The 57671-nt window shown below is 34.5% G+C and carries 60 protein-coding genes, 1 other RNA gene and 1 CRISPR repeat array (1 of these 62 running past the window's edge); of the genes, 27 read left to right on the plus strand and 34 right to left on the minus strand.

Annotation, left to right across the window (positions count from 1 at the left end):
* Nucleotides 1-158: 158 nt before the first annotated feature.
* Nucleotides 159-1235: direct repeats of the CRISPR family, unit length 37 nt; unit sequence ATTAACAATATAAGACCCGATTAAAGGGGATTGAAAC.
* Between the two features lie 231 nt (nucleotides 1236-1466).
* The 12 genes from CCY98_RS08535 to CCY98_RS06595 form a co-directional block, all read right to left on the minus strand.
* Nucleotides 1467-1688, minus strand: coding sequence for a BspA family leucine-rich repeat surface protein (locus CCY98_RS08535; protein WP_220101903.1), 222 nt, complete (start codon nucleotides 1686-1688; stop codon nucleotides 1467-1469).
* Between the two features lie 42 nt (nucleotides 1689-1730).
* Nucleotides 1731-2435, minus strand: a complete 705-nt coding sequence (locus CCY98_RS06555) for an NAD-dependent deacetylase (protein WP_112057770.1) — start codon at nucleotides 2433-2435, stop codon at nucleotides 1731-1733.
* Nucleotides 2436-2501: 66 nt separating this feature from the next.
* Nucleotides 2502-4010 carry a DUF2779 domain-containing protein gene (locus tag CCY98_RS06560; protein WP_112057771.1) on the minus strand — a complete coding sequence of 503 codons (1509 nt, stop codon included), beginning with the start codon at nucleotides 4008-4010 and terminating at the stop codon, nucleotides 2502-2504.
* A gap of 3 nt (nucleotides 4011-4013) precedes the next feature.
* On the minus strand, nucleotides 4014-4337 hold the full coding sequence (locus CCY98_RS06565; protein ID WP_258439683.1) for a BspA family leucine-rich repeat surface protein: 324 nt from the start codon (nucleotides 4335-4337) through the stop codon (nucleotides 4014-4016).
* A 15-nt stretch (nucleotides 4338-4352) separates the two neighbouring features.
* A complete protein-coding gene (locus CCY98_RS08460) occupies nucleotides 4353-4499 on the minus strand; it encodes a hypothetical protein (RefSeq protein WP_181566559.1) in 147 nt (48 codons plus the stop codon).
* 154 nt (nucleotides 4500-4653) lie between these two features.
* Nucleotides 4654-5304: a hypothetical protein gene (locus tag CCY98_RS06570; protein WP_112057773.1), complete on the minus strand. Its 651-nt coding sequence runs from the start codon at nucleotides 5302-5304 to the stop codon at nucleotides 4654-4656.
* Nucleotides 5305-5498: 194 nt separating this feature from the next.
* A complete protein-coding gene (locus CCY98_RS08665; RefSeq protein WP_258439627.1) occupies nucleotides 5499-5633 on the minus strand; it encodes a hypothetical protein in 135 nt (44 codons plus the stop codon).
* A 60-nt stretch (nucleotides 5634-5693) separates the two neighbouring features.
* Nucleotides 5694-6212 carry a DUF1643 domain-containing protein gene (locus tag CCY98_RS06575; protein WP_112057774.1) on the minus strand — a complete coding sequence of 173 codons (519 nt, stop codon included), beginning with the start codon at nucleotides 6210-6212 and terminating at the stop codon, nucleotides 5694-5696.
* Nucleotides 6213-6446: 234 nt separating this feature from the next.
* The gene (locus tag CCY98_RS06580) at nucleotides 6447-6722 is read right to left on the minus strand and encodes a type II toxin-antitoxin system RelE/ParE family toxin (protein WP_112057775.1); all 276 of its coding nucleotides are present in this window, start codon (nucleotides 6720-6722) and stop codon (nucleotides 6447-6449) included.
* A complete protein-coding gene (locus tag CCY98_RS06585) occupies nucleotides 6719-6958 on the minus strand; it encodes a hypothetical protein (RefSeq protein WP_112057776.1) in 240 nt (79 codons plus the stop codon). The genes CCY98_RS06580 and CCY98_RS06585 overlap by 4 nt, the downstream gene beginning before the upstream one ends.
* A 51-nt stretch (nucleotides 6959-7009) precedes the next feature.
* Nucleotides 7010-7198, minus strand: a complete 189-nt coding sequence (locus CCY98_RS06590; protein ID WP_112057777.1) for a hypothetical protein — start codon at nucleotides 7196-7198, stop codon at nucleotides 7010-7012.
* A 33-nt stretch (nucleotides 7199-7231) separates the two neighbouring features.
* Complete coding sequence (locus tag CCY98_RS06595; protein WP_112057778.1) at nucleotides 7232-7513, minus strand: YqiA/YcfP family alpha/beta fold hydrolase; 282 nt, start codon at nucleotides 7511-7513, stop codon at nucleotides 7232-7234.
* Between the two features lie 1168 nt (nucleotides 7514-8681).
* On the opposite strand from CCY98_RS06595, the gene CCY98_RS06600 reads away from it, so the two are divergent.
* Genes CCY98_RS06600 through CCY98_RS06610 form a run of 3 tightly spaced genes read left to right on the plus strand, consistent with a single transcriptional unit; the run spans nucleotide 8682 to nucleotide 11049 of the window.
* Complete coding sequence (locus CCY98_RS06600) at nucleotides 8682-9329, plus strand: hypothetical protein (protein ID WP_112057779.1); 648 nt, start codon at nucleotides 8682-8684, stop codon at nucleotides 9327-9329.
* The gene (locus CCY98_RS06605) at nucleotides 9326-10054 is read left to right on the plus strand and encodes a nucleotidyl transferase AbiEii/AbiGii toxin family protein (RefSeq protein WP_112057780.1); all 729 of its coding nucleotides are present in this window, start codon (nucleotides 9326-9328) and stop codon (nucleotides 10052-10054) included. The genes CCY98_RS06600 and CCY98_RS06605 overlap by 4 nt, the downstream gene beginning before the upstream one ends.
* Nucleotides 10051-11049, plus strand: coding sequence for a TraU family protein (locus CCY98_RS06610; protein ID WP_112057781.1), 999 nt, complete (start codon nucleotides 10051-10053; stop codon nucleotides 11047-11049). The genes CCY98_RS06605 and CCY98_RS06610 overlap by 4 nt, the downstream gene beginning before the upstream one ends.
* Here the strand turns inward: CCY98_RS06610 and CCY98_RS06615 are convergent.
* Nucleotides 11001-11693 carry an IS1595 family transposase gene (locus CCY98_RS06615; protein WP_112057782.1) on the minus strand — a complete coding sequence of 231 codons (693 nt, stop codon included), beginning with the start codon at nucleotides 11691-11693 and terminating at the stop codon, nucleotides 11001-11003. The two genes, CCY98_RS06610 and CCY98_RS06615, sit on opposite strands and share 49 nt — an antisense overlap.
* Nucleotides 11694-11792: 99 nt before the next feature.
* On the opposite strand from CCY98_RS06615, the gene CCY98_RS06620 reads away from it, so the two are divergent.
* From CCY98_RS06620 to CCY98_RS06660, 9 genes are all read left to right on the plus strand, one after another.
* Nucleotides 11793-13166 (plus strand): hypothetical protein, encoded by a 1374-nt coding sequence (locus CCY98_RS06620; RefSeq protein WP_112057783.1) that lies wholly within the window; start codon nucleotides 11793-11795, stop codon nucleotides 13164-13166.
* Nucleotides 13167-13175: 9 nt separating this feature from the next.
* Nucleotides 13176-13541: a YcfL family protein gene (locus CCY98_RS06625; RefSeq protein WP_112057784.1), complete on the plus strand. Its 366-nt coding sequence runs from the start codon at nucleotides 13176-13178 to the stop codon at nucleotides 13539-13541.
* Nucleotides 13542-13562: 21 nt separating this feature from the next.
* The gene (gene lpoB, locus CCY98_RS06630) at nucleotides 13563-14195 is read left to right on the plus strand and encodes a penicillin-binding protein activator LpoB (RefSeq protein WP_112057785.1); all 633 of its coding nucleotides are present in this window, start codon (nucleotides 13563-13565) and stop codon (nucleotides 14193-14195) included.
* A gap of 11 nt (nucleotides 14196-14206) precedes the next feature.
* A complete protein-coding gene (locus CCY98_RS06635; RefSeq protein ID WP_112057786.1) occupies nucleotides 14207-15574 on the plus strand; it encodes a hypothetical protein in 1368 nt (455 codons plus the stop codon).
* A 9-nt stretch (nucleotides 15575-15583) separates the two neighbouring features.
* The gene (locus CCY98_RS06640) at nucleotides 15584-16786 is read left to right on the plus strand and encodes a CsgG/HfaB family protein (protein ID WP_112057787.1); all 1203 of its coding nucleotides are present in this window, start codon (nucleotides 15584-15586) and stop codon (nucleotides 16784-16786) included.
* 607 nt (nucleotides 16787-17393) lie between these two features.
* Entirely contained in the window at nucleotides 17394-17522 is a 129-nt protein-coding gene (locus tag CCY98_RS06645; RefSeq protein WP_181566560.1) for a transporter substrate-binding domain-containing protein, read from the plus strand.
* A 130-nt stretch (nucleotides 17523-17652) separates the two neighbouring features.
* On the plus strand, nucleotides 17653-18417 hold the full coding sequence (gene traF, locus CCY98_RS06650; protein WP_258439637.1) for a conjugal transfer protein TraF: 765 nt from the start codon (nucleotides 17653-17655) through the stop codon (nucleotides 18415-18417).
* Entirely contained in the window at nucleotides 18417-19022 is a 606-nt protein-coding gene (locus CCY98_RS06655; RefSeq protein ID WP_181566561.1) for a nucleotidyl transferase AbiEii/AbiGii toxin family protein, read from the plus strand. The genes traF and CCY98_RS06655 overlap by 1 nt, the downstream gene beginning before the upstream one ends.
* A gap of 665 nt (nucleotides 19023-19687) precedes the next feature.
* A complete protein-coding gene (locus CCY98_RS06660) occupies nucleotides 19688-21796 on the plus strand; it encodes a UvrD-helicase domain-containing protein (RefSeq protein WP_112057790.1) in 2109 nt (702 codons plus the stop codon).
* A 1-nt stretch (nucleotide 21797) separates the two neighbouring features.
* Here CCY98_RS06660 and CCY98_RS06665 read toward each other — a convergent pair whose 3' ends face one another.
* Nucleotides 21798-22571: an undecaprenyl-diphosphate phosphatase gene (locus CCY98_RS06665; protein ID WP_112057791.1), complete on the minus strand. Its 774-nt coding sequence runs from the start codon at nucleotides 22569-22571 to the stop codon at nucleotides 21798-21800.
* Between the two features lie 337 nt (nucleotides 22572-22908).
* Between CCY98_RS06665 and CCY98_RS06670 the strand changes: the two genes are divergently transcribed.
* The 8 genes from CCY98_RS06670 (at nucleotide 22909) to mnmE (ending at nucleotide 31338) form a co-directional block, all read left to right on the plus strand.
* Entirely contained in the window at nucleotides 22909-25005 is a 2097-nt protein-coding gene (locus CCY98_RS06670; protein WP_112057792.1) for a TonB-dependent receptor, read from the plus strand.
* A 294-nt stretch (nucleotides 25006-25299) separates the two neighbouring features.
* Entirely contained in the window at nucleotides 25300-26721 is a 1422-nt protein-coding gene (locus tag CCY98_RS06675; RefSeq protein WP_112057793.1) for an acetyl-CoA carboxylase subunit A, read from the plus strand.
* Between the two features lie 77 nt (nucleotides 26722-26798).
* The gene (gene rpmH, locus CCY98_RS06680) at nucleotides 26799-26933 is read left to right on the plus strand and encodes a 50S ribosomal protein L34 (RefSeq protein ID WP_005020743.1); all 135 of its coding nucleotides are present in this window, start codon (nucleotides 26799-26801) and stop codon (nucleotides 26931-26933) included.
* Between the two features lie 22 nt (nucleotides 26934-26955).
* Nucleotides 26956-27282, plus strand: a complete 327-nt coding sequence (gene rnpA, locus CCY98_RS06685; protein ID WP_112057794.1) for a ribonuclease P protein component — start codon at nucleotides 26956-26958, stop codon at nucleotides 27280-27282.
* A gap of 8 nt (nucleotides 27283-27290) precedes the next feature.
* On the plus strand, nucleotides 27291-27668 hold the full coding sequence (gene yidD, locus CCY98_RS06690; RefSeq protein ID WP_112057795.1) for a membrane protein insertion efficiency factor YidD: 378 nt from the start codon (nucleotides 27291-27293) through the stop codon (nucleotides 27666-27668).
* Nucleotides 27661-29274: a membrane protein insertase YidC gene (gene yidC, locus CCY98_RS06695; protein WP_112057796.1), complete on the plus strand. Its 1614-nt coding sequence runs from the start codon at nucleotides 27661-27663 to the stop codon at nucleotides 29272-29274. Before yidD ends, yidC begins: the two co-directional genes overlap by 8 nt.
* The gene (locus tag CCY98_RS06700; RefSeq protein WP_112057797.1) at nucleotides 29271-29969 is read left to right on the plus strand and encodes a Jag N-terminal domain-containing protein; all 699 of its coding nucleotides are present in this window, start codon (nucleotides 29271-29273) and stop codon (nucleotides 29967-29969) included. Before yidC ends, CCY98_RS06700 begins: the two co-directional genes overlap by 4 nt.
* A complete protein-coding gene (gene mnmE / locus CCY98_RS06705) occupies nucleotides 29953-31338 on the plus strand; it encodes a tRNA uridine-5-carboxymethylaminomethyl(34) synthesis GTPase MnmE (RefSeq protein ID WP_112057798.1) in 1386 nt (461 codons plus the stop codon). The genes CCY98_RS06700 and mnmE overlap by 17 nt, the downstream gene beginning before the upstream one ends.
* A 23-nt stretch (nucleotides 31339-31361) precedes the next feature.
* On the opposite strand, the gene CCY98_RS06710 is transcribed toward mnmE, so the two are convergent.
* Genes CCY98_RS06710 through CCY98_RS06730 form a run of 5 tightly spaced genes read right to left on the minus strand, consistent with a single transcriptional unit; the run spans nucleotide 31362 to nucleotide 35308 of the window.
* Complete coding sequence (locus CCY98_RS06710) at nucleotides 31362-31895, minus strand: hypothetical protein (RefSeq protein ID WP_242099608.1); 534 nt, start codon at nucleotides 31893-31895, stop codon at nucleotides 31362-31364.
* A complete protein-coding gene (locus CCY98_RS06715) occupies nucleotides 31885-32181 on the minus strand; it encodes an AtpZ/AtpI family protein (protein WP_112057800.1) in 297 nt (98 codons plus the stop codon). Before CCY98_RS06715 ends, CCY98_RS06710 begins: the two co-directional genes overlap by 11 nt.
* On the minus strand, nucleotides 32171-33490 hold the full coding sequence (gene hemL / locus CCY98_RS06720; protein ID WP_112057801.1) for a glutamate-1-semialdehyde 2,1-aminomutase: 1320 nt from the start codon (nucleotides 33488-33490) through the stop codon (nucleotides 32171-32173). Before hemL ends, CCY98_RS06715 begins: the two co-directional genes overlap by 11 nt.
* 10 nt (nucleotides 33491-33500) lie before the next feature.
* Nucleotides 33501-34673 carry a glutathionylspermidine synthase family protein gene (locus CCY98_RS06725; protein WP_112057802.1) on the minus strand — a complete coding sequence of 391 codons (1173 nt, stop codon included), beginning with the start codon at nucleotides 34671-34673 and terminating at the stop codon, nucleotides 33501-33503.
* A 2-nt stretch (nucleotides 34674-34675) separates the two neighbouring features.
* Entirely contained in the window at nucleotides 34676-35308 is a 633-nt protein-coding gene (locus tag CCY98_RS06730) for a UPF0323 family lipoprotein (protein ID WP_112057803.1), read from the minus strand.
* Between the two features lie 162 nt (nucleotides 35309-35470).
* On the opposite strand from CCY98_RS06730, the gene CCY98_RS06735 reads away from it, so the two are divergent.
* The 3 genes from CCY98_RS06735 (at nucleotide 35471) to CCY98_RS06745 (ending at nucleotide 39559) form a co-directional block, all read left to right on the plus strand.
* On the plus strand, nucleotides 35471-36895 hold the full coding sequence (locus tag CCY98_RS06735; RefSeq protein ID WP_112057804.1) for a major outer membrane protein: 1425 nt from the start codon (nucleotides 35471-35473) through the stop codon (nucleotides 36893-36895).
* 205 nt (nucleotides 36896-37100) lie between these two features.
* The gene (gene thiC, locus CCY98_RS06740; RefSeq protein ID WP_112057805.1) at nucleotides 37101-38432 is read left to right on the plus strand and encodes a phosphomethylpyrimidine synthase ThiC; all 1332 of its coding nucleotides are present in this window, start codon (nucleotides 37101-37103) and stop codon (nucleotides 38430-38432) included.
* An 11-nt stretch (nucleotides 38433-38443) separates the two neighbouring features.
* Nucleotides 38444-39559 carry an Mrp/NBP35 family ATP-binding protein gene (locus tag CCY98_RS06745; protein ID WP_112057806.1) on the plus strand — a complete coding sequence of 372 codons (1116 nt, stop codon included), beginning with the start codon at nucleotides 38444-38446 and terminating at the stop codon, nucleotides 39557-39559.
* 51 nt (nucleotides 39560-39610) lie between these two features.
* On the opposite strand, the gene CCY98_RS06750 is transcribed toward CCY98_RS06745, so the two are convergent.
* The 14 genes from CCY98_RS06750 to CCY98_RS06815 all read right to left on the minus strand — a co-directional run bounded on the left by CCY98_RS06750 (nucleotide 39611) and on the right by CCY98_RS06815 (nucleotide 52511).
* Nucleotides 39611-40471 carry a thiamine-phosphate kinase gene (locus tag CCY98_RS06750; RefSeq protein ID WP_112057807.1) on the minus strand — a complete coding sequence of 287 codons (861 nt, stop codon included), beginning with the start codon at nucleotides 40469-40471 and terminating at the stop codon, nucleotides 39611-39613.
* A 14-nt stretch (nucleotides 40472-40485) separates the two neighbouring features.
* Nucleotides 40486-41313 (minus strand): carboxylating nicotinate-nucleotide diphosphorylase, encoded by an 828-nt coding sequence (gene nadC / locus CCY98_RS06755; RefSeq protein ID WP_112057808.1) that lies wholly within the window; start codon nucleotides 41311-41313, stop codon nucleotides 40486-40488.
* Between the two features lie 9 nt (nucleotides 41314-41322).
* Nucleotides 41323-42318 (minus strand): quinolinate synthase NadA, encoded by a 996-nt coding sequence (gene nadA, locus CCY98_RS06760; protein WP_112057809.1) that lies wholly within the window; start codon nucleotides 42316-42318, stop codon nucleotides 41323-41325.
* Nucleotides 42319-42320: 2 nt separating this feature from the next.
* Nucleotides 42321-43103, minus strand: coding sequence for a phosphatidylserine decarboxylase (locus CCY98_RS06765; protein ID WP_112057810.1), 783 nt, complete (start codon nucleotides 43101-43103; stop codon nucleotides 42321-42323).
* A 2-nt stretch (nucleotides 43104-43105) separates the two neighbouring features.
* Nucleotides 43106-43819, minus strand: a complete 714-nt coding sequence (locus CCY98_RS06770) for an arginyltransferase (protein WP_112057811.1) — start codon at nucleotides 43817-43819, stop codon at nucleotides 43106-43108.
* Nucleotides 43819-45114: a murein transglycosylase domain-containing protein gene (locus CCY98_RS06775; RefSeq protein ID WP_112057812.1), complete on the minus strand. Its 1296-nt coding sequence runs from the start codon at nucleotides 45112-45114 to the stop codon at nucleotides 43819-43821. The genes CCY98_RS06770 and CCY98_RS06775 overlap by 1 nt, the downstream gene beginning before the upstream one ends.
* The gene (locus CCY98_RS06780; RefSeq protein WP_112057813.1) at nucleotides 45111-45662 is read right to left on the minus strand and encodes a DJ-1 family glyoxalase III; all 552 of its coding nucleotides are present in this window, start codon (nucleotides 45660-45662) and stop codon (nucleotides 45111-45113) included. The genes CCY98_RS06775 and CCY98_RS06780 overlap by 4 nt, the downstream gene beginning before the upstream one ends.
* An 8-nt stretch (nucleotides 45663-45670) precedes the next feature.
* On the minus strand, nucleotides 45671-46234 hold the full coding sequence (efp, locus tag CCY98_RS06785) for an elongation factor P (RefSeq protein ID WP_112057814.1): 564 nt from the start codon (nucleotides 46232-46234) through the stop codon (nucleotides 45671-45673).
* Nucleotides 46235-46248: 14 nt separating this feature from the next.
* Nucleotides 46249-47172, minus strand: a complete 924-nt coding sequence (locus CCY98_RS06790) for a class II fructose-bisphosphate aldolase (protein ID WP_112057815.1) — start codon at nucleotides 47170-47172, stop codon at nucleotides 46249-46251.
* Nucleotides 47173-47180: 8 nt separating this feature from the next.
* Nucleotides 47181-47996: a peptidylprolyl isomerase gene (locus tag CCY98_RS06795; RefSeq protein WP_112057816.1), complete on the minus strand. Its 816-nt coding sequence runs from the start codon at nucleotides 47994-47996 to the stop codon at nucleotides 47181-47183.
* A gap of 189 nt (nucleotides 47997-48185) precedes the next feature.
* The gene (locus CCY98_RS06800; protein WP_112057817.1) at nucleotides 48186-50030 is read right to left on the minus strand and encodes an ammonia-forming cytochrome c nitrite reductase subunit c552; all 1845 of its coding nucleotides are present in this window, start codon (nucleotides 50028-50030) and stop codon (nucleotides 48186-48188) included.
* Nucleotides 50031-50049: 19 nt separating this feature from the next.
* Nucleotides 50050-50523, minus strand: coding sequence for a cytochrome c nitrite reductase small subunit (gene nrfH, locus CCY98_RS06805; protein WP_181566565.1), 474 nt, complete (start codon nucleotides 50521-50523; stop codon nucleotides 50050-50052).
* A gap of 157 nt (nucleotides 50524-50680) precedes the next feature.
* Nucleotides 50681-51310 carry a trimeric intracellular cation channel family protein gene (locus CCY98_RS06810; protein ID WP_112057819.1) on the minus strand — a complete coding sequence of 210 codons (630 nt, stop codon included), beginning with the start codon at nucleotides 51308-51310 and terminating at the stop codon, nucleotides 50681-50683.
* A gap of 1 nt (nucleotide 51311) precedes the next feature.
* Entirely contained in the window at nucleotides 51312-52511 is a 1200-nt protein-coding gene (locus CCY98_RS06815) for an HD domain-containing protein (RefSeq protein WP_112057820.1), read from the minus strand.
* 277 nt (nucleotides 52512-52788) lie between these two features.
* Between CCY98_RS06815 and rnpB the strand changes: the two genes are divergently transcribed.
* Together rnpB and hypE are read left to right on the plus strand one after the other, a co-directional pair.
* Nucleotides 52789-53112: RNase P RNA component class A (rnpB, locus tag CCY98_RS06820), an RNA gene on the plus strand.
* Nucleotides 53113-53133: 21 nt separating this feature from the next.
* A complete protein-coding gene (gene hypE / locus CCY98_RS06825; RefSeq protein WP_112057821.1) occupies nucleotides 53134-54156 on the plus strand; it encodes a hydrogenase expression/formation protein HypE in 1023 nt (340 codons plus the stop codon).
* Between the two features lie 78 nt (nucleotides 54157-54234).
* On the opposite strand, the gene CCY98_RS06830 is transcribed toward hypE, so the two are convergent.
* On the minus strand, nucleotides 54235-55722 hold the full coding sequence (locus tag CCY98_RS06830) for a hypothetical protein (protein WP_112057822.1): 1488 nt from the start codon (nucleotides 55720-55722) through the stop codon (nucleotides 54235-54237).
* A gap of 268 nt (nucleotides 55723-55990) precedes the next feature.
* Here CCY98_RS06830 and gdhA point away from each other — a divergent pair, with 268 nt between their 5' ends.
* Both gdhA and CCY98_RS06840 read left to right on the plus strand, forming a co-directional pair.
* Nucleotides 55991-57346 (plus strand): NADP-specific glutamate dehydrogenase, encoded by a 1356-nt coding sequence (gene gdhA, locus CCY98_RS06835; protein WP_112057823.1) that lies wholly within the window; start codon nucleotides 55991-55993, stop codon nucleotides 57344-57346.
* Nucleotides 57340-57671: the beginning of a DNA ligase gene (locus CCY98_RS06840; protein ID WP_112057824.1), read on the plus strand. It continues 511 nt past the right edge of the window; 332 of the gene's 843 nt are visible here — the first part of the coding sequence; the start codon lies at nucleotides 57340-57342; its stop codon lies beyond the right edge, outside the window. Before gdhA ends, CCY98_RS06840 begins: the two co-directional genes overlap by 7 nt.

Consider the following 57671-nt stretch of genomic DNA (forward strand, 5'->3'; position numbering starts at 1 on the left):
TCATTGTCAAAACCATGAAGTTACTTTTTGAAAATACCATTATATTTGCGAACTTTTTATAATAAAGAAAGAAAAAGTAAGTATTTATAAGACTTTTAGCAAAGTGAATTAATAATACTTGTTTTATTTCTCTATGATAAAGAATACTATTATTGGCTATTAACAATATAAGACCCGATTAAAGGGGATTGAAACTTCTTTATTAAGTCAGATGTTAAACTCGCACTAACTTTTATTAACAATATAAGACCCGATTAAAGGGGATTGAAACTTCTTTATTAAGTCAGATGTTAAACTCGCACTAACTTTTATTAACAATATAAGACCCGATTAAAGGGGATTGAAACTTGTAGCCGCGGTACACCGCAAATACGTCCCCTAATTAACAATATAAGACCCGATTAAAGGGGATTGAAACCATACTTCGCTTTTTTCGCAAAACGAAGTGTATGATATTAACAATATAAGACCCGATTAAAGGGGATTGAAACGCAAGGGTATAACCTAAATCTTCTTGTTTACCAGTAAATTAACAATATAAGACCCGATTAAAGGGGATTGAAACTCTATTAGCCCATTGTACAAATTGTTCGTGGTTTATTAACAATATAAGACCCGATTAAAGGGGATTGAAACTATATTTTGCTACGCTCAGATAACTTACGAAACGTCATTAACAATATAAGACCCGATTAAAGGGGATTGAAACAATTGTTCATGGTTTTCTCTAACCATATCGTTGTGAAATTAACAATATAAGACCCGATTAAAGGGGATTGAAACTTACTAATGTAATCTAATAATTCTTTTTCTGTAGTATTATATTAACAATATAAGACCCGATTAAAGGGGATTGAAACTTAGTTGTTCTTCTGTAGCTTTACCACTAATGGTAAATTAACAATATAAGACCCGATTAAAGGGGATTGAAACATTCATCGTAATCTTCTTCTAGATAACGGTTATAACTTTCTAATTAACAATATAAGACCCGATTAAAGGGGATTGAAACTAAACTTATCATTATCGTACCTTATTATATTACCTAAATATTAACAATATAAGACCCGATTAAAGGGGATTGAAACCTTACCGTGGACTTCTAATAACTTTACTAATCTGTTTTATTAACAATATAAGACCCGATTAAAGGGGATTGAAACCTTGATAAGTTACAATCTATTATACTTTTATCTCTATTAACAATATAAGACCCGATTAAAGGGGATTGAAACGACTTTTGCGACATTACATTCAAAGCTCATAGCCTTAGAGCCATTAAGCATATCAATCGCAGTTTTTAACCTCTTTGTATCCCATCTATCTAGGGGTTGATTAAAGCTCTTACAATACTCAAGCATCCGATCCATATTTTCTACTTTTCTTACATCCCAGCACCCAATAGGCTCGTTAAAGTCTTTACACAAGCAAAACATAGAGCTCATATCTTTTACTTTTGAGACACCCTAGCATCCAATAGGGATATTAAAATGCTTACATCCAGCAAACATGCCTTCCATAGTAATAACATTACTAGTATCCCAGTATTCAATACCACTAAAATTTTTGCGCTTTACATCCTTAAAAAGCGCTCGCATATAGCTAATCGCACTTGTATTAATGTCGTTTAGATAAATGTCATTATCTTTTACTAGCTCTCTTAACTCAGCTCTATTTTTTGGCTTGATTTTTTCATCTCTTAAGCTCTATATAGCTATTTTGCTAAAATTCTAGCTAAAAAACTTCTCTATATCAGCTTCTATTTTTGGCGCAGCCGTTGTGGCTTTTTCTATGTAGCATTTGTTAAATGCGTGGTCTATATCGCTTTTATCAAGGTTGTTTAAAATGCTCTTTTTAGCAAAACCGCTAAAATCTGCCACATCTAGCACCTGCCCACTAGTGCCAATGCACACAAATAGCGAGTCCTCAGCCTTTCTAAGCGCATTTAGCTCATTATAAAGCACCTTATAAAATGGAGCCTGCTCGCCAAACATAACGATATTGTGGCGAAACTTCTTACACCCACATTTACAAATATGCTCTTTGGCATTTATCGCCTCATAGCCGATATATTCTATTTTTTTGCAATGCTCACAGTAAATCTGGGGCAAAAATCCGTGTAAATGAACGACATCCACGCAGCCTGCCCGCTCTAACAAATCATCTACATTTTGCGTTAGTACTGCGATTTGCTCGGGGTATTTTGCCTTTATACGAGCTATCATGCGGTGAGCCTCGTTTGGCTCGCACTCTGCTAGCTGAGCCCTACGCTTGTCGTAAAAATCTAGCACTTTTTGCCTATTTTCTCTAAATCCACGAGCCGAGCAAACCTCCATTATATCATACTCTTCCCAAAGTCCGTCAGAGTCTCTAAAAGTCCTTAGCCCACTCTCAGCTGATAATCCAGCACCACTTAAAATAAGCACTTTTTTCATCTTTACTCCTTAAAAATACTCAGAACTCTAGCCAAAATTCCAGACTATTTTTATAGCTGCAAATACCTATTTTACCAGCTCTTTTAGTCCTTCAAGCACCTTTACCATCGCTAGCGTATCAAGTCCGCAATAAGCTAGTAGCTCTTTGCGTTTTTTAGCGATTTGCTCGCTATTCATCGTTGCAAATGCTGGAAAAGCATTCATTGCCTCGCCGCCATTTGATATCTCGCCACGGCTTGCCATTGCCTTATATCCATCATCTATGCTTGGGGCTAGTATGGGCTGGATTTTCTTGATAGAGTAGCTGCCGTTTTGGCGCCAGTCGTAAAAATCACGCTTAGCAAAAGGCTCCATTAAATCTTTCATATTATTATGAATATCCATCAAATGCTCGGCTAGGTCAGGGAAAAGCTCAGCTAGTCGCTTTAAAACCCCTTTTTCAAACTGCGCATTATAAGCTAGCAAGCAAACACCCTTTGGTATATCACGCACTAGGCTAAGAGCCAAAGCTCTGCGTGGGTCGCAAAACTCAGTAGGCAAAAACTCCTTATGCTCTGGCTCGCTACCATTGCCCTTATCAATGTGGAGTGAATACTCAAAAGGCGTCTGCTCGTATGGCTTAGCCCCACGCCACAGCGGAACTGCGCTTTGAAAAGTCTCAAAGTCCAAATGATAAAGCGGATAGCTAAGCGTAGAGAGAAACTCACGCACAGCATTAGCATTAAGAATTCTAGATTTTTCTTTGTGGGCTTTTAGCTGGATTTGCTGATAGGCTGGAAATGCTGAAATATTCTTTATATCATCTATATTTTTTACGCCCGAGTGCCACAAGGCAAACTTGTCTTTTTTGTAAAATTTCACTCCAAGCTTTGAGCCTATGTCAAAGACTGAGCCTTGCGCCACCCCAGCCCAGCAGTATTCAAATGCCCCGCAAGTATAAGGATCGTAGCAATGCATGTCTATATCGCACTCTGGTTCATTATGGAATTCTAGAATTCTCTCAAAGTGAGCGATATTTTCACGCACATTATTAAACTGCTCTTTGGCGTTCTCAGTAAGGTCGTTTATTGCAAAAAGCGCCTTTAAATCAAGCTCGTCCCCACGCACATACTCGCTATTTAGATGGATTAGATTTACAGCCTTTACATTGTATCCAAGGCTAGTTAGTACAAAGTGCTGAAAAGCCGTATCATCTAAATATACAGTGCTTACGCTGGTGCTTGATTTTACTTCGTTTATGACAAGGCTACCATCAGCGCAAACCTCTAAAATATCCACCATAATAAGCGCATCGCCAAAGCTAAAAGTAGCTTCATAAATGTAGCGAACACCACGCTCAATTAGCTCTTTTGTTTGGGCGATTTTTTCATCAAAGCTCGTGCCCTCCCACTCAATGTGCTCTCCGCCTTTAAATAGCTCGCACGCTAGCTCGCCAACTTCATTTCCACGTTCAAAAACAGTCTCCAAGCTAGCATTTGGCGCAAACACGCTCTCATCGCCCTTGCGGTGCTTGCTTAGCCACAGCAGCTTAGAACACTGCATACCATTTATATATAGAGATTTTGAGATACCCATTTTTCATCCTTTTATTTTATTATACCAGCTAGGAACGGCGCAATTACAGCCACCAAACATACCATAAGTTTCTTTTAGATTAGATATATCCCAGCTATTTAAGTCCCCTTTAAAAGACGCACACATACTAAACATATAGCACACATCACGCACTTTGCTTGTATTCCATTTGCCCAAAGGCTGATTAAATAAATAGCAATTTCCAAACATTTTATAAAAGCTCTCGCAAGAACTCACATTCCAGCCGCTGATATCGGCGTTAAAAAAATGGCAGTTGTGAAACATAAGGTTCATATCACGGACATTTGAGACATTCCAGCTCTCAATACCGCTAAAATCCTCTCACCCAGCCCAAGCCCCACATACATCAGGCTTAAATAGCGAGCTCATATCTGCGATATTACTAGTATCGATATCGCCTAGATACACACTCTCATCTTTTACAAGAGCTTTTAGCTGGGCTAGACTTTGTGGCTGATATTTTTCCATCTAGAATTCCTTTGATTTTATAAAATTTATAGGAATTCTAGCATATAAAGCAGACTATTTATTGTCGGTTTTTAACTTTTTGGGGTGTTGGTGTATTGTTTAGAATTCTAGAATTCGCACAATCTAGAATTCCAAAAATAGAATTTTGAAAAATTTATATAATTTTTGTGACTAAATAATGAAAAATTCCATCACTTTTTTCTTCATCTACATTTGAAAATTCCTTCCACTTCATTTTATAAATACCTTTTAGTTTTATGGGTTCTTCAATGCCTTTTTTCGTCCCAGCACCAGTATGTTCTGCCCATTTTAGCTCACCATGTTTTGTAATTCCATCTTCAAGTGAAAATTCCTTGTAAACACAATCATTTTTTTGCGGTGGTCTAAGATATATTTTATCATTTGTGAGAAAAACAGCATAGCCCTCTTTAAAATTATTCTTTTCTTGTTCTTTTATGCTTTCTATTCGCATAATGTCTTTTAGATACAAATAACAGCTTATATCTTTTGCCCCTTGGTCTTTTAGATTGAAAACCTCTTGAATTTTTTTATCTATCATTTCTTCTTTTTTGCTATTTTTAGTTTTGTATTTTAGTTCTATCGGTATCCATTTATTGCTAATAAATACAAGAATATCAATGTGCATTTTATCATTAAATTTAGGCACATACTCTAATCTTACTTTCGCATCAGGATACATTTCTTTTATAACCCAAGCCATTTCTAACTGAAAATCAGCCTCAGAACAAAAAATTTGACGCTTGTCTTGTAATTTTTCTATTATTTTTGCCATGTCAATTGACATTTGATACCTCTTTTTTGAACATTGAGATTTTTGAATTATATCTAAAATTTTTGCGCTTTTAATTATTTTTTGTCTTTACAAAATCATGACAAATTTAGCAGACTATTTTATGTCGTATTATTATGCTAGCATTTTAAAAAATTTTCAAAAAAAGGGGCAGAAATGCGCCTTTTACTCTCATCTTTGTGTGAGTTTCACACCCAAAGAGCGTCAGCCTTGATAAGCTCATTTATTTGGCTTAGCATTTGCGCCTTCGCAGCTTTATCCATCGCTTTGAATTTGCTAGAATTTTCTAAGAATTCCAAGTAATTTGTAAGATTTGCATCCATTTATTATCCTTTCTGCCGATACATTTTTTGCATTTTGGCAATTCTAGCTAGAATTGCAGACTATTTGTTGTCGTTTTTTATTTCAAAATCAATAATTTTGATTGTTTTGCTTTTGCGTGATGGATGTGGCGGTAAGCCATCATTTGTGATAGCATCAAGGCATTTTAGCTTTCTGCCGTCACAAAGTGCCATGATATCATCTAGGCATTTTTGTAGATACTTGCGCTTTTTTAGCACCACACCATAGCAGAGCAAAATATCACTATTTTTAAACTCAGCCAAAACTGTCTTGATTTTGGCTAAATTTTTTGCGTGTATTTTCTCATCAAAGTCCGCAAGTTCATCTGGATTTGTGGCGATAAGCGGATAGAGATTTAGCATTATAAAGCCATCATAACCATTGTTTTCTAGTATAGCACAAAGCAAGTTCATTGTAGCATCGCATTCGCTACCACTTGCTATACTGGGATTTGCGCCGATACAAATTAGCGTATTTTTGCCCTTTTTACCAAGCATATATCTACATTGCTTGTCTTTATCGCAAATATCAGGCTCAAAGCCATCTTTCCATTTATACATTTTTATATCATTCCAATTTTAATTTTTTTAAGAATTCTAAAATTCTACCGTATTTTCTAGTCAAAAAGTTTGTAAAACCAAAATATCCCCTTAGTTTATAATTAAAATTGTTTTGTGAATTATATCAAAAATAACATTACAATTCTAGGGAATTCTAGAATTCCCTAGTTCTATATTTGTTTTTATAGCATAATTCTAGCTAGAATTGCAGACTATTTGTTGTCATTTTTAAATTTATAATTTAGGCAAATTGCGCTTATAAATGTTTAAGATTTCAATATTTTCGTTTATTTCAAAGATAATTACATAACCATTAAAAATAAAATCACGGATATTTTCATCATTTGCTATGAAGTTTTTTCTATGTTTATAGGGCATAATAGTAATTGTTTCTAGCTGTGATTTAAGGTTTGTGGCAAATTCCCTAGCTCTTTTTGGGCTGTCTTGTGCGATGAAATCTACTATATTTGCTAAGGAATTTTGAAATTTCTTACTATAAATTATTTTCATTCGTATTTTGCTATTGTTTTATCTATACTTGCCCACATTTCATCAGCGTTTATAAACTTTAATTTTCCAGCCTTTTTATCCTTTAAAAGCTCTTTAAAATCATTTTCATCGCTTTTGCTAAGCCCACTATTTTGCACAACAATCGCACTTGGGTCAATTTTTTTTAGCACATCTTTTATTGCATTCATCGCTACTTTTTCTAAGCTAGGATTGATTTTGACGCTAAATTCAAGCATTTTATTCCCCTTAAATTAAAGATAGTATTATATTAAAATACAGCTAGAATTCTAGTTTTTAGCAAATTTTAGGATTCTAACTATAAAAGGCTCATAGTCCATCACTCTATGCGTGGTGTGAGTGATGAATATTTGCGCCTTAGAGCCAAAAAGTGCTTTTACTTTTATATCATTTTGAGCTAAAAGCTCATCATCGGCAGATACAAAAATAAGCGCATTTATAGGCTTATCAAGCACCAAATCAGGCACACTTGGGATACGAAAGCGAGGTGTTTAAGATGGATTAAAAAGCACAGATTTTAGTCCCAAATCCATACCAAAACGAGCCGAGAGATATCCACCAAGCGATGAGCCAATTAGCGTTAGATTATCATTTGTGCGAATTTGCAAATCTAGAATTTGCGACTTTAAATCAGCGTAAATCTCATCATAAGTGGCATTACTATCCCAGCCAAGTGGCTCTAAAACTTCGCCCCTTGCCCCTAAAAGCTCTTTTAGCACCTTTCCACTTCTGCCGTTTTTATTTGAGCCATATCCGTGAATATACACAAACATTACTTTTCCTTTGGTTTTTGGTTTTATAAGCAGAATTTTAACTAGAATTTAGGACTATTTATTGACTGTTTAAGTGGAATTCCAAATTTATTTTGTAATTCCACTTAAAAATAACTAATTGTCGTTATATCCAAATTCCGTGCGAGTTAATAAAACTTCTTTCCAAAAGCTTTCTCTATTTATTATTATTTCATCATCTGCGCTAAATTTAACATGTATTCCCTTTTGGATTGATTGCAACTCATTATACAACAATACGAGTGAAATAATCATTATAATTTTAAATAGACATTTTTTAACACTCCGCCCTACCAGTAAAATTTAGATATTTAATGATTATATTATATATTTATTAGTTTTAGATAAGCTAAATAGCTCGGAAACAAGGGAGATAAAAGAGTGTTTATTGAACAAATTCTCCATCTGTTTGAACTTTTTCTCCAAAAAGTATAAATCACTATTAATGGCTCAAAGTTAGGATAATAGGGGGATAGCAAGCGGATAGTAGCAGGATAATAAAGCTGTAAAATAGGTATTTTTTTATTTTTTGTGGATTCTTTGTTCAAATAAGTAATTGTGGTCTAATTACATTATTTTTAAGAAAATATTTTTTTGGATGGAATGAGAAATATATGATTATAAATATTCCAAAGAAAGCATAAAATAAAGATTCGGTTTTAAAAGGAATTTTAATCCTGCGTGGCTTACCGAAAACCACTTATTTTAGTCCCTTTTTAAATTACTCTAGTGAGATTCTAGTATATTTTTCATTTATTATTCTACTTAAATCCCTGAATTTCTTGGTTTTTGGGGTATCTATTTTACCATAAAGAAATTTAAGAAGGGACTAAAACTAATTTGGTTTGCTACATTTTGTAATATAGATAATTAGTAATAGATTTCAATCCCCTTTAATCGGGTCTTATATTGTTAATAGCCAATAATAGCAATCTTTGCCATAGAGAAATAAAACAAGTATTATTAATTTACTTTACTAAAAGTCTTATAAATACTTACTTTTTCTTTCTTTATTATAAAAAGTTCGCAAATTAGAAATTACTATTGCTAAACTGCCAAACTTCTTTGGAAAAATACTAATAACAATCTAATTTTATAGGCAAAATATATTAATCTATTAAATATAGACTATAAAGGCAAGGAAAACATAATGAGAGAATTAGAGAGAGCATTAGATGCATACCCTTCTAGAATTATAGAACATGCTACACTCTCCTCAATACTTGAAAATTTGGCATACAGAAGAATCAATGATAAAATAGTTCAACTTAAAAACAAAAATATTTTAACTCCTCTTAAAAGTGGGCTTTATGTTTATAATCCACTCTATAGCAACGCTCTTCTTTCTAAAGAGATAATTGCAAATATACTTTTAGGACATTCTTATGTATCACTAAATTTTGCTCTATGGTTTCATGGGCTCATACCTGAGAGTGTTTATGAAATCATTTCTATTAGCGCCAAACGATCAAAATCTTTTGATACACCTTATGGGGTGTTTAGCTATATACAAATTAAAAAAGAGCTATTTGATATTGGCTTAGAAATCAAAACTTCCAAAAGCAGTAACTTTATAATTGCAGGTAAAGAAAAAGCCTTATGTGATAAAGTTTATTTTACAAAAGATATAGATTTAAGAAGCCAAAAAGTCATGAGAGAATTTTTGGAAGATGATTTGCGAATCGATATAGATGAGTTTGAAAACTGCGATATAAAAATTTTTGAAGCGTATGCAAAAGTTAGCAAATCAAAAAAAATAGAAGTTCTTACTAAAGTTATAAAAGGGCTATCAAGATGAATATAATAGAACAAATGCTAAAAAAATATAATCCCAAAAGCGAAACTGAACTAATCAATGCACTTAAAGAAATATTTCAAGAAATAACACTTCTTGGTCTTTATCGAGGTGGTTTTTTTAATAAAGCTGCTTTTTATGGCGGAACGAGCTTGAGAATACTTTATGGGTTAGAGAGATTTTCAGAGGATTTAGACTTTTCACTCTTAGAAAAAAACAAAGAAATAATAGAAAAAAGGGCTAATATTGCAAGAGAACAAGCAATGGAGAACATTAAAAATTACAAACCTAAAGGATTAATTCCGCTTACTCCAGCAACAAAAAATAGGGAATTTAGTCCTGATTTGACCTATACGCTCAAACAAGATATTAAAGATATTAAAGGAAATATCATATATCCACAGGGCTTCACTTTTAATCCTGCTAAATATGCTAGGATCTCTTATGGAATCGTTGTAATTAACGCAAACAACCCTAAAGAGATAGAATGGCTTGAAAAAAGTAGTTTTTTAAACACCATCGCATATAGGATCTTTCTAAGTGATGGTAATTATTATGAAATGATTAAAAAATACAAGCAAGAATTTTTCTACCTTTTGCCCGAAATCACAGAACGCTTTGCTTTAAAGCACACACCAAGCATTATCCAACAGCAAGGAGATAAAATAATAGTTAATGAAATTTGCTTGGAATGTAGAAAAGACAGTGATGAGGAGGTTTATAGATGAAAAAGGTTTTAAGTGGATTTATTTCTCTTGCCCTAAGCACACAGTTAGCATTTGCTGTTTGTTCAGTAAATCCAACACAAATTATTACAACACTAGGCTCAATGTGCTGGAATTGTATTTTTCCTATCAGCATTGCAGGTATTCCTGTTATTAATGGTCCAATGCCAGACTCTCCAACGGCAGTTAGAAGCCCTATTTGTATGTGTCCTGCACCACCACCATTATTCTACAGAATTGGATTTCCTATTGGGTATTATGAGCCTAGCAGAAGCATAGATGTAAACAAAGATCCTTATTGCTTTGCAGGACTAGGATTAAATATGGGAATTTCATTACTGCAGCAAGGAACTAAGGGGGATGCAAATACTAAGGACAAAACACGCACTTGGTTTCAATCTCATTATTACATTTACTCTATTTTTGAGATGGTAGGAGTATTTACAGACACTATGTGTTTGCGTGGAGAACAAGGCATAGATATAGCTTATTTTACAGAAGTTGATCCTTTATGGAATGATGACTCTCTTAGCGCTTTAATTAATCCAGAAGCTTTATTGTTTGGAAACCCCATTACAAATCTTGCTTGTATTGCTGATAGTGTTGCTTCTGTCGCAAATTCTCCACTTGATACTTTATTTTGGTGCAAAGGAAGTTGGGGAAATGCTTATCCTTTAACAGGCTCTACAAATACTAAAAATTATGTGGAGGATTCAGCAAGCGTTGCCTCTTCAATGATTTACAAATTACATAGGCAATTAATTTTATGGAACTCTGCTTCTTATACAGCACTTTGTGGAGAACACCCATTACCTATTTGGATTAAAACTGCTTATAGATTGCAATTTATGTATCCTTTTCCACACCCTATGGCGATGGGTATAGGGCAAACAGGGGTTATTTGGACGCCATTAAAAAATCTCCCAGCAGGTGGGGATAATTTTAAGGCTCAAGATAAGTTAAGAGGATTTTCTCTTATCAATTTTAATAAAACTTGATAGAGATTTTCCAAGTTAGTGAATCTAAATTCACACTCTTTTAAATGTAAAAGAAAATTCTCTCTTTTTATACCTTTAAACTTACTTAAGCGATGCTTGTAGTAGCCCCAAAAGTTTTCTATCCCATTGATGTGATTTTTGCCATTTGCGAACTCATTTTGGTTATGTTTCACTCTATAATGAGCTTTAGCTCCGTAATCTACTAAGCCATCATATGCCTTCCAACAATCGCTATAAATGGTAGAATTACTAATATCGCTAAAGCCTTGTAATATCGGTAAAAGCTCTTTTGCGAAGCACCCATTAACTAGCTGCGTATGCACCTTGCCATCCCTTTTTAGCATGCCAAACACTATATGCTTACCAGCTGCTCCCCTGCCTCTTTTGCCGCGCACTCTTTTGGCTCCAAAGTAGCTTTCATCTATTTCAATTTCACCGCTTAGCTTGCCTTGGTTTTGACAAGATTGTAGCATTAAAAGTCTAATATTTTTAAGAATTTTATTAATTGTTATCCTAGAAATTTTACAAATTTCAGCTATTTTTACAGCTTCTAAATCAAGGCAAAAATACCATAAAATTTCACGAAATTTCTTTTCTGAAATTTGGGAACGATACATATACCTATTTTTCATCGGTATAATCATAGTTAAAAACCCCTTTAAAAGTTTTTAACTTATCTTGAGCCTTTTTTTGATATATTGCTGTTCCATTTTTAAATTAAATTTTTTGGGAGTATTTGGTTTATGAGTTTTTTATATGAAAACAAAACATTAAAGTTGGCGGTATTGGGTGCTACTTGTCTATTGTTTAGCGCGTGTGCAAATCATAGCGCACAAAATCAGACTTTTGAAAGTGCCTTGTATCAAAGGATTTGCAATGATGGCTTTTTCTCGCAAAATTTAGATAAAGTCAAGAAAGGAAACGATGCAATTTATACAGGTATTAATGTTGGGCTAATCGCTAGAAATTGTGGTGAATTTGATCTTAGCAATCAGCTTTTTGACGCAGCAGAGGAGTCTTATAAACAAGATGTAGATTTGCAAAATGCAGGCAAAAAAGGAGCTAAGCTTGTTACAACAACATTGGTTAATGACACAATTGTGGATTATGAGGGAAGTTTGTATGAACGCATTATGCTTAATCTCTATAAGGGCTTAAACTTTATGGATTTGGGTGATTATGGCAATGCTAGAGTGGAGTTTAATCGCGCTTTAATGCGTCAAGATAAAGCAAAAGAATATTTTGCAAAAGAGATCGCTAAGAATCGTGAAGAGATTGAAAAGGCAAAAGAAGACCCAAATTACGATAAAAATATGAATGAGAATCTAAAAAGTGTAACAAAGGAATATGATGCGCTATTTAAGGAGTTTGTAACAACAAAAGATTTTGTAAATCCTTATGCGACTTATCTTGCTTCTGTATTTTTCTTTATGGACAACGATTATCGTAAAGCAGCGGATTTATTTAGAGAAGTTGCTAAAATTAATCCTAAAAATAAAGAGATTCAAAAGGAATATGCAGTTTTTAAGGGGCGCGCAAATTCTGTTTCCAAAAAGGGCAAAAAATATATTTTTGTTGTCTATGAGAATGGTTTTGGTGTAATGAAAGATGATTTCACATTGACATTGCCATTTGTTGTAGATAAAAATATTGTTACGACAAATGTGGCTTTGCAAACTTTAAAAAAGCGTGAAGCGTCTTTTCCTAATATTAAAGTCAATGGCATTCAAACAACAGAAGTGGTTGATTTAGATAATATTATTGCAACAGAGTTTAAAATTAATATGCCTGCAATGATTACTAAAGCCCTAGCACAGACAATTACCAAAACTACATTAAATGTCGTTGTGGCAAGCAATGATAAAACAGGTGGATTCCTATCGCTTGGTAGTTCTATACTAACAACATTGACAAATAATGCCGATGTGCGTTCGTGGCGTGGGTTGCCTAAAAACATCTCTGTGGCAATGGTTGAAAACAAGGGGAGTGTGAACATTAAAAATCCTCAAGGAGAAGAGATTTATACAAACACATTGGATAAGAATAAAAATGTACTTATTATAGTGCGTTCATTTGCACCAAATTTGCCAAGCAATGTTAATTTAACACAAAAATAAGGTTCAACAATGAAACAATGGTTATTAATTTGTGCTGTAATTTTGTTGAGTGCGTGTTCGACAACATACCAAAAGGATTCTAACTTACCTAATATCACTTTGGATTCCTCTCTTTCTAAGGATATTATTCAAGAGAGACGCAAGCGTATCAATGATAATGGTTATTTGGAGTTTGAAATTATTTTTTATAGCGATTCTGCTAAGGATATTGTCTATAAAGTGGAATGGCTAGATAAAGATGGCTTTGTGCTGCGTGATGTTTTAAGCGAAGATTATCAAGTGCTTAGGATTCCAGCTAGACAGAAGGTTGTTTTGCACAAACTTGCATCTGATGTGAGAGCGCAAGACTTTAGAATAGAAATTCGTAAAAATTAAATTTAAACAAAAGGATACAAAATGACAAAAACAAAAATTTTAGGATTAGCTCTTGCAGGAGCTTTGGTAATGACAGGTTGTGCAACAGGAAGCGGTGGTGTTTATACAGATGGCAAAGCCACGCAGGTTAAAAAAGGGGATTCTCTTACGCTTGGGCTTGATAGAGAAGATTTTGAAAATGCGGCAGAAACAATGATTAATAGTATGCTTAGCGATCCTGCTTTTGCAAGCATTAAGCCCGGACAAAGAAAGGTGATTGCGATTGGTAGAGTAGTGAATGATACGCCACAAAGAATCGACACGGAAAAGCTAACTGCAAAAATTACCACAGCACTAAGAAAATCAGGAAAATTTGTCCTAACCTCTGCAGTTGCCGCAGGTGGTGCGCTAGATAGTATGAGCGAGGATGTGAGGGAATTAAGAGATAATGATGAGTTTAACCAAAAAACAATTGCTAAAAAAGGAACTTTAGTATCGCCAGATTTTTCACTAGCAGGTAAAATTAGACAGGATAATGTCAAGCTAAGCAATGGTAAAACACAGGTGGAATATTTCTTTCTCTTGCGATTAACAGACTTAACCTCTGGGCTTGTATATTGGGAAGATGAGCAGACGATTGATAAAGTAGGCTCTAGCAAATCTGTAACTTGGTAAAAAGGAAGCAAATGAGAAAGCTATTATTGATTGGTTCTTTAGCATTAGCAAGCTTACTATATGCTGAGGATATAACAAAAGAGAATACAGGCGAACAGCTTGAGAAAATCATAGAATCAGATGTGAAGCCTAATTTGGAAAAGCCTAAAAAGCAAAATATAGATGATTTGCTTGATAAAGCAAAAAGAGAGCTAAAAAAGAAAAATAAAGAAGCCTATATTTATAGTGCGACTGCAACTGTTGATGCAAATCCAGACGATGCGCAATATTATGAATATTTGTCAATGGCTTATCGAGAGGCATTTTTGACTTTAAAGGCAGATATGATTTTGTCAAAAGCAGGAAAAATTGCAGTGGAGGAAGCACTTTCATACCACCGCAAGCAAATGCCAGATGATATGCTTAATGATGAAATGCAAAAAAAGGTCAAAAAAGAGCTAGAGGAAAAGAGCGGAGATGCTGATGGGATATTTGCAATCGTAGGAAATATCGTCAATAGCGTTGTAACCAACGCAAAAGGCGATAAGAAGCCAGAAACAATAGAAGCAGAAGTAGAGGAAAATATCTTTAATAATGCATATACGAGCGGATTCACAAAAGAAGCCTTTGATGAAATTAAAGGTATGATTCCCTATGAAACCTTTATTGTTACAAATGAAGAAGGTGAGACTGAGATTGGTGTTTTAGCTTATACCACGCCAAAATCACTTCAACTTGCACGCGATTTAGCGCAAGGACATAAATCAAAACCAATAGAGAATAAAGCGCAATGCAAAAGTGCAGATAGTATAGTAGAAGATTTTGATGATGAATACTTGCTCACACATCTTGGTATAAAGTATTTTTACAATGAAAATTGTCGTCCAGCACTTCTTGCTTACGGAATGGATTCCTTTACAAAAGAGGAAGGGTTTAATTCTGATTACAGGCGCGAAGCAAGAACTCGCGCACAAGGCAATGCGGAGGCGACCATTGCGCAGTTTTTATCCTCCAATGTTAATGCGTTTATGAAAAACACCGAATTAAAACAGAAGACAAAAAATGCAATGCTAAAGGCTAGCAAGACTGACGGTAAGGTCAAAATGGGTGCGGCACAGAAAAAAACTCGCACAAGCATAGTAAAAGAAATGTCTAAAGAGTTTAGCAGTACTGCTCAAGCTTCTTTGCGCGGTATGGAAGTAGCTAGAACTTGGAGTGTGGATAAGGGCGATTATGAAGTGGTTGGAGCGATTGTGTATTACTCTATGGATAGCATTGATGAGGCAAATAAGCGATTTGATGCAATGGAAAATATACCAACACAACAAAGCGGCAAAAGTGGTGCGAAAGCAACCCCTGGCGTCAAACGCGCAACCAACTTAGAAGTCGATGATTTTTAAGGTGTGTTTATGAAATTGTTAGCAACTTTTTTATTGTTTTTATTGATGTGTGTGGGATTAAACGCGGAAGTGGTAACTACTAAAAACACCAAAGATGCTCGCGGTGAGGGCTATGGTTCCTCTTATGAAGAAGCAGTTAATAAGGCTTTGGCGGATGCTATATCAAAAATGTATGGTGGCAAATTAGCGGTTGGTTCAAAACTAAGTACAGATTACACCAAAACAAATGACAAACAGCAGCTACAAAAATCCTATAACGAGGAGATTGCGCGCATTAGTGGAGGGACATTTGATTCCTATGAAGTAATTTCAAATTCCAAACAAGGCGATGAATACAAGGTTGTTGTGCTCATCAAGAAAACAACCACAACAAAAAAGTATAAAGCCCCCGGACAAAGTGCGAGCAATCGCCGTAGCATCACGGTGTTTAATGCAACGCCTGATGTTGATAAGCGCGGAATCGGAAATAATTTACAGCAGCAAATTATCACAGATTTACTCCAAAGCAGAAAATTTAATGTTTTAGAGCGAGATACGCCCGGATATTACGAAATGGAAAAATCCCTTATCAAAAGCGGTGATGCAGCAAGCGATGAAGTCTATAAGCTTAAAAATGTCCTAGCAACCGATTATATTTTGCTATTCTCTGTTTCAGACATTGACGGGGGAGCAAAGAAAAGCAATCTCACAGGTAAAACCAAGGTGGAAGTAGAGATGAAAGTGGATTATCGTGTGCTTTTATTTGCGACAAGGCAGATTAAATTTTCAAATACGCTTGTAATGAAAACTACAATAAAAGATGATAGCATAACAGCCGATACTGCATTAATAGAACAGATTGCGGGACGCATTTCTAGTGATATTTTAAATGCGATTTATCCCTTAAAGGTCGCAAGTGTAGAAAATGGTGAAGTGGTGTTTTCACAAACGTTAAACCAAGGTGATACTTATGAATGTTTTGCGTTGGGTAAGGCGATTAAAGATTCCTACACTAAAGAAACTACTGGTAGAGTGGAGACAAAAAGTGGTGATATTGAAGTTGTGCGCTCTACACCTAAGCTATCTTATGCAAAAATTACAAGCGGAAGCGTGAAAGTGGGCGATATTTGCCGTCCATTGAGTAATGGAAGTGGTAGTGGAAATGGCTATACAATCGGGCGCGATGCTAACTATAAAATTGATGAAAATGGCGGAGTGAATTTGGGATTCTAAGGGATTCCAATTCTCCGCTTTCCAACTGCATTCCAACTGCATTCCAACTGCATTCCAACTGCATTAAACCCTTTCAAATAAAATCTTAAATCAAAGTAGAATCGTAAAATTATTGATGTTTTAGGAAGTAAGCATAAAAGTGCGGATTCTTGATTAAAGGTATTGGATAAATGGGGGGGGGGAGATACAAAAAATCAGAGAATCCGCACTTTTATGCTTGTATGTAATCGTCCATTTCATTTAGGCAAGAGAAAGTATTATATCAAAAAAACAAATCAATAAATCTTTATATGCATTGTGTGTGCCAGTAATATAGAAATTACATTTTGGATTCCATTGGATTAATTTTTGATATACTGCCTTAAAAGGCTTAACAGCGGCTTATATTTTTGTTATAATCCTAGCTAGTTTTTATCAAGGAGAAAGAAATGTACAAGACGTTGCTATCAGGCTTGTTAGCGGTTTTTGTAAGTTTTGGCTTAAGTGCGTGCAAGGGAGAGGAAAAAATAGTTGTCGCGACGGATACGGGATTCGTTCCTTTTGAGTTTAAAGAGGGGTCGGAATATAAGGGCGTGCGCATGAGATTGCTAAACGACTTGGTAAAACATTGGAAGTTAAAGATATGGAGTTTGATGCGGTTGTAAGCGCAGTAAGCAGCGGCAATGCAGATTTTGCGGCAAGTGGATTGACGATTAATGCAACGCGCTTGAAAGTTTTTAAATGCCAAGGATATTGAAATTTTTATCTCGATGCTTGAAATTGCATCAGGGAATATGCAAAATAAAAATAGAAAAAATATATAGCGACTACTTTTTGTTGAACTAAAAATAATAGAATAATTAAAATTCACCACCAAAGGTTCTGTCTTGCCAAAACAATTTCTATTTACGCTAATTGTCACCACTTTTTTATACTCCCAAAGCAATTCATTTTTTAATGATTCAAGGCGTGGTTGGCACTATTACGAACCTGAAGTAAAGGAAAAAGAAATACAGAAAAAAGAGCGCATAAGCGATGATGTAGCTTTTATGCGTTCTGTCCCATTAAATTCCTTGGATGATTTAAGTGTCAAGGAATATACCGAAATTTTTGAACGAGTGAAATCCATTGCAACCATGAGACCTACAAAAGAAAATGTAAAAATAATGCAAATTATGAATAAATGGCAAACAGAGCAGTCAGAAAGATTTGCAAAAGTTTGGGCTATTAATTTGCTTGAAGATCCTAATTTAGAATATCCAAATATTGTAGATACTAAATTTGCAAAAATTTCCAAGATTGCACAAAAAGACAAGGAAACAGAGGATTTTTTTAAATCTAAAAAGGACAGGCTTGCTTTTGTTATTTTCTATGGGAATTTAAACCAAGATGCAATTAACAGACAAAAAGAAGTTTACGAGCATATTCAAAGACTTTATGGAATCCAAGCAAAATTTATAGATATTGATAATAAACCACTAATAAAAGAACGCTTTAAACTTACCACAAGTCCTGAAAATTTCTTTCTTTATAAAAACAAAAATGGTGAAGCCATTTGGCATAGGATTAAAGCAGGACTTGCCGCGCAAAGCGAAATCCTTAGCAATACTAGATTCCTTTTTGACAATGTAATTATCGAAAAGGATAAATGATGATAAAAAAAACTTTTTTTTTTATATTTCTTAGCAGCTTCTTGTTGGCAAATTCTATGGATTCTAATATTTTGCACTCGGGTGATGTCTATGAGTTTGCAGAAAAAAATGCACTTCTTTTAATCAAAGAACATTTAGAAAAAAACAAAAGCTTTGATATGGAAAAATATTTTCTAAGTATTGTGAATGAGTTTGAAGCTTTGGGTATTGAAGTAAGCTTAAATAAAAAAAGTAAATCAAATGAGACAAATATAGAATCAGCATTTTTAAAAAATGACACATCTATCCATACACTTAATATTGAAGCTAAAGGATTAGAAGATATTCATAATGGGCGAAGGATTAAAATTAAACTTGAAGTAGATACCAATCCTCCATTAAAATTTCAAACTGAATCAAAAACACTTCTTCTTCCTATGACTTTTAATATTAGAACTATGACCTTGCCAAATCTTTATGCTGGTAAGATGTATGCTCTTTTATTTAGAAACTGGATAACTCGTGTTAAAGGGAGAGATTGGTTTGATTTTGAGTGGTATGTTAAAAACAATATTCCACTTAATTTATCATTTATGTCAAAGAATGAAAGAAAGTGGAAATTTTAACAAAGATATTTTAACTAAAGAAGAGTTTGCCAAACTACTTCATGACAAAATAGATACTCTTGATATAAAACAAGCTATCAATGAAGTAAAAGGGTTTGTTAAAGATGCAAGAGTATTTGAATTCTGATCAAAAGATTATTTTAGACTATTGGCATCAAGGGTTGTATTTTCAAGCTAATTATGGAGTAATGCATAAGCAATACTAAAAGTTAGCAACCATATTAATTAAATTTCAAGTATATTCTCTCTCTAAAAACTTGTTTATTAAAATAAAATCAGCTCTAAACAAGAGAATAAATTAGCTTAAATTCCTTATAATGATTGCGTCTCTTGTAAAGAGTCTCAAAAGTTTTTAATGATGAAGCGTTATTCATTGCCATACCAGCTACTCCACTTCTTTTTGATATTCTATTTAGCAGATGGTATTTGTTGAAAACTAATTATTGTGCAACTAAGGTGGGAACAATCATTGCAAATCTCTTATATTATGATTTATTGCTTCTACTTTTTGGGATATTGTGTTATCATAGATTATTAAACTAGCATTAAAATTTTCCAATAAAACCTTTATATTTTTTTCTGATTGCCTTTAATGACTTCTGCAAATTAAGAGTTTTGTGATGCAATAAATTGGTATAATTCCGAAATTTTCATCAAGGCTTTTTATGCAAGAAAAATTTCTTAATCAACTTAATGCCTCACAAAAACAGGCTGTTACTACCATTGAAGGGGCTTTATTGATTTTAGCAGGTGCAGGAAGTGGCAAAACCAAAACCATCACAACTAGACTTGCATATTTGATTGATGAAGTGGGGATTCCACCAAGTAATACCCTAACTCTCACCTTTACTAATAAAGCAGCCAATGAAATGCAAAAACGCGCTTTAAATATGCTAGAGAAATCAACTTCTCACCCCCCATTGCTTTGCACTTTTCATAAATTTGGACTATTGTTTTTGAAATTTTATATCCCACTTTTAGGGCGTAAAATAAACTTTATTTTAGCCGATAGCGATGATTCCAAAAAAATCATCAAAGAGCTTAATTGTGATCTTGCACCACTCCCTTTGGTTATAAGCGAGGTTTCTCGCTATAAAAATTCTCAAATTTCACCCCAAGAAGCTCTTAAAAATGCTCACAATGAACTTTATAAGCATATCGCAAAAGTCTATCTAAACTATCAAGAAACGCTTTTGCAGAACAATATGGTGGATTTTGATGATCTGCTTTTGCTTCCCATTGAGATTTTAAAATCAAATCCCAATGTTGCCACAGAAATCAGCCAAAGGTACCAATATATTATGGTTGATGAATATCAAGATACCAACGACTTACAATATCAACTTTTAAAATATCTCTGCACCACACACAGCAACATTTGTGTAGTGGGCGATGATGATCAAAGCATTTATAGCTGGAGGGGTGCTAATATCCAAAATATTCTTAATTTCTCTCAACATTTCAAAGGCGCAAAAACTATTAAACTAGAAGAAAACTATCGCTCTAGCAAATCAATTTTAAATGCCGCTAATCATCTTATTTCTAATAACAAAGAACGACTAGGCAAAACACTAAAAAGCAATTTAGGCGAAGGGAAGCCTATTGAAGTTTTGCATTCTAATGATGAACAAGAAGAAGCAAGGAATCTCTCAAAAATCATTAAAAAACTACTTCAAAATGGAATAAATCCCAAAGATATTGCCATTTTATTTCGCTTAAATGCACTCTCTCGTTCTTTAGAAGAAGGTTTTAATCGCGAAAGAATCCCTTATGTTTTGGTGGGAACCATTCGATTCTATGAGCGTAGCGAAATTAAAGATGTGATTAGCTATTTTAGGATTCTAACCAATATCAACGATGATTTTTCGCTCTTTAGAATCATCAACAAGCCCAAAAGAGGCTTGGGAAAAACCACTCTTGAAAAACTAAAATCACTTAGTCAGATTCATCATTGCAGTATTTATGAGCTTTTTACCAAGCAATCTCCACAATCACTACAGCAAACAATCAGTAAAAAAGCCTACAATACAATTTGGGAATTTTTTAAGACTATTGAAGAACTCCAAGAATCACAAAGTCAATCTAGCCTCAAATTCCTTGATGATTTTGAAGAAAAAATCGGACTTTGCAAAGCTTTATCGCAAAATAGCGAAGAAGTTGATAGAGTAAGCAATATTGAAGAATTTTATGGACTATACCGCGAATATGTTAAACAAAATCCACTAATGGAGCTAGAAAGTTTTCTCAATGAACTTGCGCTAAGAAGCGATCAAGAGGACACAGAATTAAGAAATGAGCAAAAAGGGGTTGAGGGCATTTCGTGTATGAGCGTCCATTCTAGCAAAGGTTTAGAATTTGATTATGTTTTTATCATTGGACTTGAAGAAGGTTTCTTTCCTATGGCAAGAGAAGACACTAATATCCAAGAAGAAAGGCGACTAGGCTATGTTGCCCTCACTAGAGCGAAAAAGGAGCTTTATTTAAGCTATGTTGATTCAAGATTTTATAGGGGAAATCGTGCTAGTTTGTTGCCTTCAAGATTTTTAGCAGAAAGCAAGATTCTTGCTAAAGAAAATTTTTCGCACCCTAGCACCACAAACTTATCAAAAGGCGCCGATGAGATAGGCTTCCAAAAGGGAGATTGTGTAATGCACAAAATTTTTGGAGCAGGAAGAGTAATAGAAGTTACAAAAAGCGGACAAGAAGTCAAGCTAAAAATTAATTTTGGCGGACTCTTAAGAGAGATTTTAAGTGGCTATGTTACAAAAGTTTAACCTAAAGAACTTCTAAATAAAACAAAAATGCGATTCCAAGAATAATACGATAAATCCCAAAAGGGATAAAATTAAACCTTGAAACAAAGCCTAAAAACAATTTAATCGCTATTAAAGCACTTAAAAATGCTACAACAAACCCAACTGCTAAAATAAGCAAATTATCAGCATTAAATACAGCATAGTTTTTATAAGCACTATATCCACTTGCAATAATCATCGTAGGTAAAGCTAGGAGAAAAGAAAATTCTGTCGCTACTTTACGATTGCAGCCCAAAAGCAATCCACCAATAATAGTCGCCCCACTCCTAGAAGTGCCTGGAATCATCGCCAAAGCTTGAAAAATCCCAATCAAAAAAGATTGTTTATAAGAAATTTCTGCTATTTCTTTGGTGTGATGCTCTTTTTCTTTATAAAATATCTCTATAACAATAAAGGCGATTCCACCCACAATTAACATAATAGAAGTCGTAATGGGCGCAAAAAGCATTTTAATCAAATCATAAAGTAAAAAACCCAAAATACCCGCGGGTAAAAATCCAATGGCAAGCTTAACCCAAAGCTCCAAACTATTTTTAAACAACCTTTCCCAAAAGACAAAAATAACTGCTAAAATTGACCCTAATTGAATTATAACCTCAAATGTTTTATGAAACATATCTTGTTGGATTCCAAGCAGTTTTGAAGTAAGAATCAAATGTCCTGTTGAAGAAACAGGCAAAAATTCTGTCAAACCTTCAACAATTCCCAAAACTATCGCATAAATCAAATCCATAAAAAACCCTTATTTTATATAAAAACAAAGCAATTCTAACATAATTTGCTTTTTTTATAAAGTTTTATAATATTACTGAAAGAAAATTTAAAAATAAATACAAAATAAAATTATTCATTCCCAAAAGCCATTACTCTTTTACACCCTTTATGCTGACAATCCTATCCTATAACTGCATTTTTAATATTACAACTCTTTTTTGTTAAACCAAAAAAATAAACTCTTTCGTTATTAAATTTATTCAATTATAGTAGTAATTATTATAATTGTTTATTTTTGCTTAAGCTAATAATAAATACAATTTTAAATATCATTATTATTTTTAATAGGAGTAAAAATGTTTATATCAAACAAGGTTAGATATTCATCTGTTGTGTTATCTTTAATACTTGGCGCAATTAGCGCAAATGCTGCTGAAGAATATCGTTTAGACACTTCAGTTGTGAGTGCTAGTGGATTTTCTCAAGACATAAAAGAAGCCCCTGCTAGTATTTCAATTGTCAAGAAAGAAGATTTGGAAAACAAGCCTTATCGCGATGTAGCAGAAGCGATTGCAGATATTCCTGGAGTAGATTTATTTGCTAGCAAAGGAAAAACAGGAACTTATCAAATAACTATGCGTGGAATCACGGGATACACCCTTATCTTAATAGATGGAAGAAGACAAAGCGTTGGAGGAGATGTGGGTCCTAATGGCTTCACTGAAATTACTTCTTCTTTCTTGCCTCCAATTTCAGCAATTGAACGCATTGAGATTATCAAAGGTCCAATGAGCACCCTTTATGGTTCTGATGCATTAGGTGGTGTGGTTAATATTATTACAAAAAAATCTCCCGAAAAATGGGGCTTAAGCGTCCAAACAGAAGCCTTGCTTCAAGAAGATTCACAATGGGGAAATCTCTATGGGACTAGTATTTATGGTAGCGGACCACTTATTAAAGACAAACTCTCCCTTACTCTACGCGCAAGAGAATTTTACAGAGAGGGTTCTAGTGTGAGCTATTCAGAGCCTAATGGAACAATCATTGATACCTCTCAAGCACAAAGCCCAACAAGAGCCAATAATCATAATTTTGGATTAAAATTAGATTACCTAGCTAATCCTCAAAATCATTTTACCTTTGATGTAGATTACTCGCAAAGCATTTTTGATAACGCCAATGGGCAGCTAGGGACTCTAACAAAACCCCTTAATAATACTGGTGCATTAACAGGGGGCTACACTGATACAATGCAAGTTGATAAATTAGTAACCTATTTAACACACAAGGGAACTTATGAAAATTTTGTGTTAGATTCTGGAATCCAATACAATCGCGTTAGCAATGATGGTAGAGAAGTTGTCGGACTTGCAACACAACCCCATTTGGGAGAAAATAGAGATATTCTAGCAGAAGATATTATTTTAGATACTAAAGCTGTTGTTCCATTAGGAGAGAGAAATCTCTTGAGTGTTGGCGCTGAATATCGCATAGAAAAAATGCAAGATAAAATCGCAAATCCAACTAAATTTGATCAATATTTGCTTGGAATTTTTGCAGAAGATGAACTTTCAATTTTAGATAATCTAAACTTTACGCTAGGAGCAAGATACAATCACCACGAAATTTTTGGCGATAATATTTCACCTAGAGGCTATCTTGTCTATAATCCAACTGATTCTCTAACACTAAAAGGTGGTATTGCAACTGGATTTAAAGCGCCAACACCAAATCGCCTTATTGCAGGATATTATAATTTTAGCGGTCAAGGAAGAGTTCCTTCATATGGGAATCCAAATCTTTCTGAAGAAACTTCAATTAATTATGAATTGAGCGCTATTTACAATCAAGATTCTCATTACATAAGTCTTACAGGATTTTTGACAGATTTTAAAGATAAAATCTCAAGTGTAACCATAAATACTGGAGAAAATATTTCAGGAGTTGGAATCTGCACCTATGCTAGATGCTCACAAGCCATCAATCACGGAGAAGTGCGATATATGGGAGTGGAATTAGCAGCAGGATTTAAAGTCTTAGAAAAAATCAACATTGACGCTTCTTATACCTATTTAGATTCTGAAGTGCGTGAATCTTCTACCATAAGCGCCATTGGAAAACCAGTAGATGACTCTTTAGAGCATAATCTTATCGCTAAAATTAGCATACCCTTTAACAACTTCACACCTTATCTTAAAGGACAATGGCAAGGGAATCGCTACACAGGTGGCGATCCAGTAATAGGAGAATACTACAAAAATGTATTCTTAATGACTGCTGGCGGAACTTATGCTTTCAATGATTCTTGGAAGCTTAATGTGGCTATTCACAATCTTTTAGATAAGAAATTCACTGATAGTTTTGCAGGGAATCCAACAGATGGTTATGTCTCTCAATATAATAGAATTGAAGAAGGGAGACGCTTTTGGGTTTCTTTAACAGGTAATTTTTAATCACATTTTATAATAAATAAATTTCATTTTGCTAGGCTTTATTTCAAGTCTAGCTCTCCTTAGAATTTCAAATTTACAATCTTTTTATTATTTAAAATGGTTTGCTTAATTAATGGCAACCATTTTGATTTTCACACAAAACTTCAATGAATCTATGTGTAAAAATATAACGATTTAAGTGTAATTTATTTTTTTAATAAAGTTTTTTATTGCTCCCTAAAGAAAAAATTAAAAAGATTCAATATAAAATAGAATCATTTATTTTAAAATTAATGCCAAAATCTTGGAGTTTTTATGTTTAGACGAATTCTTATTGCCAATCGTGGCGAAATTGCCATTCGCATTATTCGCGCCTGCAATGATTTAAATATCGAATCTGTAGCAATCTATTCTCACGCTGATAGAGATAGTCTGCATGTCAAAATGGCAACCCACACCTATGCCATAAGCGAAGATCCTATTAAAGGATATTTGGATCCTGATAGAATCATTGAAGCAGCAAAAGCAACCGAATCAGAAGCCATTCACCCAGGCTATGGTTTTTTAAGTGAAAATGCCCTTTTTGCAAAAAAAGTCAAAGAAGCAGGGTTAGTGTGGATTGGTCCAGAGAGTGAAGTCATCGCCAAAATGGGAGATAAGAATGCCGCAAGAAATCTAATGATACAAAATGGAATCCCAGTTGTCCCAGGCACAGAACCGCTTAACAAATTAAGTCTTTATGAAATACAAAAAATTGCAAGAAAAATTGGCTATCCTGTAATACTCAAAGCAAGTAGCGGAGGGGGTGGTAGAGGAATCCGTGTTGTGCATGAAGAGAGTGAATTAGAAAATGCTTTTAATGCTTGCAAAAGAGAGGCTTTGACATTTTTTAAAAATGATGATGTTTTTATGGAAAAATATATCCAAAATCCAAAACACATTGAATTCCAGATTCTAGCTGATAATTATGGCAATGTTATTCACCTATTAGAACGCGATTGCTCTATTCAAAGGCGTCATCAAAAACTCATAGAAATCGCCCCCTGCCCTACTATTAGTGCTGATTTAAGGCGGCGAATGGGAGTGGTTGCTGTGGCTGCAGCTAAGGCTGCAAACTATACCAATGCAGGAACAATTGAATTTTTAATTGATGATTCGAATAATTTTTATTTTATGGAAATGAATACAAGAATCCAAGTTGAACACGGCGTAACAGAAGAAATCACAGGCTTAGACCTTATTGGAAGGCAGATACGAATTGCCTATGGAGAAATTCTTGATTTAAGCCAAAATGACATTACCGCACAAGGATTTGCTATTGAAGCTAGAATCAACGCTGAAGATGTGCATAATGATTTCATACCAAACCCCGGAATTATCACTGCCTATTATCCTGCACTTGGACCTTTTGTAAGGGTAGATAGCTATATTTATAAAGACTTTGCAATTCCGCCCTTTTATGATTCAATGATTGCCAAACTTATTGTGCGTGCTACAAGCTATGATTTAGCAGTCAATAAACTCAAACGCGCATTAAGTGAATTTAAAATCCGTGGCGTTAAAACCACAATTCCATTTTTGATTAATATTTGTAATGACAAAGATTTTAAACGCGGAATTTTTGATACTTCTTATTTAGAAAGCAAATTGCCATCGCTAATGCCGCAAGAAACAAGTGATGAGAGTGATTTGGTGGCAGCTATTGCAGTGGCATTAACCAGTCAATTTGAAGAATAAAAATTCTTTAAATAAAAGTAATTTTAAGTAATTTTGTAGTAGAATTAACCCTTATTTTTACAAAAAGGCAATAACTTATGAAAAGAACATATCAACCACACAACACACCAAGAAAAAGAACACATGGTTTTCGCGTAAGAATGCAAACCAAAAATGGTAGAAAAGTTATCAATGCACGAAGAGCAAAAGGCAGAAAAAGATTAGCTGTTTAATCTTAAGTTTGGGTTTTTAGTTTTGGTCACTTTAAAAAATAAGAAAGATTTTGAAAATGTCTATAAAAGCCCTAAAAAATGGCACAATCCCTATTTTATTCTTTTTTTTAAAGAAAATCTCAAATCTAACCGAGTCGGTTTTTGTGTCTCCAAAAAAGTAGGCAATGCAGTTTGTAGAAATTTTGTCAAAAGACGCCTAAGAAACCTATATCGCAATTCAATGTCTAACCTAGTCAATGGCGATATGGTTTTGTTGGCAAAAAACGGATTAGACAAAGCTCCCTATTCCACTTTACAAAGTAGCTATAGCCACGCACTGATGCGACTAAAACTACTTCAAATTGGATGAATCTAAAAATGCAAAAACGCTTCTTTTTATCACTTATCTCTTTTTATCAGCGTTATATTTCAGCTTTGCTTGGTCCTAAATGTCGCTATTATCCCTCTTGCTCAGAATACTCCAAGCAAGTTTTTGAATTTCAAAATCCCATTGTCGCTTTTTTGAAAACTTTCTTAAGAGTTTTAAGTTGCAATCAATTCTTCCAAGGGGGCATTTCTTATCCAAAAATTCGTAAGCTTCTCCGCCATAGCTTTATGCCACCCAAAACGCCAAAATACTGGTTAATACCCATAAAAACTAAAAATTTTACTTTTAAGAATCTCCCTTGCATAACTAGAGATTCTATACAAAATGTTTATATTATAAAAAATTTCTCAAAGGTTTCCCGTGCTTAATAAACTCGATAATCTAAACTCACAAACTCGTATCATCATAGCTGTTGTTTTAGCGTTAGCTTTCTTCGTTCCTTATAGTTATTTTTATGCACCAAAACCACAAGAAAATAATGCCACTGCTACTGCTTCATCTATTCAAACCACGCAAAACCTCCCTACAACCAAAGAAGCAAAGCCTAATTCCGCTCAAGAATCAACGCAAATTTCTACAACACAAGAAATTATCACTACTATTAGTGGAGAAAATTTTGAATACCAAATCGATCGCCTAGGGAGAATCGCACAAGTTACTCTCAAAGAAGAAAAGTATCAAAAAGATGCAAAAAATCTTGAGTTATTTAGCAATGATATTACCAATCAAAGCAATCCAAAAATCCTAGAAATTCGTTTTGCCGATTCAATGCTTAATCAACAAGCTTTTAACACCCCTTATCAAACAAGCGCCACAAATATTGAATTAAAAGATAAAGCACAAACCCTTACGCTTACTCAAAAATTAGAAAATTTCACACTTACAAAAACTATCACATTTCACCCTAATGGTCTTTATGAAATCAAGATAGAGATTCCACAAAACTACACCTACTTCATCTCTCCTGGTATGCGCCCAAGTGCCGAAAATGATTCTTATGTCTTTAAGGGCGTTATCATAAAAGAACAAGATGGGACAATTACCGCTATTGAAGATGGCGATTCTAGCGGACAAAGCAATTTTGCAAACTCTAGCATATTAGCCGCTGTAGATAGATACTACACAACTTTATTTTTTAGTCAATCTAACAATCTTAACTCTGTAGTTTTAAGTAATGCTAATGAAAATCCAATGCCTTTTTTAAGCGCTAATGGAAATATTAAATTATCTGGCTACATTGGACCTAAAGATTATCGCTTATTAGAGAGCATCAACCCTAATCTTACCGAAGTAGTTGAGTATGGAATCATCACCTTTTTTGCCAAGCCTCTCTTTTTGCTTTTAGAAACACTTTATGACTGGTGTGGGAACTGGGGATGGGCGATTATTTTATTAACACTTATTGTTAGAGTTGTCCTTTATCCTTTGACTTACAAGGGAATGGTCTCTATGCAAAAACTCAAAGAACTTGCTCCAAAAATGAAAGAGATTCAACAAAAATACAAAGGTGAGCCACAAAAACTTCAAGCTCATATGATGGAGCTTTATAAAAAACACGGCGCTAATCCAATGGGCGGATGTTTGCCACTTCTTTTGCAAATGCCTGTGTTTTTTGCAATTTACCGCGTTTTATACAATGCCATCGAGCTAAAAGGGGCTGCTTGGTTACTTTGGATTCAAGACTTATCTGTTATAGACCCTTATTTTGTTTTACCAGTTCTTATGGGTATTACTATGTATCTCCAACAACATCTAACGCCAACTACTTTTAATGACCCCATACAAGAAAAAATCTTTAAATTCTTGCCACTTATTTTTACTATTTTCTTTGTAACTTGCCCTTCAGGTTTGGTGCTTTATTGGTTTGTAAATAATATTTTCTCCATCTTACAGCAACTACTCATCAACAAAGCTCTTGAACGCAAAAAAGCAAGGGAAATTGCCGAACACAAAAAGCATAAGGTCGAAAAATGAAGAAAATAGAAGCGACAACTCTTGAAAATGCCCTTATTGAAGCTTCTAAACTTTTTAATTGCTCTATTGTAGAACTAGAATATGAAATCATTCAAAATCCCCAAAAAGGATTTTTAGGTTTTGGCAAAAAAAATGCCATTATCTGCGCTCAACCCAAAAAAACAAATCAAACCCCAATCAAACAAACCTCTACGCCTAAACCTCAACCAATACCACAAAAAGAATCCTCCAAAGATCTTAATCAAATCTCTATACAAGTCCAAAAAGAACTACAAGAATTGCTTCAACTCCTTCCTTATAAGATTGATGAAGTAATTGTAGAACCCTATAATGAAAATACCTTGTATATTAAAATTGATGGGGAAGATTCAGCTTTATTAATTGGCAAAGAGGGTTACCGATACAAAGCTTTTTCTTATCTTATTTTTAATTGGGTAAATCATGTCTATGGACTAATGGTGCGATTAGAAATTGCTGAATTTCTTAAAAATCAAGAAGAAATGATCGCCAATCATCTTATGCCTGTTATTGAAAATATCAAAACCTATGGAAAAGCTCAAACAAAACCATTAGATGGAGTTTTGGCACACATCGCTCTTAAACAATTAAGAGAACAATTCCCAGACAAATATATCTCTTTTAGAATCAATCAAGAAGGACAGAGATATATCATTATCAATGAATTCCAACATTAATCAAACCATAGTAGCCCCAGCTACCACTTATGGAAAATCCTCTCTTAATGTCATTAGGTTAAGCGGACAAGATTCTCTGCTTATTGCTTCCAAACTTGCCAAAATAAATCCCAATTGCCTTAAAGTGCGCCACGCTAAACTCACCAAAATCTACTTTCAAGATGGTGAATTACTTGATGAATGTATTTTGATTTATTTTAAAGCACCCAATAGCTACACCACTGAAGATGTAATTGAATTTCAATGCCATGGAAGCACTTTTATTGCCCAAAGTATTCTGGAAGAATGCATCAAGCTTGGTGCAAGATTGGCTAAACCTGGAGAATTTACCAAACGCGCCTTTCTAGGTGGCAGAATCGATCTAAGTCAGGCTCAAGCTATCGCCAAACTCATAGAATCTTCAAATGCTAATGCACACAAAATACTAATGCGTCATTTAAATGGCGAGATGCATAGTTTTTGTGAAAATTTACGCAAAAATCTCCTTACACTCTTAGCTCATAGCGAAGTTTTTATTGATTATGCTGATGAAGAATTGCCACAAGATTTAATGAAAAATCTTTTAAACAAACTTGATTCTACCCTACTCACTCTCCAAAATCTCTTAGAGCAATCCATACAAAAAAAATCTATTTTTGAGGGTTATAAACTTTGCATTATCGGAAAACCCAATGTAGGAAAAAGCTCTTTACTTAATGCACTTTTACACGAAGATCGCGCTATTGTAAGTGATATTGCAGGAACAACACGCGATAGTATTGAAGAAAATTTTACTTTAGAGGGGCATTTATTGCGCCTCATTGACACAGCAGGAATCCGACAAAGCCAAGACATAATTGAAGCCAAAGGCATAGAGAGAAGCTTGCAAAAAGCCGAACAAAGCGATATTTTAATCGCCCTTTTTGATAGTAGTCGCCCCCTAGAAGAAGAAGATTTAAAAATAATAGAAATTCTAAAAACCCACCAAGATTCCAAAAAAATCATCGTTTTATTAAATAAAGCAGATTTAAAAGGAAGTTTTGATTTTCAAATACTAGCTCCTTTTAATCCACTTAACTTATGTCTCAAAGATGACAATATAACTTCTAGTAATTCTTTGTTATCGCATTTTAAAAGTCATCTTATTTCACTTCTTAACTCTCAAGAAAACTCACAAATGCTACTTCTAGTCTCACAATATCAATTTCAAGCCATTCAAGAGTGTATTCAAGCTCTCTATGATTCAAAACTTCCTTTAGTAAATGGCGAACTAGAACTCTTTAGTTTTCATATTAATGAAGCCTTAAAAGCTTTAGCTTCTATTACAAAACCTTATGAATATTCCCAAATGCTTGATGTGATGTTTAATGATTTTTGCCTTGGCAAATAAGCACACCTCTAGCTAACTTTTAACTATTTAGTCCTTAAAAATTCAAAAAGTAGCACCAAAACTACTGCAATATTTGCTAGAATCAAACCACTAAAAAATCCTACAAAATCCAACCAACCTTTTTTTAAAAAGATTAAAAATAAAATTGCAAAGAGTGCATATGCCAATAATCTTAAAGGCATAAAAAACATTTTAAATCCAAACTTACTAGTATCTTTGCTAAACCCACGCCAAAATTTTCGCCCCCTTTGTTTGCACTCTTTTACAAACTCTTCTTCAGAGATTTGTGGTGCATTCTCATCCCAAAATTCTTCTTCCTTGTCTTCTTTGCTTTGATAGAGATTTGCCAATGCCTCCAGCTCTTCTTTAGATGATCTTAAAATAAGCCTAGAAATCTTATTTTTCTGAGCTAGACAAGTAAAACCCACAATCATAAGAAAAGAAAGAAAGGCAAAAACAAAGCTAAACGCAAAAAGTCTGCCCCAAAAAATAGTAGCCAGACTTCCGCTAACAATCAAGATTCCAACAAGCACAAAAATGGCTGTCTTAATCCTCATCATCATCCCATTTTTTTTGGTAAGCATATTTTGGATCTTTGCTTAGCTCATCTAGCTCCCTTTTTTGCCTTTTATAAGCTTTATATACATTTAAAATAGCTGCCAAAACACCCCAAACAACCCCAAGCCAAAAAAGCCACCGATAGCCAAATAGAGCCTCCAATCCATAGCCAATCCCAACCCCAATAAGCACCGCCACTACCATTGAGATTCCAAGAGTAGCATTAGAATACGCTAGTATCGCATCACTATACTTTGGTTTTTGAATAGAATCTTTATTTTCCATATGCGCCTATCTCTAAAAACACTTCTTTAGCTTTACTTAAAACTTTATCAATCATTGCTTCATTCATTCCTACACAAATAAAACCTGTCTCAAACTGCGAAGCGGCAAAATATACTCCCCTCTCTAGCATTCCTTGATGAAATTTTCCAAACAATTCTGTATCGCTCTTTAGTGCATCTTCAAAGTTTTCTACTGGATTTTGGTTAAAGAAAAACCCAAACATACTCCCTCTCACACAAGTTTGAAGTGTAATCCCAAATTCAGCTGCAATATTCTTTAATCCATTAGTTAGTTGCAAAGCAAGTGATTCTAGCTTTCCATAAATTTCAGGATTATTTTTTAGCTTTTTTAAAGCCACAAGCCCTGCACTCATTGCCACTGGATTCCCACTTAATGTGCCTGCTTGATACACGCTACCTTGAGGTGAAAGGAGATTCATAATCTCTGATCTTCCACCAAAAGCTCCAACTGGCATTCCACCACCAATAACTTTTCCAAAAGTTACCAAATCTCCATTTACTCCATAGAAGCTTTGAGAACCATTTAATGAGGCTCTAAATCCACTCATCACTTCATCTAATATTAAAACAATCCCTTCTTGTTTGCAAAGCCTCTCTAAAGATTCTAAAAACTCTTTTTTAGCAGGAACTAACCCCATATTTCCTGCAATAGGCTCTAAAATTACACACGCTACACCCTTACCTTTTTGCTCGCTAATTTGAATACAAGATTCTACGCTTTGAATGTCATTGTATCGCGCAACCAAAGTATGCTTAGTAAAATCCTCAGGCACACCAGGAGAACTTGGCGAACCAAAAGTTGCCAACCCACTTCCCGCGTTCACAAGCAAAGAATCACTATGCCCATGATAGCAACCTTCAAACTTAATAATATCATCTCTTTTTGTATAAGCTCTAGCTAATCTAATAGCGCTCATAGTCGCTTCAGTGCCACTTGAAACAAAGCGAATCTTATCAATTCCTTCATAAATTGAAATTACTTCTTTAGCCAAAGCTGTTTCCAAAGTCGTTGGAGCTCCAAAGGATAAGCCTTTTTTGATAGTTTCTATAACAATTGCTTCAATCTCCTTATCGCAATGCCCAAAAATCAAAGGTCCCCAACTTTGCACAAAATCAATATAAGTATTATTGTCTTCATCAATCAAATAGGGACCTTCCCCTCTTTTGATAAAAGGGGGTGTGCCCCCTACACTTTTAAATGCCCTAACAGGCGAATTCACTCCACCTGGAATCACCTGCTTTGCTTCATTAAAATCATTAATACTATTTAAATGATTTAAAGTTTCCATAAATTGCCCTTTATTTTATTTTATGAGAGACAAATTTTGACATATTATTCAAAATCTCTCCGCCTTTTCTAAAGCCTAATGCACAAGCCTCATAAGCATAAAAAACATTGGCTTGATAAAAACTTCTATTATGCTGATTTATTAAAGCATATTCTTGATAAATCTCAGGATAATTTCCATAATTTCCACCATTTTGTACTAAAGGATTCCCTTTTGAATCAAGAATACTTACACTCTCTCCCTCCCTGCCAAAAGCATGTTTTTTTACTTGCTTTTTGCCTACTAAAGGCTCATAGGAAGTCTCTAGCAACAAAGGATGATTAGGGAATAAATCCCACAAAATCTTAAGCATTCTTTTGCTTTGAAACATTAATGTATAAGCAGGATTTAAAAAGATAGTGTTTTTATTTCGCATCATTGTAGTAATAAGATTAGCCAAATCAGGCTCATCAATGGCAATACTCTCCCAAGGAATCAATTTAAACCAAAATTCATAATTTTCTCCATTGAAACTCAAACCAGCATTTTCATCCAAATGCGCTTCGTGTGCATAACAAAAATTTGTCCCAAATCCCGCTTCTTTAGCAATAACTTCAAGCAATCGTATCGTCCTCTCTTCTTCCTCGCTTCCTTGAATGCTAGAAAAAAGTATCTTCCACCCTTCATAAATTTCATTAAAATTAGAAATATCTTCACCCAAAGTAATGATTCGTTTAAAGTTATCGCACAATGATTCATATAAGCTATTAAATTGCAATGATTCCTTAAATCCATTTTTTTTAAGCAAAGCCCATTGAATAATCGCACTTTCATAAACCATTGTTGGCGTATCTGCATTAAATTCTAGTAGCTTAATGGGCGCTCCATCAAGCCCACCTGCCAAATCAAATCGCCCATACAAATGCCAATGCACTTCCTCTTCCCAGCTCATTTGAATCGCTTCTACTAGATTAAAAGGGATTCCAAGCTCAAAAAATAAATCATTATCAATCACATATTGACCTGCTTCTACATACATATCATACAACTCATTAACTGCATCATAATAATTTTGTGCTTCTTGCTCACTTACTACAACAATTTCATCACTCACATAAGGCGTCTCATCAACATCTGTATGCCAACTAAGCCCTAAATTTTCTAAATCTTCGTTACTTAATGGCGTTGCTTTAATAATCTCCATTATTAACCCCCAAAAGCACTTGTGGAGCTACTAGAGCGATTCTGGGTTGCGCTAGTGTTGTTTGGAGAATAAAATCCACTGCGACCTACACTACTTGTAGCACCTGTAGCACTACGATTAAAAGAGCTTTGTGAACGCTCATAAGCTTGTGGAGTTTTATAACTTGTTCTTTGCTGGGCTTGATAATTTTGATTATTAAAAAGCTTACTTCCAATCCAACTTCCCAAAATTGCCCCTGCTGCACTTGCCAAAATCGTTTCACCAAGTGATAATCCAGCGCCTGTTGGGTTTGTAAGTTGCGAAGTACCTGCATCGATTTTTTTTGATTCTTCTGCTATGATTTTATCAATTTCCTCTTGACTTAAAATCCGCTCATTTCCATTAGCTTCTCTCAAAATTACACGCGTTGTATCACTTGGAGTTTCTTCTAAAATCTTATAAGTTCCATCACTTTGTTGCTCAATAGTTACTGTCGCACCATTTTTAGTAGCTTGCTCCAAACTTCTAGTGTTATTAGAAGTTTGAGCTCCATTATCGCAACCCACCAATGTCAAAATTGCTACCAATCCTAAGCCGCTTTTGCTAAAAACGCCTACAATCTTAGGATCTGATATTTTTTTTAAAAACTTTTTCATTCTCTAAAAACTCCTTAATTTTCCCAAATTTAAAAGAGATTATACACACAAGAAAATAAAATTGCCCTTGAAAAATTGTGCTATTTTTTTTATAAATTTTTAAGTTTTAATTAAATAGAATACCTGCTTTTTATTCAAATTAAAATTCTTAAAGGAAATGTGATGAAAATGACTAAAATATCTCTTGTAGCTTGCATTGCACTTGGAAGTCTTTCAACTGCAAGTTTTGCACAACCACTTGAAGAAGCCATTAAAGGCATTGATGTAAGCGGAATGTTGCGTTATCGCTACACTGATGATCGCTACAAAGATCAAAATTTTGACAAAAATGGAACCACAAAAGGAAATGCCAATCACCAATGGCGTGCAGAAGCACTCTTTAAGACTCCTGTAATCAACAATGTTTCAATGAATCTAGGAATTGGCTACCACAATGCACAACAAAATGTCAATCATGGAAAAGGGGTTGCTGATAACAATGGTAATCTTGCAACTCCTGGAACAGCTAACGCTTTCTTAGGCAATGGCTTAGGTTCTGGATCAGATAGCTGGTTTGGTGTAAGAGAGTTTAATATGGTAATTACTCCTGATTCAACTAACACCACTATTAAAGCGGGTAAAATGATTATGCAAACCCCAATTAGTGACACACTTGATGATAGAGCAACGGGTATTTTTGTAACAAATTCAGATTTAAATCACTGGACATTTAGTCTTGGGGCATTTGATTCTTGGAGCATTGATGACTATCAAACAGGATATACACTAGATCCTGACAACGGCTCTATTGATAAACCTCTTTATACCGCTGCAGCTTTGAGCAATTATGATACGAGCATTGGAAATTTCAGTTCTCAACTTTGGCTTTTTAATGCTACAGATATGATTGATTTTGCAGGTTTTGGTGAACTTGCTTGGCAAGATTCAATGTTCCATTTAAAAGGGCAATATGCTTTTAGCAAACTCAATAGCGATGCCAATTCTCCTTGGACAGGCATATATGGAGGAAATAAAGTAAAAGAAGGGAACGATCTTTACACACTTGAAGCAGGTGTAAAATTCCACGAGCTTAATGTTCCACTTGCTGCAAAAATAGGTTATTGGGGTAACACACAAGATGGTTATGCAGTTTCACTAGATAATGAAGGATCATTCCAAAAAGTAGGACAAATTTGGTTTGAAAATGTCGCAACAGGTGTTAGCATTTCTATGTTACCTGCAGAAGGACAAAATATGCCACGAGGATTTGAATCCAATGAATTAAGTCTATTTTATGCCAACATCAACTATGACATTTTAGAAAACTTAAATGTTGGAATAGACTTCGTAAGTGGAACTAACAAAATCTCAAGAGGTCAAGGTGCAGCACACTATAGTGGTGATATTGATTTTACAGAAATCAATCCAAACATTACTTGGCAATACTCTAAATCTCTTAGAATCTTCGCTCACTACTCTATTTTAACAACAGATGCAACAAGACAAATTGCATTAGGTAGCCAAAATACTGCAGCTTGGAATGATGCAGTTAATAGCGATTCTGAAGATAGAAATCGCCTAAGAGTGGAAGTTAAATACACTTTCTAAGTATAAATGGGAATTTTTCCCATTTAACCCCTTATTTTCTTTTTTTACTTTTTATAAAACTTCTTTGAAAGTTTGCTACAAATTCTATTTTTTTTAAAACTTTTTTCATTTCTCACAAAAAGAAAAGCTAAAATTTATTTTTATTTTGCTACCTTAATGTTGCATATTCTAAAAAATTATTATTATTCTATTTTAAGGAGAATCTATGCGAACAAAATGGGTAGAAACCCGAAAAAATGACAAAATTAAAACTCAACTCCATTATGCAAAAAAAGGAATTATTACTCAAGAAATGGAATATGTGGCTAATATCGAGCACTTAGAAGCCGAAACTATTAGAAAAGAAATCGCCAAAGGGCGCTTGATATTACCCTCCAATGTCAATCATACCAATCTAGAACCTATGGGTATTGGGATTTCTGTAAGGACAAAAATTAATTCCAATATCGGAAGCTCTGCCCTTGCAAGCTCCATAGAAGAGGAAGTTCAAAAAACAATCATCTCTATCAAATATGGCGCTGATACCATTATGGATTTAAGCACAGGTGGAGATTTAGATTCTATTCGTGAAGCAGTAATCAAAAACTCTAGCGTCCCAATTGGAACTGTGCCCATCTATCAAATTTTACACGATGTTAAAAATGATATTAATGCCTTAACTATTGATAAAATGCTAGAAGTTATGGAAAGACAAGCCAAGCAAGGCGTTAGCTATTTCACAATTCATTGCGGATTCTTACTAGAACATATGCCTCTTCTAGCCAAACGCAAAATGGGAATCGTTAGCCGTGGAGGTAGCCTAATGGCTTCTTGGATGATGCATTATCACAAGCAAAATCCTTTCTATGAAGCTTTTGATGATATTTTAGAGATTTGTCAAAAATATGATGTTTCTTTAAGCCTTGGAGATTCTTTGCGCCCAGGTTGCTTGGCTGATTCAAGTGATGCAGCTCAACTTGGTGAATTAAAAGTCTTAGGGGAATTAACCAAAAGAGCTTGGGAAAAAGATGTTCAAGTAATGGTTGAAGGTCCAGGTCATGTCCCAATGAATGAAATTGAACGCAATGTCGAACTTCAAAAAGAACTTTGCTTTGAAGCACCTTTTTATGTTCTAGGACCGCTAGTTACAGATATTGCTGCAGGATATGATCATATTGCTTCAGCCATTGGAGCAGCCATTGCTGCTTGGAAAGGTGTTGCTATGCTTTGTTATGTTACCCCAAAAGAGCATCTAGGTTTGCCTAATGCTAAAGATGTGCGTGAGGGAATCATTGCTTATAAAATTGCCGCACACGCTGCAGATATTGCTAGAGGGCGCATTAATGCTAGAGTAAGAGATGATGCAATGAGCAATGCGCGCTATAATTTTGACTGGAACAAACAATTTGAACTCGCACTTGATCCAGAAAGAGCAAAAGAATATCACGATGAAAGTTTGCCACAAGAAGTTTTCAAAGAAGCAAAATTCTGTTCAATGTGTGGTCCAAAATTCTGCAGTTACAAAATTTCACAAGAAATTATCGAACAAAATAGTTAAAAAGGAAAAAGATGAATCAAGAACAACTAGTTAGCTTATTAAAAGAAATTATTTACCCTAATTTCGAAAAAGACATTGTAACCTTTGGGTTTGTAAAAGAAATGTTAATTCACGAAAATGCGGTTTCACTTCGCGTTGAAATCCCATCAGCTTCCCCCGAAGTAGCCGAAACGCTTCGCACACAAATCACACAAAAACTCAATGCTCAAGGTATTAATAAAATCAACCTTGACATTAAACAGCCCAAACCGCAAGCCCAAAATCAAAAACCGCAAGGCACAAAAAATCTCGCTCCACAAATTAAAAACTTTGTAATGGTAAGCAGCGGTAAAGGTGGGGTTGGAAAATCCACTACAAGTGTTAATCTTGCAATTGCTCTAGCTCAACAGGGCAAAAAGGTAGCCTTACTTGATGCTGATATTTATGGTCCAAATATACCGCGTATGCTAGGTTTGCAAAATGACAAACCAGAAGTGGATCAAAAACTCAAAAAACTCATTCCACTACAGGCTTATGGAATCGAGATGATTTCAATGGGAGTGCTTTATGATGAAGGACAAAGTCTTATTTGGCGTGGTCCAATGATTATTCGCGCCATTGAGCAAATGCTTAGCGATGTTTTATGGGACAATTTAGATGTAATGGTTATTGATATGCCACCAGGAACGGGAGATGCGCAACTAACTTTAGCTCAAAGTGTCCCTGTTACAGCTGGAGTTGCTGTCTCTACTCCACAAAAAGTAGCATTAGATGATGGTGCAAGAGCCTTAGATATGTTTGCAAAACTCAAAATTCCTGTTGCTGGGATTATTGAAAATATGAGTGGCTTTATTTGTCCTGATTGTGGCAAAGAATATGACATTTTTGGCAAAGGCACCACTGAAGAAGTCGCTAAAGCTTATGGAACAAAAACTCTAGCACAAATCCCAATTGAACCAAGCGTAAGAGAAGCAGGAGATAATGGAAAACCAATTGTCTATTTCCATCCTGATTCAAAATCTGCTAAAGAATATTTAAAAGCCGCTAAAGAATTATGGGATTTTATGGAAGAAGTGAATACCAAGAAACTTGCTGATAATAGTGCAATCCAACCCGTAGATACTGGCAAATCTGCTTGTTCTTCTTAAGTTTTTAAGCAAATTCCTTTAAGGATTTGCTTAAGATTCTATCTTGCCAAATTATGAATGCCAATTTTTCTTTATTTTTTTATATTTTCCCCTCTTAGCTCTAGCAAAAACAACCAAATTATGACGGAATTTCCTTGCTAAATTTTGCGCTTTTTTTAGCTTTTTAGCACCTAGGGCATAAAGCATTTGATATTCCTCTGGAGAATAAAACCACTCCCCCTTAGGCTGAAAAAATTTAAAATCTATACTATTAAGCTTTGCAAGTCTAGCTAATTCTGCAAAGATTCCATCAGAAATATCCATTCCCGCTTTAGCAATCTCATTAAAAGCTAAAATCATTTTGGGATATAAAATAGGAAAATCAAAACGAGAATTTTTAAGAATCTGATCAAAGCGTAAAGCATTTTTAAGATGCTTAAGATTCTTGCCAAAAGCTTGTTTGTTAGACAAATTTAATGGACTTCTTGGACTAAGATAAGCTAAAAAATCACCCTTTTGAATTGGTTTTCTAAAAAGTGTTTTTTTACCTTTTTCTCCAAGAATCGTAAAAGAAAAATGTAGCTTTTCCCCTACAATAGTATCACCACCCACGATTTTAACACCAAAACCTTGCGCTATAGCGCTAAAAATTCTTGCTAATTCCTTTGCTTCTTTAAAATCCTTTGGAATACAAAGTGTTAATAAAGCAAACTTTGGAATCGCATTCATCGCATAAATATCCGAGAGATTAACTAAAAAAGCCTTTTTGAAAATCCTATCTAAGCTCCCCCACTCTCGCTTAAAATGAATCCCTTCAAAAAAAGCATCATTTGCTACAACAAAATCACCAAGCACAACCCCATCATCACCTATGCCAAAACTTGTTTTGCTTTGCGTTAATTCCTCAATAAAAACCTTTTCTCTATCTCTCATTGTTTTGCTATTTTTTAGTCAATTCTCATACTCATATCAATCCAAGTTGCTTGATGGATTATCGCTCCACTTGAAATTGCATCTATCCCACTTTTAGCATATTCTTTTAAATTAGCCAAAGTAATATTGCCACTAGCTTCTAACAATACATTTGGCGCAATTAAATCTCGCATTTTAACAACTTCTTTAATTGCTGCAGCCTCCATATTATCGCACATTAAAATATCAATTCTTGATTCTAAAGCTTCTTTGGCTTGTAAAATATTTTCACATTCTACTTCTATTTTGGTGGTAAAGGGGATTTTCTCTCGTATTTCTTGAATAAACTTACTTAATGATAAAATCCTTGATAAATGTGTGTCTTTTAACATCAAACAATCATCTAAGCCAAAACGATGATTAATAGCTCCACCATTTCTCGTGGAATATTTTTCAAAATCTCTAAGCAAAGGTCGTGTTTTTCGCGTATCTAGTAATACACACTGCGTCCCTTCTAGAGCCTTAACATACTTATTTGTAAGAGTAGCAATTCCACTGGAATGCTGTAAAAGATTCAAAATAGTTCGCTCTGCTCCCAAAATCGCACTCATCTTGCCCTTGAAAGTTGCAATTTTAGTTCCCTTGCAAAACGCCTCTCCATCTTTTAGAGAAAACTCTACTTCAATGCCTAATAATTCACACAGGCGATCCACATAGATTCTGCCTGATAAAATACCATCTTCTTTGACTATAATATAGCTTTCTACTGCAATATTGTTTTCAATTCTTGAGTATAAATCTCCCTTGCCCATATCCTCTTTTAAAGTTGCTCTCAAAAAATCATCTAATAAAATCTTATGCATTATCTATCCTTATGAAAGTTCTAACATTTTCTCTAAAGCCCGCTTGGCTTTTATTGCCACTTCCTCTTTGAGTAATATTTCATTATATTCTTCCCCCCTATCCAAAGCTTCCAAGACATTCAAAACATCTTGCAAAGTTGTTTCATTCATTGTAGGACATTCAGGCTTAGTAGAAGAAAGCACAAAGGTATTTTGAATTCCATTATAAGGCTTTCTTAGGCGATTTACAAGATTAAATTCTGTCCCTACTACAACCTTTTGAGCTGGATCTAATTTTTGCACATATTGAATAATTTGACTAGTAGAACCAACAAAATCTGCCTTTTGCACAACACTAGGGGCGCATTCAGGATGCACTGCCACCAAAATATCAGAATATTTTTGCCGATAAAAATCCACATCTTCTGCTCTAAAAAGCTGATGCACTGAACAAAACCCATCATAGCAAATAATATCCGCATCTAAAATTTTTTCCTTTGAATCTAGCCCCAAAACCGCACTTTTTAAGTCATTTTGAGAAGCTAGATTCTGCCCTAAGCACTTATCGGGCAAAAAGAATATTTTTTTATTATGTTTGAGAGCATAATCCATAATTTTAGCTGCATTAGCACTTGTGCAAACCACTCCTTCAAGCTCTGATACTTTTGCTTTAACTTCTGCGTTAGAATTAATATAAGTTATGGGAAAAATAGAATTAATTCCATATTCTCTTAATTTTTCAATAGATTTATCAAAATAAGTATCATCAATCATTCTAGCCATAGAACAACAAGCAATCTTAGGCATAAAAACACGCTTTTGTGGTGCCAAAATTTTCACACTCTGACCCATAAAGCCAACCCCACAAAACACTATATTTTTATTGCTGCTTTGAGAAGATTTTCTAGCTAATTCCAAGCTATCTCCAATTAAATCTGCAATTTCCACAATCTCATCACGCTGATAGAAATGTGCCACTAACAATACATCAAGCTTCTTTTGCAATTCTTTGATTCTTGCTTTCATTTTCACTCCTTGTATTTGGCAATCTGTTGTCCAAAAAGCACTTTTTCTCTAGGCTTTAGATCATATTCCCAATTTTTTGAAAGAATTACAATCGTTGAACCCATATGAAAACAGCCTATTTCCTCACCTTTTTTAATTTTTATGGGATTTTTGTATTCATAGATTTTATTCATTTTAAGATTAACAATTTCTGATTCTATATTAATTTGAATTTTCCCCACATTCAAAGCACCAATTGCCACATAATAAAAAGTATTACCAAAATCATCTTGACATTCCAAAACCACTCTTTTATTTTTATTAAAAAGATTATCATTTTTAAGTAGCGATTTTTCATTGACCGACAAAAGTATTCCTTGTATAACTTCAATTCTTTTTACTTCCAAATTAACTGGTGCATGGAATCGATGATAGTCTCTTGGTGAGAGATAAAAATTAACAAAAGAATAATGTTCATCTAAATCTTGATGGATAAAATCTCTTAACCCATAGCTTTTTCCTTTGATTTGCATTGCCATATTACCTTTACAAACCCCGCTTTCCATTATCATTCCATCACAAGGAGATATCAATGTATTTTCCATCCTATCAAAACTTCGCATCTTAACTAATGAGCGAGTAAAAAGTGCATCAAGTGTGGGATAACTCTGCAAAGTGTCAAACTCTTCTAAATCAATTTTAAATAGTTTAACATATGTCTTATTGATTAAAAATTGTAACTTAGAGCAAAAGGCAAAGCAAGACAATTTTTCAAAAATTTGTGAAATCAAATTTGTATAATGCAAGATTACTCCTTTATCCAAATAGAATATTCATTTAAATTAGGGCGGTTTTGAAGCACTTCAAAAGGTTTAAATTTTTCTTTATATCCCATAGAATAATGGTCTTTTATCCAATACCCAGGATAAAGATATTTGATATTATACTCTTTTGCAAAGGCAATTTGTTTAAGAATAGAATAACTTCCAATAGAAAATTTTTTAAAATCGTGATCGTAATAACAATACACCGCCGAAATTGCATTATCTAAAACATCAACTAGCGCCACTCCAACTAGCTTTTCTTCATAATAATAGTCAAATTCATAACCAAAATCTTGATAACCCTGAACAAAGGTTTCATAATAAATTTCTAAAGTGCTTTTTTGATACTCCCAACCTTTTTTATCGTGCATTACTCTATGATATTTTTCATAAAGCTCCAAATGCTCAAAACTCACTCTTGGTCTTGTAATTTTAAGCTTTAATGGATTTTTTAGGATTCTTTGATGAGACTTTGAAAAAATGAAATTTTCACAATCTTGGCGAATTGAAATACATTCCTCACAACCTTGACAAATAGGCACAAAAAAATAACACCCAAAACGCCTCCAACCCCGCTGTAACAACAAATCATAAAATTCTTTACTGCACTGCTTAATATAAAAATAACGAAATTTAGATTCTATTCCCTCTAAATAACTACAAGGTTTTGAGCTTTGAATAATTTCAAAAATTTCCATTATCTCACACTAAGCAAAATAGAAGAATCATTTACATTTTTAGCGGTAGCTTGAAACTCTTTTTTGGCATTGGTTACTTTTAATAAATAATTGCGTGCTTCTTCATATTTCAATGAGGTTCTAAGTTTGCGATACACTTCTGCCGAAGTCATAGAGTTAATCACTTCAACTGCTTTTTTTCTATCTTTATGAAAAACTGAAAGCACATTTCCACTCCCCGTGTTATAAGCAGCAATCACACAATATTCGTGAGAAAGGCTATTTTTAATCCCTGTTAAATAACGCGAAAAAAGAATATCCAAATAAGTCGAACCATATTGAATATTAATCTTTGGGGTAAATAGCATCTCTTTAGTTGGAATACCATCTTTGTTATTTAGCGCTCTATAAACATCTCGCCCAGCACTTGCAGGAACGACTTGCATAAGTCCATAAGCAGGAATATGACTAACCGCATAAGGATTAAAGCTGCTTTCTGTTTTAATAATAGCAAAAATCAAAGCTTGTTCTATGCCATACTCTTTAGCATATAGCGCCACATATTCACCATATTTATGCTCACTTTGAATCTCTCTATCTGCCACCATATCAAACTGCACATAATAGACAACCTTTTTCTGTCCTTCTTCTTTTATTTCCCTTGTTTTTAAGCTATTATCAATCAAATAAGTTGCATAGCGATTTGCCCTCCACGGATACAAAATCACTTTTCCCTCATTATCTTTGACCAAATTTGCCAAATAAGGAGTCCCTGAATAAACCACCTCTTTATCCGAATACAAATCCACCTTTTCTGGATCATCTGGGGTAAGCAAGGTCGTTACAATCGCTTTGTGTAAGGCTTCTTTGGGATTTTTAGTATCCAAAGTTGAAACCAAAATCACACCTTTAGCAAAATCAACTTCCGCGCGAGATAGGTAAGAATCAGTATATTTTACATACACTTCTTGGGAGGCAGTTTGCGCATCATCTTTACCCCAATTCTGGATAACTTTTTGTGTTAATTGTGCAACAATTTTTTTAAAATTAGCTTGAAGATTTTTAATGAGACTTTCTAATTGCTCAGAATCCAAAACTTCTTCTAAGAGTGCATTAATGGCCGTATCTAAAGTCGGTTCAGCATTAGATTTTGCTACTTCTAAAGTCGTATCCACTGCTTGATTAATAACTTTTTTTACAACTTGTTCTGTAGAAAAGTTTTGTGAGTTATAGATTATATCCCTATAACCTAGCAAACAACCGCCCAAAAAAAGGGCTAGAAAGGCTAATGGGATTAGAACTTTAAAAGATTTCAAGAAGCTAACATTCCTTCTTTAATTTCTTGAGCTTTTTGTTTTGAAGCTAAAATTTCAGCCAAATAAAATGCAAATTCTAAAGCAGTTGCAGGTCCTTTTGAGGTGATAATATGACCACTTTGAATCACGTTTTTATCTTTTTTATAATTTATATTTTCTATATTTTTTTCAATACCTGGATAACAAGTGAAATCACAATTTTCTAATACACCCATTTTAAAAAGTGCCAATGGGGCAGCGCAAATAGCAGCAATAATTTTACAATCAGAGTGCAATTTCAAAACAATTTCTTTTAATTCACTAGAAGCGATAAGATTCTGTGTTCCTTCCCAACCTCCAGGAAAAACAACCGCATCTAAACTAGACCTATTGATTTCTCTAAGCGAAGCATCTGCAATAACTTTTATACCACCTTGAGAAATCACCTCTAAAGAATCATTTAAACTAGCAACCACGACTTCGCAACCCACTCTTCTTAAAACATCAATAATCGTAATTGCCTCTAATTCTTCAAAACCCTTGCCAAGTGGAATCAAAACCTTTGCCATTAGATACCTTATTTAACTTTATCTAGGTATTCGCCTGTTTCAGTATTAACACGAATCAAATCACCCTCTAAAACATGGTAAGGCACTTGCACGACCGCACCTGTTTCTAAAGTAGCAGGTTTTTTACTTGCACTTGTCGTATCGCCTTTAAAATTTGGTGGAGTTTCTACTACTTTTAACTCAACCGTTTGTGGCACATCAACCGATATTGCTTTACCATTATGAAATAAAATACTTACTACCATTGATTCTGTCATCCACTTTGCAACATCGCCAACTTGATCTTCACTCAAGCCAATTTGCTCATAAGTTTCATTATCCATAAATTGAAAGAAGTCTCCATCGTGATAAAGAAACTGCATTGATTTTTCTTGCAAATTTGGCTCTTCGCATTTATCACCGGCATGAAAAGTTTTTTCTAGCACTCGACCATCTAAAAAAGATTTCATTTTTACTCGCACAAATGCAGCACCTTTACCAGGCTTTACATGTTGATATTCTGTGATTCTATAGGGGACACCCTCTAACTCAATCTTTAAACCTTTTTTTAAATCTCCCATTGAATAAGCCATTTTTTTCCTTTTTATTAAATTTTATTTGAACTTCCCAAAATATCCATTCTCTCTGCCATAACCCTAACCATTGCTTCCTTAGCAGGGGCAAAGAATTTACGCAAATCAAATTGTGTTTTATCTTCATTGGCTACGCGTCTAACTTCTGCCATAAAGGCTATTCGCAAATCAGTGTCTGTATTAACCTTATTAATCCCACCCTTTATAGCTTCTTGCAAGAAATCAAAAGGCACACCCTTGCTTCCTTTTAAATCTCCACCTGTGTTTAAAAAACTCGATCTCACATAATCAGGAATCGCACTAGCACCATGAAGAACAAGTGGAATCTTAGTCCTGCGCTTCACTTCTTGCAATCGCTCAAAATCAAGCTTTGGCTCTCCTTTAAATTTAAATGCACCATGACTTGTCCCAATAGCAGGAGCTAAAAAATCTACTTTGGATTCTTTAACAAATTCTTCTGCTTCTTGTGGATTTACCAAACAAGCGTCTTTTTCATCTACTGAAATATTATCTTCAATCCCCATTAATCTTCCAAGTTCTGCTTCTACACTTACACCTGCGATATGAGCAACTTCAACCACTTTTTTTGTCTCTGCTAAGTTTTCTTCAAAAGGATGATGACTAGCATCGATCATTACCGAAGTAAATCCTGCCCTAATAGCGCGAACACAAGATTCAAAACTAGTCCCATGATCCAAATGCAATGCAATAGGAATATGTGAATAACGATTAGCAAGAATCTTTACCATTCCCACTGCCATATCAATCCCCATATATTTAATAGCCCCTTCACTGGCTTGGACAATAATAGGCGAATTTTTAAGATTTGCTGCTTCAAAAATAGCACTAAGCATTTCATAATTTACAAAATTAAATGCCCCTACTCCATAGTTTTCTTGATTAGCCTTTTGCAAAATTGCATTTCCACAAACTAACATATAAGCCCTTATTTAATAATTTCTACTTTAGCTTTAGCGCGCAAATCTTGACCTTCTTTTCTAACATTCTCTTGGAATTTTGTCAATTTTAGATTTTGCTCAATTTGCTCACTCACTTCTTTAAGTCCTAAAGTTGTTGTTGGGCGTTTATCATCAACATAAATCACATGGTATCCAAATTGTGTTTTTACTGGAGTTTGAGTGTATTTACCCTTATCAAGCTTGAAAGCCGCATCTGCAAACTCTGGGACAACTTGACCTTTTGCAATCCAACCTAATTCTCCGCCATTTTGCGCACTACCATCTTTAGATTTTGCTTTGGCAAGTTCCTCAAACTTACTTGCAACATTTTTACCTGCTTTTTTAAGTTCAGCAATAATGCTTTTAGCATCTGCTTCGCTACTAACTAAAATATGCTTAACTTTAGCAGTTTCTGGCTGAACAAATTTAGCCTTATTTTGATTATAGAATTTTTCAATTTCAGAGCTAGAAACCTTCACTTTTTCCATTTCTTGGCGCATCCAAACTTCTAATGCCAAGTCTTCCTTAACGCTTTCTAAGGCGTTTTTAAATTCTTTTGATTTTTCAATACCCTCTTTCTTGGCTTGAGCAATTAAAAGTTTTCTTTCGATAGCCTGATTCACCACTTGATCTTTTGCCTCTTGTGGTAATTGCGCAAAAGAAACCCCCGGCATCGCTCTCATAAGCGCTGCAATATCTTTTTCTGTAATCTCATCACCATTAACCTTAGCAAAAGTCTCTGCAAAACTCACACCCTGCAATAAAGAAAATGCTATAGCTGAACTCAAAAGTATTTTTTTCATATTTAAAACCTCGTTAAGAATTTTTTTAAGATTCTATCCTTATTTTTTTAAATATTTAATTAACTAAAACAAAGATTTTAAATTTTATAAACAAAAAATTTTGAAGATAAACTGAAGCAAAAGGCAAAGCAAGAAATGTAATTTTAATTTTAGAGATTCTAAGTTTCACCTAGAATCTCTAATAAAAAATCAATAAGAAGAAGTTTTAGAATCAATCACCCTATAATTATAAGGCTTATTGTTCTTATCTAATTCCAAAAGTTCTTTTGGAGCAGGACCATTAATTTCTTCATGTTTATAATATCGTTCACCTGCTTTATGTCCATTCAAATCCACTTTATAACGAATCTCCCCTGGATTATATTTTTGAATATCTTCAAAACCTAAATTAGAAGTTTTAAAGTCTTTGATTCCATTTGCATTAGCGATTTCTACAAGCTTTGTTTGCCCCATTCTAGCCATTTCAACAGCTTGAAGTAACATTCTACTTGCCTCTCTTGGATTATGGAAACCAGTTGAGTTTTCAGCACCCACAAAATCACCTCTCATTTGACCTTTTCTGTGCAACTCCAAAGGTTCTTTTAATGCTGCAGAAATTTTTGCATCATCAGGTTTGCCATTAGTTTGATAACTAGGCATTGCACCAAGTTTTTCACGCAACACTTTAATATCTTCAATTAAACTTACCATTGCATATTCTGCACTTCTTAAATCATAAGCTACAGATTTTTGAATATCTGCCACTTGTTGTCTAAGATATTCTTCACTTTGAGTGTGGCAAGACTTGCATGCTGCATTAATATCTTGCAATGGTGAAGTAATATTGTGCTGTGTCATTTTCTTAGAACCTTTTCTAATATAAGGCATATGGCAATCTGCACAGCTTACGCCATTAGCCGCATGCACACCACCACTATAAAGCTCTGATTCTGGGTGCTGAATCTTAAGCATCGGTGCTTTAGTAAATTTATGCGTCCAATCTTTATCAAACACATCTCTTATTTTTTCATAATGTGCATCAAACATTTCAATTCTAAAAGGTTCATTTCTCTTCCATTCACTCCAAGGGAATACAAGCTCTAAGCCATCAACTTCAATTTCTGTAGGTTTGTTTCCATCTCTCCAAACATCAATTTCATCATAAGTTTTTTGTGTGCCATTCCACCACTTTTTACTTGGATCATTAGCAATTGATTCGCCTATTGCTTTTACTTTTGTTCCTGTTGGTTTAAAATAATATTCCACATGACATTGTGAGCACACAAGCGTTCTCATCTCTTCTCTTGAAGCCTTTACCCCTGTTACTGGATCAGGTTCATAACCCCTAAATTTCACTAATGCATTAATAGCTGCTTGTCTTGTAAGACGCAATTGCATATCATTTGGATTATGGCAATCTGCACAAGTTACTCCCATTCTTGTCCCTCCATGTGGTCCGCTATGATCAACAACACCTTCTACTTCAGGCACATTCTTAATCATTGTCCAATATTTTGTAGAGTTAAAAGAAATCCATTTCTCTTCTGGAGTATCTCCAATTCCCATATTTTTAAGTAACCACGGACTCCAACCACTATGACAATTCATACAAGCTGTAGGTTGTCCATTAAAAGCCGCAAAACCATGAGCATTTAAAAAATCTTTATTGTTTCTTGCCGTATCCATCTGATCAACTTGAATCCAAAAATGCCCTCTTTCCTCATTAGCATCAAGACTAAATGGATATCCCGCCCAAAGAATTGTAAGCTGTGGATAGCGAATAAGCTTTGAATAAGCTAGATTTCCACCAAATTCTGTTGAAATAGGCTTCTCTGTTTCCACCGTCAAATACATATCTAAATAATCAGGGAAATTTTTACCCCAATGATCAAAAGTTGGATTATCATCGCTCATTTCCACAAAGCCCTTTGAGCTAATTCCTCCCGTTCCTTCAGATTGCTTTTTAGCAATATCACTATTTAACCATAACAACCCTGCAATAATAATCACTGCAACAATAACTAAAATTGGCAATACAGGTGATTTCTTTTGCATTTTAACCTCCTAAAATAATTTAAAAACCTCTTTTATGTCCCACACTTTCGTGACAAGACACACAGCTAAGCGACCCATTTCCATGTGGATTTGTTGTTGGATTTACAACATTGCTAACCATTTCACTATGACAGCGCACACAATTATCTTGAATCATATTTTTTGATTTTTGCGTTGCAGTTAAGTTTGTTGGCAAAACATCTAGCTTAAAGGTAAAAGCATAGGCGTGTCCCACTCCACTTTCTGCTTTTGCAACCCATTTTTCCACAAAGTTATGTGGCAAATGACAATCATTGCAAGTTGCGCGTGGCTTACCAGCTATTTTTTGTGAATGTGCCCCCCTTGACCAATCATTATAAACATCATTCATAATGTGGCAATTGTTACAAGCTTCGCTATCATTGCTAAAATAAGACAAACCCTTTGCATTATAAAAGGTATAAAGCCCTATAACAACAATCACAACGCACAAAAACCCTAGCAATCCTGCCATAAATGAGAGCGGTTTTTTAGGTTTATTACCTTCCAATTTACGCTCCTTGAGAAATTTTTGAATTTAAAAATTTTAAATCCAATTTTGAAATTTTAATCACTTCTAAAAAATTTTGCCTTGATTTAAATCAAAAAAGTAAATAATTGATAAATGAAAACTAATTTTTGGGGATATATTTAAAAGTTGGAAGTCCCAAATGATACCTAATAGCAACCAATCTAATCACAAATCCCAACAGCAAAGAACCTATAATCACCAAATCCTCATTGAGATAAAAATAATTTTGACTAACAAATTCCAAAGCAGCATATAAGCTACCAACAATCAAAGCCACACTTGCATAAAGCTCTTTTTGAAAAACAAGTGGAATCCTAGCGCAAAAAATATCTCGCAAAATTCCCCCAAACACACCCGTAATTACCGCTCCAGCCACTGCCATTGCACCACTTGGGTGAAAATCCATTCCAATTCTAGCACCAATCACACTAAACACCGCCAAACCTAGTGCATCTAAAATCAAAAAAGCTTTTTCAAAACGCTCCACAAAATAAGGGATTCTAGTGGTTATCAATGCCGCCACACAAACAATAACCAAATATTCCGGATGCGCTACCCAAGTAAGCGGATAATGCCCAAACAAAATATCCCGAATCGATCCTCCACCAATAGCTGTAACACAAGCAATAAAAATCACCCCAAACCAATCCATATTATGTCGCCCTGCTGCAAGCGCACCTGTCATTCCCTCTGCTGTGATTCCAATAATATACAAAATAGTCAAAAGCATTTTAAGCCTTAAACTCCCTAAATAAATAACCCAAATCCACGCCATTTATTTCTTTTGCATTATATAAATACTCCAAATTTCTTGCACCCTCTTCTAATTCTCTACTTGAAATCCCATGTCGCATAGAGATTCTAGCCTCCAAAAAAGCACTCAAATGATCGCAAAATTTTAAAAATTCTCCATAAATAGCACAACAAGAATCTTCATTATACTTTCCTAAAAACTCTTCACCTTTAGGCAAATACACAACTCCTTTAGTCGTTTTATAGCGATTTGTAAATTCATTTTGCGTAAAATACAAAATATCTTTTTTAATAGCTTCTGGAACTTTTGAAAGTATCTTTTCTCTTACCTCTTCTTCTTCAATTTGCTTTATAAATTCATCTAAACCTTCCACGCTGCGTTTAATAGGAGAAATAATATCTCTCGTTAGAATCTCTGGCAAATCATGGAATAATCCACACAAAAAGTGATTAATCTGCATTTGCCGACAAAATCCCAAATCACAACCTAACAAATAAGCACAAAGTGCTACAACTAAAGTATGTCCCAAGACTGAAGTAGGAGGAACCCTTGGAGTCTGACTCCAACGCTTCTGAAACCTAAGCTGTCCAAACATCGCTACAAGCTCTCTCATATCCTCATACAACACAATCTGCTTAATACCGGCTAAATGATAATGCTCTTCTACTTGCCTATCAATGATATTTCTAATATTTTGCACATCATACATTTTTGGATTAAAATGATAAATAATATCAAATTCCCATTTTGAAGCATAATAATGCGAGGCTTTAAGAATCTCTTTCTCAAGATTCTCAATCTCTCCATATAAATATTTTCGCATTGATTCAAAAAAAGCAAATCTACCCAAATCCTCTTCTAATTCTTTACATACAAAATCCACAAGTTCTTTATTGTGCGTTTGTGTAAGCTTATGGAATACAGGAGGTTTAATATCAGTAAGAATAATACGCTCAAAAAATTCATAACAAAACTGCAAAATCAATCGCTCCCAATCGATTTTTTTGCCATTTTCAATCTCTTCAAAATGCGCCAAAAGGTAAGCAATCACGATTTTATGGGCTTGTTTATCTAGCTCATAAAATTCTACTGGAGTAGCTTGATCATTCCAACGCCTTATATTAGCAGCTACAAAAATTTTTTGTAATAAAGCGACACTAAGTGTAGGTTTTTTCATTTTCATTGCCTTCTCTTAAACAAATTTCTATTTTGATAAATCAAAAATGCCAAATACATAAGCATAACAATGCTAATAGCTACTTTTTCATAAAACTCCAAGCACAAACCCCTATAAATCTTATCAAACTAAATCCAAATTATAACATTATTTAAAAAGCTAAAATAATTTTCTTTCTTTTTTTACTCAAATATTCTTTATCTTAAAAAGCACATCAATACCAGATTTTAAAAATTAAAATTTATTTTTATCTCTTTTTTTGCTAAAATTCCAAGATTAGGTGTAGCGAGTGGTTGCTTTTTAAAGAGGAAAGTCCGAGCTGCTTTGGGATAGGATTCCATTTAACTAATGGCTAGAGTAATCTAAGGGAAAGCGCAACAGAAAACAAACCGCCTTTAGTCTCTAAAGGTCAGGGTGAAAAGGCGGGGTAAGAGCCCACCGAGAGTGTAGCAATACATTCTGTCATTGCAAGCCCAATCTGCAGCAAGAAAGGTATGGTTAGCATCCCAAATTTTTAACCTTTCGCTAGATTTTTGCTGTAAGGCAAAAACAAGATAAATAACCACATAAACAGAACTCGGCTTATAGCTACACCTAAACTAATCTCTCCTAAGGAATCTAAATGAAACAATCCATCATCACTCTAAGTCATGGAAGTGGAGGTATAGAATCTCAAAAACTTATTTCAGAGCTTTTTTATCCTTTTTTAGAAGGCTGTGTAATAGGCGCTGGAGAAGATGCAGGCATTGGTGAATTAGATTCTATTTCTAAAGGAAAATTTGCTATTAGCACCGATGGTTATACAATCTCTCCATTATTTTTTCCCGGTGGAGATATTGGCAAATTAAGCATTTGTGGAAGCTGTAATGATGTGGCAATGATGGGTGCAAAACCCAAATATTTAAGTGCTAGTTTTATGATTGAAGAAGGATTTTTGATAGATGATTTAAAAAAAATTCTTGATTCTTTTGGAAAAACCCTCAAAGCAAGTGGCGCAAAACTCCTTTCAGGAGATACCAAAGTCTTGCCAAAAGGAACACTAGATAAGATTTTTATTACCACAACAGCTTTAGGCGAATTTCTCTATCCACATTTACAAATTAGCGCTTCTAATATTTCGCAGGATTGTTGTATCTTAGTAAGTGGAGAAATCGGGAATCATGGAGCAGTAGTGTATTCTAAACGCGAAGAAATTTCCTTGCAAAGTAATTTAGAAAGCGATTGTCAATTACTCTATCCAAGCTTAGAAGAGCTTTTTAAAAACAATATCTCCATTTATGCTTTGCGCGATGCGACAAGAGGTGGAATTGCAAGTGTCTTAAATGAATGGGCAAACACTTCACACATTGGAATTGAAATAGAAGAAGAAGCCTTGCCTATCAAAAATGAAGTGCGTGGAATCTGCGAACTTTTAGGTTTTGAAGCGTGGAATCTTGCTAATGAGGGAATGTGTGTCTTAGCTATTTCCAAAGAAGATTCTAAAAAAGCCCTAGAAATCCTAAAACAAACTCCAGCAGGAAAAAATGCCAGTATAATAGGCTACACCACTTCAACAAACCTTAATAAAGTTATCTTAAAAACCGCCTATGGTGCTAAACGATTCTTGGATTATCCAAGCGGAGAATTACTGCCTAGAATCTGCTAAAATCACAAAAATTCCATTTGCAAAATATTTTATTTTCAAGAATCAAATGGATTTTAAATCATTTGATTCTTGAAATTTTTAAGCAGCTAGAAGTTTTTGTAAATTCCCTACAAGACTTTCTTTAAACAAATTCTCCTCCATTCCATCAAACACAAAACGATTTAAATCCGCAAAAGTCTCATCAAACTGCTTTAAAAGATCCCCAAAAAGACTAGATGATTCTTCCTTAGCTTCAAAGCCCAAAAATGTTTCTTGTAATCCTTTCCACAAAGCAGATAATTCTTGACTAACTCCATTATTAGCGCTTTCTAATGAGCTAAGACTAAAGGAATATTGCGCAGCACTAAAGCTAAAGACGCTTAATGAAGTTTGGTTTCCACTTAAAAGACTTCCACTGCTTTGAGAAAAGTTAAAATTAATATTCAAGTTTTGCAAATAAGCGCGACTTGCTGCAACCTGCATTCCTTGTTGTAAATTAACACCTAACTCATCTTGTGTATTATTAATAGGATTTTCAGCTACAAAATCAATATGATGAATCGCCCCAAGACTTCCATCTTCTCGCATAAAATTAGAAGTTTGTTGTTTAATTCCTAGCAAATCCCCCTCTTCTCCCCTCATCATCTCTTGACTTTCTTTTGCGTCAAGATAAATCACGCCAATTCCTTTTTCTCCAAGCCCTACTAACTCGCCCTCGCCCTTTTGGTTAGGCGTCCAGATTCTTAGCTTATCATAAATAGGATCATTTTTGTCAATCTTACCATCTTGATTAGAATCATAAACACTCAAATCCTTAAATCCATCACCACTCTTTGTCCCAAAAAGCTCATTTCCATCATTAATTTTACCATCATTATTTTTATCCAATGCCAAAAATCCAGAACCCTCTTTTAGCGTAGAAATTTGATCCTTTTTCCCATCGCTATCAAGATCAAAACTCATCTTTGTATCACTAAGTTCAGTCCCATTCCCTGCATAATCAATCACAAGTGGATCAATCACTTTATTAGAATTTCCAGAATTAGTGCCACCATTGGTTTTGTTTTGTGAATTGATTTGTAAATTTTGCACGAAGCTTTGAGACACGCTAATATTTAAATCAAGTTTTTTACTGACTCCATCTTTGCCTACAATTGTGCCTTGAATTGATAATTCCAAAGATTGTGAAAAACCTTGAGTAATGCTAATCCCACTTCCAAGATCATAGTTAGGGCGCGAAAAGTTTCCATTAAGTAATGACTCTAAAGAAATATTTGAATTAGAAGCATTGCTTGATTTACCGCTAGAAACTCCAAAAACTTCTTCCCAAACCTTAATCACTTCATCTTGAATTTCTGCAATTTTACCCAAAGCCTGATTGATAACTTGCTTATGAAAATCATCTAGCTTACTATTTAAAAGCTCTGTTGATGAGAGAATGTTGGAAGCTTTTTGGCTATTTTCCCCTTCATTATTGATTTGTGGAACGCTATTTGCTTTGTCATTTACAATCTCTTCTCCAAGAGCACTCCAATGCGTGGTGGTATATGAGGCTTGTAGAGAAGAGAAACTCATACTTGTCTGCATCGTTTCTCCTTTATTAAAATTAAATAACAAACTCAATATCGGCTATTCCCCAAAAAACTTAATAAAAAAATAAATAAATTATTCTTAAATTTAAAATCCATTCCACTTTATGCTAGAAACTCCAATAATTCGACACTTTTTTATATTTATCTTTTTATATTTATCTGTATCCTATATAATAACTTAAAAAAAAAATTTAATATTATAAGCTTAGATTAATTAAAGTATTAATACAATTCCACTCATAAATTCATTTAAAGGAGTGTCAATGTCTTACACACAAGATGTTATTGCAAAAGTCCAAAGACTTTATCCAGATCAAGTAGAGTTTCACCAAGCTGTTAAAGAAGTTTTAGAATCAATTGAACCTGCTTTGCAAAAAGATAAAAGATATGAAAAATTCAAAGTGTTAGAGCGAATTGTAATTCCAGAAAGACAAATCAACTTCCGTGTAACTTGGGAAGATGACAGGGGAGAAATCCAAGTAAATCGTGGTTATAGAATCGAATTTAGCTCACTTCTTGGACCTTACAAAGGTGGATTGCGTTTTCACCCAAGTGTTACAGAAGGCATTATCAAATTCTTAGGTTTTGAGCAAATCTTCAAAAACTCCCTAACAGGACTTGCAATGGGCGGTGGAAAAGGTGGAAGTGATTTTGATCCTAAAGGCAAAAGTGATAGAGAAGTTATGCGATTCTGTCAAGCCTTTATGAATGAATTATATCGTCACATCGGCGCACACACTGATGTTCCAGCAGGAGATATTGGTGTGGGTGGAAGAGAAATTGGTTATCTCTTTGGTCAATACAAAAAACTCACTAATCGCTATGATGGTGTGCTTACAGGAAAATCTTTGCTTTGGGGTGGAAGCTTAGTAAGAACAGAAGCAACAGGTTATGGTAGCGTATATTTCGCACAAGAAATGTTAAAACATAGCGAATTTGGATCATTAGAGGGCAAAACTTGTCTAGTTTCAGGTAGCGGAAATGTTGCAATCTACACTATTGAAAAACTTCAACAATTAGGCGCAAAACCAGTAACAATCAGTGATTCTAAAGGTATGATCTATGATGAATCAGGAATTGATCTAGCACTCTTAAAAGAAATCAAAGAAGTTAGACGTGAAAGCCTTGAATCTTATGCAAAAGAAAGATCAAGTGCAAAATACACAAGCGCAAAAGACTATCCAAGCGATCACAACCCACTTTGGAGCATTCCTGCTTTTGCTGCGTTCCCAAGCGCAACACAAAATGAAATTAACGCAAAAGATGCCGACAATCTCCTTAAAAATGGTTGCAAATGTGTAAGTGAGGGAGCTAATATGCCTTCAACAATCGAAGCGGTGCATAAATTCCTTAATGCAAAAATCTGCTATGGACCAGGAAAAGCTGCAAATGCAGGTGGTGTAGCAACAAGTGGTTTGGAAATGAGTCAAAATGCCTCTATGACTTCTTGGAGTTTTGAAGAAGTAGATAAAAAACTTCACAACATTATGCAAAATATCTATGCAAATGCAAGTGAAACTGCAAAGGAATTTGGCGATCCTACAAACCTTGTATTAGGTGCTAATATCGCAGGATTCCGCAAAGTTGCTAATGCAATGATTGAGCAAGGTTTGTGCTAAGACTAGCTTTACTCTTAATCCTTTCCTTTAGCCTCCTTTTTGGAGGTGAAATTTTAAAATTCAAAGAGTATTCTTCAAAATATTCTCTAAATTTTAAAACCACTACTTATCTAATGAGTGAAAAACTCGATGGAATCCGCGGAATCTGGAATGGCAAAACACTTCACACTCGTAACAACAATCTCTTAAATCCTCCAAATTTTTGGCTTAAAAATTTCCCTCCCTTTAGCTTAGATGGAGAGTTATGGTTAGATTATGAATCTTTTGAGCAAACTTCTAGCATTATACGCACTTCAAATCCACATCCAAAAGAATGGCAAAAAAT

This window comes from Helicobacter sp. 11-8110 (assembly GCF_003288905.1).
Taxonomy (GTDB): Bacteria; Campylobacterota; Campylobacteria; order Campylobacterales; family Helicobacteraceae; genus Helicobacter_D; species Helicobacter_D colisuis.

Bases quoted from the DNA above. Each gene is read 5' to 3' on its own strand.
- CCY98_RS06555 (WP_112057770.1), bottom strand. From the start codon at position 2,435: ATGAAAAAAGTGCTTATTTTAAGTGGTGCTGGATTATCAGCTGAGAGT.
- CCY98_RS06560 (WP_112057771.1), bottom strand. From the start codon at position 4,010: ATGGGTATCTCAAAATCTCTATATATAAATGGTATGCAGTGTTCTAAG.
- CCY98_RS08460 (WP_181566559.1), bottom strand. From the start codon at position 4,499: ATGGAAAAATATCAGCCACAAAGTCTAGCCCAGCTAAAAGCTCTTGTA.
- CCY98_RS06570 (WP_112057773.1), bottom strand. From the start codon at position 5,304: ATGTCAATTGACATGGCAAAAATAATAGAAAAATTACAAGACAAGCGT.
- CCY98_RS08665 (WP_258439627.1), bottom strand. From the start codon at position 5,633: ATGGATGCAAATCTTACAAATTACTTGGAATTCTTAGAAAATTCTAGC.
- CCY98_RS06575 (WP_112057774.1), bottom strand. From the start codon at position 6,212: ATGTATAAATGGAAAGATGGCTTTGAGCCTGATATTTGCGATAAAGAC.
- CCY98_RS06580 (WP_112057775.1), bottom strand. From the start codon at position 6,722: ATGAAAATAATTTATAGTAAGAAATTTCAAAATTCCTTAGCAAATATA.
- CCY98_RS06585 (WP_112057776.1), bottom strand. From the start codon at position 6,958: ATGCTTGAATTTAGCGTCAAAATCAATCCTAGCTTAGAAAAAGTAGCG.
- CCY98_RS06595 (WP_112057778.1), bottom strand. From the start codon at position 7,513: ATGTTTGTGTATATTCACGGATATGGCTCAAATAAAAACGGCAGAAGT.
- CCY98_RS06600 (WP_112057779.1), top strand. From the start codon at position 8,682: ATGAGAGAATTAGAGAGAGCATTAGATGCATACCCTTCTAGAATTATA.
- CCY98_RS06605 (WP_112057780.1), top strand. From the start codon at position 9,326: ATGAATATAATAGAACAAATGCTAAAAAAATATAATCCCAAAAGCGAA.
- CCY98_RS06610 (WP_112057781.1), top strand. From the start codon at position 10,051: ATGAAAAAGGTTTTAAGTGGATTTATTTCTCTTGCCCTAAGCACACAG.
- CCY98_RS06615 (WP_112057782.1), bottom strand. From the start codon at position 11,693: ATGATTATACCGATGAAAAATAGGTATATGTATCGTTCCCAAATTTCA.
- CCY98_RS06620 (WP_112057783.1), top strand. From the start codon at position 11,793: ATGAGTTTTTTATATGAAAACAAAACATTAAAGTTGGCGGTATTGGGT.
- CCY98_RS06625 (WP_112057784.1), top strand. From the start codon at position 13,176: ATGAAACAATGGTTATTAATTTGTGCTGTAATTTTGTTGAGTGCGTGT.
- lpoB (WP_112057785.1), top strand. From the start codon at position 13,563: ATGACAAAAACAAAAATTTTAGGATTAGCTCTTGCAGGAGCTTTGGTA.
- CCY98_RS06635 (WP_112057786.1), top strand. From the start codon at position 14,207: ATGAGAAAGCTATTATTGATTGGTTCTTTAGCATTAGCAAGCTTACTA.
- CCY98_RS06640 (WP_112057787.1), top strand. From the start codon at position 15,584: ATGAAATTGTTAGCAACTTTTTTATTGTTTTTATTGATGTGTGTGGGA.
- CCY98_RS06655 (WP_181566561.1), top strand. From the start codon at position 18,417: ATGATAAAAAAAACTTTTTTTTTTATATTTCTTAGCAGCTTCTTGTTG.
- CCY98_RS06660 (WP_112057790.1), top strand. From the start codon at position 19,688: ATGCAAGAAAAATTTCTTAATCAACTTAATGCCTCACAAAAACAGGCT.
- CCY98_RS06665 (WP_112057791.1), bottom strand. From the start codon at position 22,571: ATGGATTTGATTTATGCGATAGTTTTGGGAATTGTTGAAGGTTTGACA.
- CCY98_RS06670 (WP_112057792.1), top strand. From the start codon at position 22,909: ATGTTTATATCAAACAAGGTTAGATATTCATCTGTTGTGTTATCTTTA.
- CCY98_RS06675 (WP_112057793.1), top strand. From the start codon at position 25,300: ATGTTTAGACGAATTCTTATTGCCAATCGTGGCGAAATTGCCATTCGC.
- rpmH (WP_005020743.1), top strand. From the start codon at position 26,799: ATGAAAAGAACATATCAACCACACAACACACCAAGAAAAAGAACACAT.
- yidD (WP_112057795.1), top strand. From the start codon at position 27,291: ATGCAAAAACGCTTCTTTTTATCACTTATCTCTTTTTATCAGCGTTAT.
- CCY98_RS06700 (WP_112057797.1), top strand. From the start codon at position 29,271: ATGAAGAAAATAGAAGCGACAACTCTTGAAAATGCCCTTATTGAAGCT.
- mnmE (WP_112057798.1), top strand. From the start codon at position 29,953: ATGAATTCCAACATTAATCAAACCATAGTAGCCCCAGCTACCACTTAT.
- CCY98_RS06710 (WP_242099608.1), bottom strand. From the start codon at position 31,895: ATGAGGATTAAGACAGCCATTTTTGTGCTTGTTGGAATCTTGATTGTT.
- CCY98_RS06715 (WP_112057800.1), bottom strand. From the start codon at position 32,181: ATGGAAAATAAAGATTCTATTCAAAAACCAAAGTATAGTGATGCGATA.
- hemL (WP_112057801.1), bottom strand. From the start codon at position 33,490: ATGGAAACTTTAAATCATTTAAATAGTATTAATGATTTTAATGAAGCA.
- CCY98_RS06725 (WP_112057802.1), bottom strand. From the start codon at position 34,673: ATGGAGATTATTAAAGCAACGCCATTAAGTAACGAAGATTTAGAAAAT.
- CCY98_RS06730 (WP_112057803.1), bottom strand. From the start codon at position 35,308: ATGAAAAAGTTTTTAAAAAAAATATCAGATCCTAAGATTGTAGGCGTT.
- CCY98_RS06735 (WP_112057804.1), top strand. From the start codon at position 35,471: ATGAAAATGACTAAAATATCTCTTGTAGCTTGCATTGCACTTGGAAGT.
- thiC (WP_112057805.1), top strand. From the start codon at position 37,101: ATGCGAACAAAATGGGTAGAAACCCGAAAAAATGACAAAATTAAAACT.
- CCY98_RS06745 (WP_112057806.1), top strand. From the start codon at position 38,444: ATGAATCAAGAACAACTAGTTAGCTTATTAAAAGAAATTATTTACCCT.
- CCY98_RS06750 (WP_112057807.1), bottom strand. From the start codon at position 40,471: ATGAGAGATAGAGAAAAGGTTTTTATTGAGGAATTAACGCAAAGCAAA.
- nadC (WP_112057808.1), bottom strand. From the start codon at position 41,313: ATGCATAAGATTTTATTAGATGATTTTTTGAGAGCAACTTTAAAAGAG.
- nadA (WP_112057809.1), bottom strand. From the start codon at position 42,318: ATGAAAGCAAGAATCAAAGAATTGCAAAAGAAGCTTGATGTATTGTTA.
- CCY98_RS06770 (WP_112057811.1), bottom strand. From the start codon at position 43,819: ATGGAAATTTTTGAAATTATTCAAAGCTCAAAACCTTGTAGTTATTTA.
- CCY98_RS06780 (WP_112057813.1), bottom strand. From the start codon at position 45,662: ATGGCAAAGGTTTTGATTCCACTTGGCAAGGGTTTTGAAGAATTAGAG.
- efp (WP_112057814.1), bottom strand. From the start codon at position 46,234: ATGGCTTATTCAATGGGAGATTTAAAAAAAGGTTTAAAGATTGAGTTA.
- CCY98_RS06790 (WP_112057815.1), bottom strand. From the start codon at position 47,172: ATGTTAGTTTGTGGAAATGCAATTTTGCAAAAGGCTAATCAAGAAAAC.
- CCY98_RS06795 (WP_112057816.1), bottom strand. From the start codon at position 47,996: ATGAAAAAAATACTTTTGAGTTCAGCTATAGCATTTTCTTTATTGCAG.
- CCY98_RS06800 (WP_112057817.1), bottom strand. From the start codon at position 50,030: ATGCAAAAGAAATCACCTGTATTGCCAATTTTAGTTATTGTTGCAGTG.
- nrfH (WP_181566565.1), bottom strand. From the start codon at position 50,523: ATGGCAGGATTGCTAGGGTTTTTGTGCGTTGTGATTGTTGTTATAGGG.
- CCY98_RS06810 (WP_112057819.1), bottom strand. From the start codon at position 51,310: ATGCTTTTGACTATTTTGTATATTATTGGAATCACAGCAGAGGGAATG.
- CCY98_RS06815 (WP_112057820.1), bottom strand. From the start codon at position 52,511: ATGAAAAAACCTACACTTAGTGTCGCTTTATTACAAAAAATTTTTGTA.
- hypE (WP_112057821.1), top strand. From the start codon at position 53,134: ATGAAACAATCCATCATCACTCTAAGTCATGGAAGTGGAGGTATAGAA.
- CCY98_RS06830 (WP_112057822.1), bottom strand. From the start codon at position 55,722: ATGCAGACAAGTATGAGTTTCTCTTCTCTACAAGCCTCATATACCACC.
- gdhA (WP_112057823.1), top strand. From the start codon at position 55,991: ATGTCTTACACACAAGATGTTATTGCAAAAGTCCAAAGACTTTATCCA.